Annotated in this window: 51 protein-coding genes and 1 pseudogene (2 of these 52 cut by a window edge); 26 read left to right on the top strand and 26 right to left on the bottom strand. The window is 72.3% G+C overall.

Features of this window, described 5'->3' with window-relative positions; all coding sequences use genetic code 11:
* Window positions 1-412, top strand: partial view of a hypothetical protein gene (locus AB0E05_RS07785; RefSeq protein WP_361960400.1) — the 3' portion only. 1,271 nt of this gene lie to the left of the window's left edge; 412 of the gene's 1,683 nt are visible here — the last part of the coding sequence; the start codon falls outside the window, past its left edge; the stop codon is at window positions 410-412.
* 20 nt (window positions 413-432) lie between these two features.
* Here AB0E05_RS07785 and AB0E05_RS07780 read toward each other — a convergent pair whose 3' ends face one another.
* Window positions 433-1,371, bottom strand: coding sequence for an SCO1860 family LAETG-anchored protein (locus tag AB0E05_RS07780; RefSeq protein WP_361960398.1), 939 nt, complete (start codon window positions 1,369-1,371; stop codon window positions 433-435).
* 323 nt (window positions 1,372-1,694) lie between these two features.
* Window positions 1,695-2,780 carry an amidohydrolase family protein gene (locus AB0E05_RS07775; RefSeq protein WP_361960396.1) on the bottom strand — a complete coding sequence of 362 codons (1,086 nt, stop codon included), beginning with the start codon at window positions 2,778-2,780 and terminating at the stop codon, window positions 1,695-1,697.
* 152 nt (window positions 2,781-2,932) lie between these two features.
* On the opposite strand from AB0E05_RS07775, the gene AB0E05_RS07770 reads away from it, so the two are divergent.
* The 5 genes from AB0E05_RS07770 (at window position 2,933) to thpD (ending at window position 7,741) form a co-directional block, all read left to right on the top strand.
* Window positions 2,933-4,039, top strand: a complete 1,107-nt coding sequence (locus AB0E05_RS07770; protein ID WP_361960394.1) for an aminotransferase class V-fold PLP-dependent enzyme — start codon at window positions 2,933-2,935, stop codon at window positions 4,037-4,039.
* A gap of 362 nt (window positions 4,040-4,401) precedes the next feature.
* Window positions 4,402-4,977 carry a diaminobutyrate acetyltransferase gene (gene ectA, locus AB0E05_RS07765; RefSeq protein WP_361960392.1) on the top strand — a complete coding sequence of 192 codons (576 nt, stop codon included), beginning with the start codon at window positions 4,402-4,404 and terminating at the stop codon, window positions 4,975-4,977.
* 125 nt (window positions 4,978-5,102) lie between these two features.
* Complete coding sequence (ectB, locus tag AB0E05_RS07760; RefSeq protein ID WP_361960390.1) at window positions 5,103-6,371, top strand: diaminobutyrate--2-oxoglutarate transaminase; 1,269 nt, start codon at window positions 5,103-5,105, stop codon at window positions 6,369-6,371.
* 62 nt (window positions 6,372-6,433) lie between these two features.
* Window positions 6,434-6,832: an ectoine synthase gene (locus AB0E05_RS07755; RefSeq protein ID WP_361960388.1), complete on the top strand. Its 399-nt coding sequence runs from the start codon at window positions 6,434-6,436 to the stop codon at window positions 6,830-6,832.
* A 3-nt stretch (window positions 6,833-6,835) separates the two neighbouring features.
* Entirely contained in the window at window positions 6,836-7,741 is a 906-nt protein-coding gene (gene thpD, locus AB0E05_RS07750) for an ectoine hydroxylase (RefSeq protein ID WP_361960386.1), read from the top strand.
* Window positions 7,742-7,817: 76 nt separating this feature from the next.
* Here thpD and AB0E05_RS07745 read toward each other — a convergent pair whose 3' ends face one another.
* Entirely contained in the window at window positions 7,818-8,897 is a 1,080-nt protein-coding gene (locus AB0E05_RS07745; protein WP_361960384.1) for an alkene reductase, read from the bottom strand.
* Window positions 8,898-9,111: 214 nt separating this feature from the next.
* On the opposite strand from AB0E05_RS07745, the gene AB0E05_RS07740 reads away from it, so the two are divergent.
* Entirely contained in the window at window positions 9,112-9,651 is a 540-nt protein-coding gene (locus tag AB0E05_RS07740) for a MarR family winged helix-turn-helix transcriptional regulator (RefSeq protein WP_361960382.1), read from the top strand.
* A 19-nt stretch (window positions 9,652-9,670) separates the two neighbouring features.
* Here the strand turns inward: AB0E05_RS07740 and AB0E05_RS07735 are convergent, their stop codons facing one another.
* The 3 genes from AB0E05_RS07735 to AB0E05_RS07725 form a co-directional block, all read right to left on the bottom strand.
* Entirely contained in the window at window positions 9,671-10,708 is a 1,038-nt protein-coding gene (locus AB0E05_RS07735; RefSeq protein WP_361960380.1) for an aminotransferase class V-fold PLP-dependent enzyme, read from the bottom strand.
* A gap of 31 nt (window positions 10,709-10,739) precedes the next feature.
* A complete protein-coding gene (locus tag AB0E05_RS07730; protein WP_361960580.1) occupies window positions 10,740-11,414 on the bottom strand; it encodes a DsbA family oxidoreductase in 675 nt (224 codons plus the stop codon).
* Window positions 11,415-11,602: 188 nt separating this feature from the next.
* Window positions 11,603-13,135, bottom strand: a complete 1,533-nt coding sequence (locus AB0E05_RS07725; protein WP_361960378.1) for an aldehyde dehydrogenase (NADP(+)) — start codon at window positions 13,133-13,135, stop codon at window positions 11,603-11,605.
* 203 nt (window positions 13,136-13,338) lie between these two features.
* On the opposite strand from AB0E05_RS07725, the gene AB0E05_RS07720 reads away from it, so the two are divergent.
* The 4 genes from AB0E05_RS07720 to AB0E05_RS07705 all read left to right on the top strand — a co-directional run bounded on the left by AB0E05_RS07720 (window position 13,339) and on the right by AB0E05_RS07705 (window position 17,783).
* Complete coding sequence (locus tag AB0E05_RS07720) at window positions 13,339-14,118, top strand: IclR family transcriptional regulator (protein WP_361960578.1); 780 nt, start codon at window positions 13,339-13,341, stop codon at window positions 14,116-14,118.
* Between the two features lie 84 nt (window positions 14,119-14,202).
* Window positions 14,203-15,546 carry a histidine kinase gene (locus AB0E05_RS07715; protein WP_361960376.1) on the top strand — a complete coding sequence of 448 codons (1,344 nt, stop codon included), beginning with the start codon at window positions 14,203-14,205 and terminating at the stop codon, window positions 15,544-15,546.
* 5 nt (window positions 15,547-15,551) lie between these two features.
* Entirely contained in the window at window positions 15,552-16,199 is a 648-nt protein-coding gene (locus AB0E05_RS07710; RefSeq protein ID WP_361960576.1) for a response regulator transcription factor, read from the top strand.
* A 135-nt stretch (window positions 16,200-16,334) separates the two neighbouring features.
* Entirely contained in the window at window positions 16,335-17,783 is a 1,449-nt protein-coding gene (locus AB0E05_RS07705; protein WP_361960374.1) for a penicillin-binding transpeptidase domain-containing protein, read from the top strand.
* Between the two features lie 60 nt (window positions 17,784-17,843).
* On the opposite strand, the pseudogene AB0E05_RS07700 reads toward AB0E05_RS07705, so the two are convergent.
* Window positions 17,844-17,912 (bottom strand): annotated as a pseudogene (locus tag AB0E05_RS07700) (GntR family transcriptional regulator); the annotation flags it as partial.
* Window positions 17,913-18,111: 199 nt separating this feature from the next.
* Between AB0E05_RS07700 and AB0E05_RS07695 the strand changes: the two are divergent.
* The 3 genes from AB0E05_RS07695 (at window position 18,112) to AB0E05_RS07685 (ending at window position 21,784) form a co-directional block, all read left to right on the top strand.
* A complete protein-coding gene (locus AB0E05_RS07695; RefSeq protein WP_361960372.1) occupies window positions 18,112-19,308 on the top strand; it encodes an MFS transporter in 1,197 nt (398 codons plus the stop codon).
* A 332-nt stretch (window positions 19,309-19,640) separates the two neighbouring features.
* Window positions 19,641-20,465, top strand: coding sequence for an NAD(P)-dependent oxidoreductase (locus AB0E05_RS07690; RefSeq protein ID WP_361960370.1), 825 nt, complete (start codon window positions 19,641-19,643; stop codon window positions 20,463-20,465).
* A 107-nt stretch (window positions 20,466-20,572) separates the two neighbouring features.
* Complete coding sequence (locus AB0E05_RS07685) at window positions 20,573-21,784, top strand: TerD family protein (RefSeq protein WP_361960574.1); 1,212 nt, start codon at window positions 20,573-20,575, stop codon at window positions 21,782-21,784.
* 339 nt (window positions 21,785-22,123) lie between these two features.
* On the opposite strand, the gene AB0E05_RS07680 is transcribed toward AB0E05_RS07685, so the two are convergent.
* The 4 genes from AB0E05_RS07680 to AB0E05_RS07665 all read right to left on the bottom strand — a co-directional run bounded on the left by AB0E05_RS07680 (window position 22,124) and on the right by AB0E05_RS07665 (window position 27,555).
* Complete coding sequence (locus tag AB0E05_RS07680; protein ID WP_361960368.1) at window positions 22,124-23,140, bottom strand: 1-aminocyclopropane-1-carboxylate deaminase; 1,017 nt, start codon at window positions 23,138-23,140, stop codon at window positions 22,124-22,126.
* Window positions 23,141-23,181: 41 nt separating this feature from the next.
* Window positions 23,182-23,835: a GntR family transcriptional regulator gene (locus AB0E05_RS07675; protein WP_361960366.1), complete on the bottom strand. Its 654-nt coding sequence runs from the start codon at window positions 23,833-23,835 to the stop codon at window positions 23,182-23,184.
* Window positions 23,836-23,981: 146 nt separating this feature from the next.
* A complete protein-coding gene (locus AB0E05_RS07670) occupies window positions 23,982-25,577 on the bottom strand; it encodes a TROVE domain-containing protein (protein ID WP_361960364.1) in 1,596 nt (531 codons plus the stop codon).
* A gap of 472 nt (window positions 25,578-26,049) precedes the next feature.
* Window positions 26,050-27,555: a hypothetical protein gene (locus AB0E05_RS07665; protein WP_361960362.1), complete on the bottom strand. Its 1,506-nt coding sequence runs from the start codon at window positions 27,553-27,555 to the stop codon at window positions 26,050-26,052.
* A gap of 375 nt (window positions 27,556-27,930) precedes the next feature.
* On the opposite strand from AB0E05_RS07665, the gene AB0E05_RS07660 reads away from it, so the two are divergent.
* Window positions 27,931-29,775, top strand: coding sequence for an endonuclease/exonuclease/phosphatase family protein (locus AB0E05_RS07660; protein ID WP_361960360.1), 1,845 nt, complete (start codon window positions 27,931-27,933; stop codon window positions 29,773-29,775).
* 22 nt (window positions 29,776-29,797) lie between these two features.
* On the opposite strand, the gene AB0E05_RS07655 is transcribed toward AB0E05_RS07660, so the two are convergent.
* On the bottom strand, window positions 29,798-30,562 hold the full coding sequence (locus tag AB0E05_RS07655; protein WP_361960358.1) for an antibiotic biosynthesis monooxygenase: 765 nt from the start codon (window positions 30,560-30,562) through the stop codon (window positions 29,798-29,800).
* A 201-nt stretch (window positions 30,563-30,763) separates the two neighbouring features.
* Here AB0E05_RS07655 and dapA point away from each other — a divergent pair, with 201 nt between their 5' ends.
* Window positions 30,764-31,654 carry a 4-hydroxy-tetrahydrodipicolinate synthase gene (gene dapA / locus AB0E05_RS07650; protein WP_361960356.1) on the top strand — a complete coding sequence of 297 codons (891 nt, stop codon included), beginning with the start codon at window positions 30,764-30,766 and terminating at the stop codon, window positions 31,652-31,654.
* 69 nt (window positions 31,655-31,723) lie between these two features.
* Here the strand turns inward: dapA and dapD are convergent, their stop codons facing one another.
* The 11 genes from dapD to AB0E05_RS07595 all read right to left on the bottom strand — a co-directional run bounded on the left by dapD (window position 31,724) and on the right by AB0E05_RS07595 (window position 40,530).
* Window positions 31,724-32,713 carry a 2,3,4,5-tetrahydropyridine-2,6-dicarboxylate N-succinyltransferase gene (dapD, locus tag AB0E05_RS07645; RefSeq protein WP_361960354.1) on the bottom strand — a complete coding sequence of 330 codons (990 nt, stop codon included), beginning with the start codon at window positions 32,711-32,713 and terminating at the stop codon, window positions 31,724-31,726.
* Window positions 32,714-32,722: 9 nt separating this feature from the next.
* The gene (locus AB0E05_RS07640) at window positions 32,723-33,328 is read right to left on the bottom strand and encodes a TetR family transcriptional regulator (RefSeq protein WP_361960352.1); all 606 of its coding nucleotides are present in this window, start codon (window positions 33,326-33,328) and stop codon (window positions 32,723-32,725) included.
* The gene (locus tag AB0E05_RS07635) at window positions 33,328-33,648 is read right to left on the bottom strand and encodes a multidrug efflux SMR transporter (protein ID WP_361960350.1); all 321 of its coding nucleotides are present in this window, start codon (window positions 33,646-33,648) and stop codon (window positions 33,328-33,330) included. The genes AB0E05_RS07640 and AB0E05_RS07635 overlap by 1 nt, the downstream gene beginning before the upstream one ends.
* A 150-nt stretch (window positions 33,649-33,798) precedes the next feature.
* The gene (locus AB0E05_RS07630; RefSeq protein ID WP_361537757.1) at window positions 33,799-34,137 is read right to left on the bottom strand and encodes a metal-sulfur cluster assembly factor; all 339 of its coding nucleotides are present in this window, start codon (window positions 34,135-34,137) and stop codon (window positions 33,799-33,801) included.
* A complete protein-coding gene (gene sufU, locus AB0E05_RS07625) occupies window positions 34,134-34,625 on the bottom strand; it encodes a Fe-S cluster assembly sulfur transfer protein SufU (RefSeq protein WP_361960347.1) in 492 nt (163 codons plus the stop codon). Before sufU ends, AB0E05_RS07630 begins: the two co-directional genes overlap by 4 nt.
* Before the next feature lie 12 nt (window positions 34,626-34,637).
* Window positions 34,638-35,897, bottom strand: a complete 1,260-nt coding sequence (locus AB0E05_RS07620) for a cysteine desulfurase (protein WP_361960345.1) — start codon at window positions 35,895-35,897, stop codon at window positions 34,638-34,640.
* 55 nt (window positions 35,898-35,952) lie between these two features.
* Entirely contained in the window at window positions 35,953-36,717 is a 765-nt protein-coding gene (gene sufC / locus AB0E05_RS07615) for a Fe-S cluster assembly ATPase SufC (RefSeq protein WP_361960343.1), read from the bottom strand.
* 7 nt (window positions 36,718-36,724) lie between these two features.
* Entirely contained in the window at window positions 36,725-37,042 is a 318-nt protein-coding gene (locus tag AB0E05_RS07610) for a bifunctional 3-phenylpropionate/cinnamic acid dioxygenase ferredoxin subunit (RefSeq protein ID WP_361960341.1), read from the bottom strand.
* The gene (gene sufD, locus AB0E05_RS07605) at window positions 37,039-38,220 is read right to left on the bottom strand and encodes a Fe-S cluster assembly protein SufD (RefSeq protein WP_361960339.1); all 1,182 of its coding nucleotides are present in this window, start codon (window positions 38,218-38,220) and stop codon (window positions 37,039-37,041) included. The genes AB0E05_RS07610 and sufD overlap by 4 nt, the downstream gene beginning before the upstream one ends.
* Before the next feature lie 91 nt (window positions 38,221-38,311).
* Complete coding sequence (gene sufB, locus AB0E05_RS07600; protein ID WP_361960336.1) at window positions 38,312-39,733, bottom strand: Fe-S cluster assembly protein SufB; 1,422 nt, start codon at window positions 39,731-39,733, stop codon at window positions 38,312-38,314.
* A complete protein-coding gene (locus tag AB0E05_RS07595) occupies window positions 39,730-40,530 on the bottom strand; it encodes a metalloregulator ArsR/SmtB family transcription factor (RefSeq protein ID WP_361960334.1) in 801 nt (266 codons plus the stop codon). Before AB0E05_RS07595 ends, sufB begins: the two co-directional genes overlap by 4 nt.
* A gap of 190 nt (window positions 40,531-40,720) precedes the next feature.
* On the opposite strand from AB0E05_RS07595, the gene AB0E05_RS07590 reads away from it, so the two are divergent.
* The 4 genes from AB0E05_RS07590 to AB0E05_RS07575 all read left to right on the top strand — a co-directional run bounded on the left by AB0E05_RS07590 (window position 40,721) and on the right by AB0E05_RS07575 (window position 44,826).
* Window positions 40,721-41,644 (top strand): ABC transporter ATP-binding protein, encoded by a 924-nt coding sequence (locus AB0E05_RS07590; protein ID WP_361960332.1) that lies wholly within the window; start codon window positions 40,721-40,723, stop codon window positions 41,642-41,644.
* Window positions 41,644-42,420 carry an ABC transporter permease gene (locus AB0E05_RS07585; RefSeq protein WP_361960330.1) on the top strand — a complete coding sequence of 259 codons (777 nt, stop codon included), beginning with the start codon at window positions 41,644-41,646 and terminating at the stop codon, window positions 42,418-42,420. Before AB0E05_RS07590 ends, AB0E05_RS07585 begins: the two co-directional genes overlap by 1 nt.
* Window positions 42,421-42,615: 195 nt before the next feature.
* Window positions 42,616-43,779, top strand: coding sequence for a hypothetical protein (locus AB0E05_RS07580; RefSeq protein ID WP_361960328.1), 1,164 nt, complete (start codon window positions 42,616-42,618; stop codon window positions 43,777-43,779).
* Window positions 43,780-43,854: 75 nt separating this feature from the next.
* Window positions 43,855-44,826 (top strand): COX15/CtaA family protein, encoded by a 972-nt coding sequence (locus AB0E05_RS07575; RefSeq protein WP_361960326.1) that lies wholly within the window; start codon window positions 43,855-43,857, stop codon window positions 44,824-44,826.
* A 110-nt stretch (window positions 44,827-44,936) separates the two neighbouring features.
* Here AB0E05_RS07575 and AB0E05_RS07570 read toward each other — a convergent pair whose 3' ends face one another.
* Complete coding sequence (locus AB0E05_RS07570) at window positions 44,937-45,257, bottom strand: hypothetical protein (RefSeq protein ID WP_361960324.1); 321 nt, start codon at window positions 45,255-45,257, stop codon at window positions 44,937-44,939.
* A 138-nt stretch (window positions 45,258-45,395) separates the two neighbouring features.
* The gene (locus AB0E05_RS07565) at window positions 45,396-46,313 is read right to left on the bottom strand and encodes a heme o synthase (RefSeq protein ID WP_361960322.1); all 918 of its coding nucleotides are present in this window, start codon (window positions 46,311-46,313) and stop codon (window positions 45,396-45,398) included.
* Window positions 46,314-46,932: 619 nt separating this feature from the next.
* On the opposite strand from AB0E05_RS07565, the gene tkt reads away from it, so the two are divergent.
* The 6 genes from tkt (at window position 46,933) to AB0E05_RS07535 (ending at window position 54,646) form a co-directional block, all read left to right on the top strand.
* Window positions 46,933-49,020 (top strand): transketolase, encoded by a 2,088-nt coding sequence (gene tkt / locus AB0E05_RS07560; RefSeq protein WP_361960320.1) that lies wholly within the window; start codon window positions 46,933-46,935, stop codon window positions 49,018-49,020.
* Between the two features lie 35 nt (window positions 49,021-49,055).
* Window positions 49,056-50,177, top strand: coding sequence for a transaldolase (gene tal, locus AB0E05_RS07555; RefSeq protein ID WP_361960318.1), 1,122 nt, complete (start codon window positions 49,056-49,058; stop codon window positions 50,175-50,177).
* 4 nt (window positions 50,178-50,181) lie between these two features.
* Window positions 50,182-51,714, top strand: a complete 1,533-nt coding sequence (gene zwf / locus AB0E05_RS07550) for a glucose-6-phosphate dehydrogenase (RefSeq protein ID WP_361960316.1) — start codon at window positions 50,182-50,184, stop codon at window positions 51,712-51,714.
* Entirely contained in the window at window positions 51,711-52,790 is a 1,080-nt protein-coding gene (gene opcA, locus AB0E05_RS07545) for a glucose-6-phosphate dehydrogenase assembly protein OpcA (protein WP_361960314.1), read from the top strand. Before zwf ends, opcA begins: the two co-directional genes overlap by 4 nt.
* Window positions 52,787-53,569: a 6-phosphogluconolactonase gene (pgl, locus tag AB0E05_RS07540; protein ID WP_361960312.1), complete on the top strand. Its 783-nt coding sequence runs from the start codon at window positions 52,787-52,789 to the stop codon at window positions 53,567-53,569. Before opcA ends, pgl begins: the two co-directional genes overlap by 4 nt.
* A 306-nt stretch (window positions 53,570-53,875) precedes the next feature.
* Window positions 53,876-54,646: a class I SAM-dependent methyltransferase gene (locus AB0E05_RS07535; protein ID WP_361960310.1), complete on the top strand. Its 771-nt coding sequence runs from the start codon at window positions 53,876-53,878 to the stop codon at window positions 54,644-54,646.
* A gap of 397 nt (window positions 54,647-55,043) precedes the next feature.
* Here the strand turns inward: AB0E05_RS07535 and AB0E05_RS07530 are convergent, their stop codons facing one another.
* A protein-coding gene (locus tag AB0E05_RS07530) for a PH domain-containing protein (protein WP_361960572.1) crosses the window boundary here: on the bottom strand, window positions 55,044-56,359 show its 3' portion. 250 nt of this gene lie beyond the right edge of the window; the window shows 1,316 of its 1,566 coding nt (coding positions 251-1,566); its start codon lies off the right edge, out of view; the stop codon is at window positions 55,044-55,046.

Here is a 56,359-nt window from a genome sequence, read left to right as displayed (position 1 = left end):
CTCGCGCGACTCGGCGATCGGGCGCATGGTCTGGGACGCGGTGCGCTACCAACCGGTCGTCGTCACCGAGCCGCCGGGCCCGGACCTGCGTCCGCTGCACACGGCCGACCTGGTGGACGCCGTCGCCCACGCGGTGACCGCTCCGGTGAAGGAGCGTGCGGTCCTGCTGCCCGTCGGGGAGCCGCTCGCGGTGCGTCACGTGGCCGACGCGGTACGGGAGTCCGTGCGCCCGGTCCCGTTGGAGGCCGTCGCCCCCGGGGACCGCCCGGGCCGCCGGGCCCGCCTGGAGGGCCTGGGCCTACCGGGCCTGCCGCCCCTTGAGGGCTGGAAGCCGGTCCGGGAGTTGCACCACGGACTGCACACCTTCGCCCAGTGGTTGGCGTACGAGGGGATCCGGCACGCGCCCGACTAGACCCTGGTCCGATCCGGGCCCTAGGCGCGCTTGCGGGCGCGGGCCAGGACCATCGCGCCGCCGCCGAGGCCGAGCAGCACGGCGGCGCCACCGGCGACGTACATCGTGGTGGCGCTGCCGCCGGTCTCGGCGAGGTTCTCGTCCGAGGGGGTGGAGCCGCCCTGCTCCTTCGGGCCCGGGGCGGGCGGGGACTGCGGCTTCGGCTGCTCGGGCTGCTCGGGCTTGGGGGCCGGCGCGGCCTTCGGGGCCTCGCAGGTCGCCTTGACGAGGGTCACGTTGCCGTTGACCTCGGCCACGTTCAACTTGAGCGGGTTGACGTTGACGTTGAGTTCGAGCGCGGTGGCCGCGGCGGTGCGGGAGGTGGTCTCGCGCTTGGAGAGGTCCAGCGTGACCTCGCCGACGCCGGGCACCGTGATCTGCGTACGGCCGCCCGCGCTGAGGGTGACCTTCTGGCCGAGGACCTTCACGTGGCCGAGGAGGTTCGACTCGGCGACGGGCTTCTTGCCGGCCTCGCACACGGCCTTCGACGTGACCTGCTCGACCTCGATCAGGGAGAGCAGCGGCAGGCCGGGGACGTGCACCTTGGCGCGGGCCAGGTTCACGTACCCCTCGGCGCGCTGCTTGTCCACGGTGGCCCGGGAGGTGGCGACGTCCGCCCGCAGGACCTCGAAGGGCCGGCCCTCGTCGACCCCGTCCAACCGCACGCTGAGCCCGGTCTTCTCCGCGCTCGCGGGCGCCTTCACCTCGTTCAGGGACACGCTGAGGGGAAGGTTGACGGTCTTGTTGAGCAGGGAGACGTCCAGCCCGGTGCGCAGGACGACCGCGCTCGCGCGCCCCTCTTCGCCGCCGCCCGTGGCGTGGGCCGGGCCGGCGAGCGCGACGGGTGCCGCGACGAGGGCGACGGCCGCCGTGACGGCGGCGCAGCGGCGGGCGGGCACGCGCAAGGCATTGCTGTTCAAGGTGTGGAACCCCCACAAGAGGAATGACGTCGTCCGTCGACCACGGGGACACGTGGCGACGGGCGACCGAGACGCCTCATCTTTACGCACTGAGAGTGAACCGACGGCTACCAGGCGTCAGTTCACTCCAAAGGGGGGTTTCCGGCCGCGCTTTCGATTCATGAGGCACGTGCGTTCCTTCTGGCCCCTGTTTTCCCACCCCACGGGGTACGTGCGCCACCACCGACGGGCCGCGGTGAACTTCGGCTGAAAAGAGATCAACGACGGCTCACCGCCGAACGTCACGGCCGGTCAACAGAGCGCCTCGACGCACCGCTTGCGGCTCAGCCGACGATCCGCCCGTTGAGGACCACCCGGAGCGGGTCCGCCAGCGCCCGGACGTCCGCGCGCGGATCGCTCCCGTACACCACCAGGTCGGCCGGTGCGCCCTCCTCCAGCGCGGGGCGGCCCAGCCACGCCCGCGCCTTCCAGGTGGTGGCCGCCAGCGCCTCGACGGGCGGGATCCCGGCCTTGACCAGCTCGGCGACCTCGGCGGCGACCAGGCCGTGCGGCAGCGAGCCGCCCGCGTCGGTGCCGACGAAGACCGGGATGCCGGCGTCGTAGGCGTTGCGGACCGTGTCGTAGCGGCGCGCGTGCAGCCGTCGCATGTGCGCCGCCCAGCCGGGGAACTTGGCCTCGCCGCCGTCCGCAAGCGACGGGAAGGTGGCGATGTTGACCAGGGTCGGGACGATGGCGACGCCGCGTTCGGCGAAGAGCGGAATGGTGTCGTCGGTGAGCCCGGTGGCGTGCTCGATGCAGTCGATTCCGGCCTCGACGAGGTCGCGCAGCGAGTCCTCGGCGAAGCAGTGCGCGGTGACCCGCGCGCCCAGCCGGTGCGCCTCGGCGATGGCCGCTTCGACCGCTCCGCGCGGCCAGCAGGCGGTCAGGTCGCCGGCTTCGCGGTCGATCCAGTCGCCGACCAGCTTCACCCAGCCGTCGCCGCGGCGCGCCTCCCGGGCGACGTAGGCGACCAGGTCGGCCGGCTCGATCTCATGGGCGTAGTTGCGGATGTAGCGACGGGTGCGGGCGATGTGCCGCCCCGCCCGGATGATCTTCGGCAGATCGGCGCGGTCGTCGATCCAGCGGGTGTCGGCCGCCGAGCCGGCGTCCCTGATCAGCAGGGCACCGGCGTCCCGGTCGGTGAGCGCCTGCTTCTCGCTGGTGGCGTCGTCCACCGCGCCGTGCCGGTCGAGCCCGACGTGGCAGTGGGCGTCCACCAGCCCGGGCAGCGCCCAGCCCGTCACGGTCACGGCCTCACCGACCGGCCGGTCGTAGGTGACGCGCCCGTCGACCACCCACAACTCGTCCCGGACGTCCTCCGGGCCGACGAGCACCCGCCCCTTCACGTGCAGCACCGCGTGATCGCTCATGTCTGCACTGTACGAGGGGGCCGCCGCGCCCTGGGTACCCTCGATCGAGCGGCCGGATCGCACCGGCCGAAACCCATCGAAAGCACCGGGTACCGGCCGGGCCCGCACCGACTCGGCGCCACCCGCTCGACGATCCGAAGAAGGCACCCACCGTGACCCATCCGTTCCTGGACCTGCCCCCGTTGACCGCCGAGCGCTTCGCGGCGATCGAGCGCCGGGTGGCCGCGCTGCTCGACACCGAGCAGGACGTCGTGATCACGCAGGGCGAGGCGCTGCTGCCGCTGGAGGGCTGCATCCGCTCCGGCGCCCGACCGGGCTCGACCGCACTGAACGTCGTCACCGGCCCGTACGGGCAGACCTTCGGGAACTGGCTGCGGGACTGCGGCGCCACCGTCGTCGACCTGGAGGTGCCGTTCCACACCGCGGTCACCGCCGAGCAGGTGGCGCAGGCGCTGGCCGCGCACCCGGAGATCGACTTCGTCTCCCTGGTGCACGCGGAGGCGGCGACCGGCAACACCAACCCGGTGGCGGAGATCGGCGAGGTCGTCCGGGCGCACGGCGCGCTGTTCATGCTGGACGCGGTGGCGTCGGTGGCCGCGGAGCCGCTGCTGCCGGACGCCTGGGGCGTGGACCTGTGCGTGATCGGCGCGCAGAAGGCGATGGGCGGTCCGGCGGGGGTGTCGGCGGTGTCCGTGAGCGGGCGCGCCTGGGAGCGCTTCGCGGCCAACCCGGCCGCGCCGCGCCGCTCGTACCTCTCCCTGCTGGACTGGAAGGAGCGCTGGATCGACGGCGGACGGCGGGCGCTGCTGCACGCGCCGGCGCAGTTGGAGATGTTGGCGCTTCAAGCGTGCGTGGAGCGCATCGAGTCGGAGGGGCTGGCGGCGGTGACGACCCGGCACGCCCATGCCGCGGCGGCCACGCGGGCGGGCGTGGTGGCGCTCGGGGGCGGCCTTGAGCCGTACGTCCACGACGCCCGGGACGCGGCGCCGGTGGCGACGACGCTGCGTGCGCCGTCCGGGGTGAACGCCGCCGAGCTGGTCGCCCGGGCGCTGGCGGCCGACCCGTCGCTGCCGCTGGTGGCCGGCGGCGGGGCGCTGGCCAAGGAGATGATCCGGGTGAACCACTACGGGGTGGACGCGACCCGCGGCGCGGTGCGCTCCTCGCTGGCGGCGCTCGGTGCCGCGCTGGTCGAGCTCACCCCGGGCACCACGGTGGACCTGGAGGCGGCCGGCCGCGCGATCTCCGACACCTGGGCCTAGGACGCGCCCCGGGACGCATCCCCTTCGGATACGCCCCAGCACCTATCGCCCTGGGAAATCAAAAGAAACTCCCACGCAAATCAAAATGACGGGGAGCCGCCTTTACGCAGGCAGCTCCCCGTTTTCTTCTGCCCGGGTTTCCGGAGCCTAAACGCTAAAGTTCCGACAGGGAAAACCGGCCTTCACGAAGATGTGACCTACTCCACACCATGCCCGTTTAGCGGCTTATTTACCGGACAAAGAGGGACATATTCCCGCCCTCTCTGCGGTCAGGTCGCGCCCGCGCGATAACACATCACTTCACATCACCCAACCCCTCACCGCCATGCATATATTGAATTCAATCGGTAAATTGCCTGGACATGACCGCCGCGCAAGACGACCTTGTACGAGCCTCATCCAACACCCCCCGAAGCGAATTCACCGTCATCGAAACCCCACGGGTCGAAGACGGAGCCGCGATCTGGCGCATCGCCCGCGACTCCGAGGTCCTGGACCTCAATTCCCCGTACAGCTATCTGCTGTGGTGTCGTGACTTCGCCGCCACCTCGTTGGTGGCCCGGGACGCGACCGGTGGGGCGATCGCCTTCGTCACCGGCTACGTGCGGCCGGACCGGCCCGAGGCGCTGGTCGTCTGGCAGGTCGCGGTGGACCGCGACCACCGCGGGCGCGGGCTCGCGGGCACCCTGCTGGACGCGCTGACCGCGCGCGTCACCGAAGGACGGGGCGTGCGCGAGGTGGAGACCACCGTCACCCCCGACAACGCCGCGTCGGACCGGCTGTTCACCGCGTACGCCCGACGCCAGGGCGCCCGGCTGGAGCGCGAAGTGCTCTTCGCCGAGGACGTCTTCCCCCACCGGGAGACCGACCGCACCGGTGCGCCGACCGGGGACCACCAGCCCGAGATCCTCTACCGCATCGGTCCGTTGGCCGCCTGACCAGCGGTCCCGCGCACCGAAGCGCACCGACGAACGGCACAGCGCAGCCACGGACGACGTCGCCCGCCGTTCACCTCCGCCCACCGCCCCGTCCGGCGACCACCCCCTGTTGGAGGCAGAGCCCCATGACCATCACCCCGCCCGCCATGAGCGTCTTCGAAGCCCTGGAGTCCGAGGTCCGCTCCTACTGCCGGGGGTGGCCCGCCGTCTTCGACCGCGCGCAGGGCAGCCGGCTGACCGACGAGGACGGCCACAGCTACCTCGACTTCTTCGCCGGCGCCGGCTCGCTCAACTACGGGCACAACAACCCGGTCCTCAAGCGGGCCCTGCTCGACTACCTCGAACGCGACGGCATCACCCACGGCCTGGACATGGCGACCACGGCGAAACGCACCTTCCTGGAAGCCTTCCAGAACATCGTGCTGAGCCCGCGCGACCTGCCGTACAAGGTCATGTTCCCCGGCCCGACCGGCACCAACGCGGTGGAGGCGGCGCTCAAGCTGGCCCGCAAGGCGAAGGGCCGCGAGCCGGTCGTCTCGTTCACCAACGCCTTCCACGGCATGTCGCTGGGGTCCCTCGCGGTCACCGGCAACGCCTTCAAGCGCGCCGGCGCCGGCATCCCGCTGGTGCACGGCACGCCGATGCCGTTCGACAACTACTTCGACGGCACCGTACCGGACTTCCTCTGGTTCGAGCGGCTGCTGGAGGACCAGGGCTCCGGCCTGGACAAGCCCGCGGCCGTGATCGTGGAGACCGTGCAGGGGGAGGGCGGCGTGAACGTGGCGCGCCCCGAGTGGCTGCGCTCGCTCAAGGCCCTGTGCGAGCGGCAGGACATGCTGCTGATCGTCGACGACGTCCAGATGGGCTGCGGGCGCACCGGGGGCTTCTTCTCCTTCGAGGAGGCGGGCATCACCCCGGACATCGTCACCCTGTCCAAGTCGATCAGCGGCTACGGGCTGCCCATGTCGCTCTGCCTGTTCCTGCCGGAGCTCGACCTGTGGGAGCCGGGCGAGCACAACGGCACCTTCCGCGGCAACAACCCGGCGTTCGTCACGGCCACGGCGGCGCTGGAGACGTACTGGACCGACCGCGAGATGGAGAAGCAGACCCTGGTGCGCGGCGAGCAGGTCGAGCAGGGACTGCTCGCACTCGCCGGGGAGAGCGCGGAGCCGGACTTCAGCTTCCGCGGCCGGGGCCTGGTCTGGGGGCTGGAGTTCGCCGACGGCGAGCGCGCCGCGGCGATCTGCGCCCGCGCCTTCGAGTTGGGGCTGCTGCTGGAGACCTCCGGTCCGCGCGGCGAGGTGGTGAAGCTGCTGCCCGCGCTCACCGTCACCCCCGCGGAGCTGGACGAGGGCCTGCGGATCCTCGCCCGGGCCGTGCGCGAGACCGCCTGAGGCACGCCGCCCCGACCCCTGACACCCCTCGTCACCTTCGAGTTCAGAAAGGCACCACCACTGTGATCGTACGTTCACTCAAGGAGATCCAGGACACCGAACGCCACGTCAGAGCGGCCTCCGGGACCTGGGAGAGCAAGCGCCTGATCCTCGCCAAGGAGAAGGTGGGGTTCTCGCTCCACGAGACCGTGCTGTACGCCGGCACGGAGACGTCCATGTGGTACGCGAACCACGTCGAGGCCGTGCTCTGCGTGGAGGGCACCGCCGAGTTGACCGACGACGAGACCGGCGAGGTCCATCTGATCGAGCCGGGCACGATGTACCTGCTCGACGGCCACGAGCGCCACACCATGCGCCCCGTCACCGACTTCCGTTGCGTCTGCGTCTTCAACCCGCCGGTCACCGGCCGCGAGGACCACGACGAGAACGGCGTCTATCCGCTACTCACCGAGGAGGGCTGAAGCATGACCACCGCCACCCGCACCCCCGTCGTCGAGGACCTCTACCCGAGCCGCGGCCCCGCCGAGGTGGTGACGCCGCGCCAGGAGCCGGTCGTGTGGTCCGCGCCCGGCGCACCCGGCCCCGCCACCTCCGGGGACCTCGCCTCGTACGAGCGCGACGGCTTCCTCGGCGTCGAGGACCAGATCACCGACGACGAGGTCCGCCTGTACCGCACCGAGATGGAGCGGCTGATCGCCGATCCCGCCGTGCGCGCCGACGAGCGGGCCATCGTGGAGTCGCGGTCGCAGAAGGTGCGTTCGATCTTCGAGGTGCACCGGCTCAGCGAGGTCTTCGCGGCGCTGGTGCGCGACGAGCGCGTGGTGGGCCGGGCCCGGCAGATCCTCGGCTCGGACGTGTACGTCCACCAGTCCCGGATCAACGTGAAGCCGGGCTTCGGCGCTTCGGGCTTCTACTGGCACTCGGACTTCGAGACCTGGCACGCCGAGGACGGCATGCCGAAGATGCGGGCGGTCTCGGTCTCCATCGCGCTGACGGAGAACCGGGACACCAACGGCGGGCTGATGATCATGCCCGGCTCGCACCGGACGTTCCTGGGATGCGCGGGCGCGACGCCCGAGGACAACTACAAGAAGTCGCTCCAGATGCAGGACGCGGGCACGCCGTCCGACGGCGCGCTGACGCGGTTCGCCGACGACCACGGCATCCGGCTGTTCACCGGGCGGGCCGGCTCGGCGACCTGGTTCGACTGCAACTGCATGCACGGCTCGGGGGACAACATCACCCCGTATGCGCGCAGCAACGTCTTCATCGTCTTCAACAGCGTGGAGAACGCGGCCGTGGAGCCGTTCGCCGCGCCGGTGCGCCGGCCGGAGTTCATCGGGGCCCGCGACTTCACCCCGGTGCGGTAGGACGGGCGGCAACGGCGAGGTCCTTTCGGACCGAGGGGCCCCGCGACGGATCGCGGGGCCCCTCGCCGTGCGTGCGTCAGACGCGGCTGAGCGTCGGGTAGTCCGTGTAGCCCCGCTCGTCGCCGCCGAAGAAGGTGGCGGAGTCCGGGGTGTTGTACGGCCCCTGGGTCCGCAGCCGCTCCGGGAGGTCGGGGTTGGCGAGGAAGAGCGCGCCGAAGGAGATCATGTCGGCGGTGCCGTCCTCGATCGCGGCGAGCTGGTCGTGGTCGGAGGGGGTCGGGGTGCCGTCGTTGAGGATCAGCGTCCCGGAGAACTCCTTGCGCAGCGCCTCCACCAGCTCCCGGCGCTCCGGGCCGCACTGCAGCACGTGCAGGTACGCGATCCCCAGCGGCTCCAGCGCGCGGACCAGGGCGAGGTACACCTCGTCGGGCTCCGGCTCGTGGACGTCGGTCATGGGGTTGCAGGGCGAGATGCGCAGGCCCACCCGGTCCGGGCCGATCGCCTCGGCCGTGGCGCGGACCGCCTCGACGGCGAACCGGATGCGGTCCTCGACGCTGCCGACGCCCCACTCGTCGGTGCGCAGGTTGGTGTTCTGGCCGAGGAACTGGTGGATCAGATAGCCGTTGGCGCCGTGCAGCTCGACGCCGTCGAAGCCGGCGTCGACCGCGTTGCGGGCGGCGGAGGCGAAGTCCGCGATGGTGGTGCGCACGTCCTCGCCGGTCAGCTCCTGCGGGACCGGGAAGTCCTTCATGCCCTCGTGCGTGTAGAGCTGGCCGGCCGCTGCGACGGCGGAGGGGCCGACCGGGTGGAGGTCGCCCGGCAGCAGGTCCGGGTGGCCGATCCGGCCGCTGTGCATCAGCTGGGCGAAGATCGTGCCGCCCTCGGCGTGCACGGCGTCGGTGACCTTGCGCCACCCCGTGACCTGCTCGTCGCTGTGCAGCCCCGGGGTGTCGGGGTACCCCTGGCCGACCGCGGAGGGCTGGACGCCCTCGGTGATGATCAGCCCCGCGGAGGCGCGCTGGGCGTAGTACGTGGCCATGGCGTCGGTGGCCGACAGGCCGGGGCCGTAAGCGCGGGACCTGGTCATCGGCGCCATGGCGATGCGGTTCGCCAGCGTGCGTCCGGCGAGGTGGAGGGGGTCGAAGGCGGTGGTCATGAGGGCTCCCGAAAACAGAATGTATGGCCGACCAAGCATTGGCGCCGGAAGCAACCGTAACGCATTGATTGGCCAGCCAAGAGTAAAGGTTGGTCGGCCAAGGTAAAATTTCGGAGAAGTCCGCGAGACACTGGGGTCCCGGAGGGCCCGGGGCACCGGGGTCCCGGAGCCGGATGGCCGGCGCCGAGCGTGACTGGCGGAGTGAGGAGTCCCGATGACGAGCCAGGTCGAGGCGGAGGGCGTCGCTGTCCGCAGCGCGCCCGACGGCGGGGAGCCGACGTGCACCGCGGGTCGGGAGCCCGCGTGCAAGGCGGGCGGGCCCGTCGGCTACGCCGTGACGCACGTGGCCCGGCTGCACCGGATGGTCGGCGGCAAGGTGCTGCGCGGCCTCGGCCTCTACCCCGGGCAGGAGTTCGTGATGCTCCACCTGTGGAAGTCCGGCCCGCTGCGCCAGTCGGACCTGATCAAGTACGCGGAGCTGGACCCGTCCACCGTCACGAAGATGCTCCAGCGCCTGGAGCAGGCCGGCCACGTCCGCCGCCGGCCCGACCCGGCCGACCGGCGCGCGGTCCTCGTCGAGGCGACGGAGCAGAGCTGTGCCCTGCGGGTCGCGGTGGAGCAGTCGCTGAACACCCTGGAGGAGCGGATGCTCACGGGGCTCGACGAGGGCGAGCGCGCGGAGCTGCTGCGACTGCTGAACAAGGCCGAGCGCAACCTGTGCCAGGAGGCCGCCGACTGCGACGGGGCGGAGTGATCCCCCGGCCCTCTCCCCCTCAGGCGAGGGCGTCGAGCGCCCGGTCCACGTGCTCGGGCGTGTTGTAGAGGTGGAAGGACAGCCTCAGGTGCCCCGCCCGCGCCGAGGCGACGACCCCCGCCCGCGCGAGGCGCTCCACCCGCTCGCCCTGCCCGCGCACGGCCACGATCGCCGAGTCCCCGGCCACGGCCGACAGGCCGAGCGCGGCCAGCCCCTCCGTGCAGCGCCGCGCCAGCCCGGTCACGTGCCGGTGCACCGCCGCCGTCCCGACCTCCTCCAGCAGCGCCAGCGACCGGGCCGCGCCGTGGTAGGCGACGTACGCCGGTGACTCGTCGAAGCGCCGGGCGGTGGGCGCCAGGTGCTCGACCGGTCCGTACAGGGGCCAGTCGGTGGAGGCGAACGTCCCCGCGTACAGGGGCCGCAGCGTGTGCTGGGCCTCCTCGGTGACGGTGAGGAAGCACACCCCGCGCAGACCCAGCAGGAACTTGTACCCGCAGGTGACGGTGTAGTCGAAGGAGCCCGCGTCCAGCGGCAGCCACCCCGCCGACTGGCTCATGTCGACGAGCGTGCGCGCCCCGTGGACCGCCGCCGCCTCCCGTACGGCGGCGAAGTCGGCGATCCGCCCGTCGGCGGACTGCACCGCGGAGTACGCGACGAGCTCGGTGCCCGGGCGCACCGCGTCGGCGAGCGCCTCCAGCGGCGCGTACCGCAGCGCGAGGTCCCCGCGGATCGCGAAGGGCGTGATGACGGAGGTGTACTCCCCCTCCGGGAACAGCACCTCGGCCCCGGCCGGCAGGGACGCCGCCACCAGCGCGACCTGCACGGCCAGCGAGCTGCCCGCGGCGACCCGGTCCTCGGCGACCCCGCACAGCCGGGCGAAGGAGGCCCGGGAGGCGCCCAGCACGGCGTGATCACCGGCGCCGCCCGGCCGGCCGACGGCCAGCTCGTCGACGAGCGAGGTGATCGCGGCGACGGCCCGGCGGGGCAGCACACCGCAGCTCGCGGTGTTCAGATACGTCGAGGTCAGCGTGAACTCGGAACCGCCGGGAGTCTCCATGTGATCACCCTGAGCCGCCCCGGGGGACGGGTCAACCCCGCGCCCCGGGAGTGTCGGCGCCTTCCGCGGGACGACTCTGCCACGCCTTCTCCAGCACCTCGGTGAACAGCTCGGGCGGCTGTCCGCCGGAGAGTCCGTACCTCCGGTCGACGACGAAGAACGGCACGCCCCGCGCGCCCAGCTCGGCCGCCTCCCGCTCGTCGGCGCGGACGTCCGCTGCGTACGCCTGCTCGTCCGCGAGCACCGCGCGCGCCTCCGCCCCGTCGAGGCCGGCCTCGACGGCGAGCGCGGCGAGGACCTCGTGGTCGAAGACGGAGCGCTGCTCGGCGAAGTTGGTCCGGTAGACGACGTCGAGGAGTTCGCGCTGTCGCCCGCGGGCCTTCGCCAGGTGCAGCAGTCGGTGCACGTCGAAGGTGTTGCCGTGGTCACGGCCCTCGGTGAGGTACGGCAGGCCGTCGCCGCGGGCGCCCGCCGCGACGTGCTCCTCCTTCGCCCGCGCCTCCTCGGGCGTGCAGCCGTACACCTTCGCCAACACGTCGATGACGGACGACGTCTCACCCCGGGGACGTTCGGCGTCCAGCTCGTAGGAGCGGTACACGACCTCGACCCGGTCGCGGTGGTCGAAGGCGGCGAGCCCCTTCTCGAACCGGGCCTTGCCCACGTAGCACCAGGGGCAGACGATGTCGCCCCAGATCTCGACGCGAATCCCGTCCCGTTCCGTCGCCATGTGTCGCCCTCTTCTGCTCTCTTGCCGTCGCTGTCGTGCCGTCGCTGTCGGGAAGCCCGAGCGGGCGCGCCCTTAAGGGCGCGCCGCAGGGGCGACAACGCGCGGCGGGCCCGCCGCATTCCGGCGCCGGTGCGCCACGGGACGTCGAGTCGGCCGTCCGAAGAGCGCTACCGGAGCTCCAGCCGCCCGTCCACCCGGCGCGGCAGCCCGAGGGGGTTGCCCTCCGCGAGTTCCGGCGGCAGCAGCGCCTCGGGGGTGCTCTGGTACGTGACCGGGCGCAGCCAGCGCTCGACGGCGGTGGCGCCGACGGACGTGGAGGTGGAAGTGGCCGCCGGGTAGGGCCCGCCGTGGTGTTGGGCCGGGGCGACCGCGACGCCGGTGGGCCAGCCGTCGACGAGGATGCGGCCCGCGAGCGGCGTCAGCTCGGCGAGCAGCGCGGCGCCCCGCCCCCGGCCCCCGGCTTCGGCACCCGACAGGTGCACGGTCGCGGTGAGGTTGCCGGGGAGCCGGCCGAGCACCGCGGTGACGTCGTCGTCCGTGGCGTACCGGGCGACGACCGTGACGGGGCCGAAGCACTCCTCCAGCAGCAGGTCGTGCGGGCCGTCCGCGGCCAGCAGGGCCGCCGGGACGGTCAGGAAGCCGGCGCTGACGGTGTGCTCGCCGCCCGCACCCGGGGTCAGCGGGGTCTCGACGGACGGCAGGAGGGCCCGTTCCCGTACGCCGTCGACGAAGGCCGCGCGCATCCGGCGGTCGAGCATCACGCCGGGCTCGGTGTTGCCGAGCGCGGTCGTGAGGGACTCGACGACCAGGTCGCCCGCCGCCGACTGCGGGACCAGGACGAAGCCGGGCTTGGTGCAGAACTGGCCCTCGCCGAGGGTCATGGAGCCGGCGAGTCCGGTGCCGATCTCGGCGGCCCGTTCGGCCGCCGCCTCCTCGGTGACGACGACGGGGTTCAGCGAGCCCAGTTCGCCGTGGAAGGGGATGGGGACGGGGCGGGCCGCCGCCGCGTCGAAGAGGGCGCGCCCGCCGCGTACGGAACCGGTGAAGCCGGCCGCGGCGACCGCGGGGTGGCCGACCAGCGTCACGCCGGCGTCGAAGCCGTGGACGACGGCCACCACGTCCTCGGGCAGCCCGGCCCGGGCAGCCGCACGGCGCAGCAGGGTCGCGCAGAGTTCGGAGGTGGCGGGGTGGTCCGGGTGCGCCTTGACGACGACGGGGCAGCCGGCGGCGAGCGCGCTGGCGGTGTCGCCGCCGGGCACGGAGAAGGCGAGCGGGAAGTTGCTCGCGGCGTACACGGCGACGACCCCGAGCGGGATCTTGTAGCGGCGCAGGTCGGGCCAGGGCGGGGTGCGGCCGGCGTCGGCGTGGTCGATGCGCACGTCCAGGTACGCGCCGTCGTCCACGACGGCGGCGAAGGCGCGCAGTTGGGCGGTGGTGCGGGCGAGTTCGCCGGTCAGCCGGGTGGGGCCGAGGGCGGTCTCCGCGTCGGCGACCTCGATGACCGGGCCGCAGGCCTCGTCGAGCAGATCGGCCGCGGCGCGCAGCAGGGCGGCGCGGGCGGACCGGTCGGCGAGCGCGGCGGCGGACGCGTGGGCGGTGCGCACCGCGCGGTCGACCTCCGCGGCCGTGGACTCGACCGCGACCTGTTCCCGCGGCTTCCCGGTTCGGGGGTCGACACTCCAGACTGGTGCTGCTGTCACCGCGGCTTCCTCTCCGGTGGTCGTCGTCGCCGTCGACGTCGGGGTCGCCGGCACCGTCCACGACGTGCGTCGCCCCGCGCAGGGCCGGCCGTTCCTCAGGGCTCGTTCGGTATCGTGAACGACGTTCCTGTTGATGAACGGCACGGGGACTTCGGACTCTATTTCCGGGTGTTCCGCACGGTCAAGAAGGGGGCGTGGAGCCGATGGCGGCGGCCGATTCGGGGGGTTCGGGCGGGGCTCAGGTCAAGTCCGCGGTACGGACGGTGGAGTTGCTGGAGCACTTCGCCGGGCGCCCCGGGATGCACTCGCTCGCCGCGGTCCAGGAGGCCGTCGGCTACCCCAAGTCCAGCCTGTACATGCTGTTGCGCACCCTGGTCGAACTCGGCTGGGTGGAGACGGACGCGACCGGCACCCGGTACGGGATCGGGGTGCGCGCCCTCCTGGTCGGCACCTCGTACATCGACGGCGACGAGGTCGTCGCGGCGGCCCGCCCCACGCTCGACCGGCTCTCCGACGACACCACGGAGACCATCCACCTCGCCCGTCTCGACGGCACCAACGTGGTCTATCTGGCCACCCGGCAGTCCCAGCACCACTTGCGGCCCTTCACCCGGGTCGGGCGCCGACTGCCGGCGCACTCCACCTCACTCGGCAAGGCGCTGCTCGCGACGTACGGCGACGAGCAGGTGCGCAAGATGCTGCCGAAGACGCTCCCGTCGCTGACGGAACACACCGTCACGGACCGGGAGAAGCTCATCGAGGAGCTGCACGCGGTGCGGGAGCAGGGGTACGCGGTGGACCGCGAGGAGAACACCCTGGGGCTGCGCTGCTTCGGGGTGGCGATTCCGTACCGGACGCCGGCGCGGGACGCGATCAGCTGCTCGGTGCCGGTGGCCCGACTGACCCCCGAGCACGAACAGGTCATCAAGGAAGCCCTGTTCGACGCGCGGGACCGGCTGACCCTCGCCACCAGGAGGCTGTGAGAACTGGAGGGTCTTCGGGATCTCAAGGGTCCACAGGTCCACAGGTTCACGGGTGCATGGTTCACGGGTTCACGGGGAGCAAGGGTGGGGGGAGCTTCACAGGTGCGGGTGACGGTCCGGGCGGTGCTGCGCGCGCTGTTCGGCAGACGGGCCCGGGGGCGCTGGTTCCATCTGGTTGTGGGCGGCGCGCTGATGATGCCGTTCTGGATCCTGGCCGGTGTCGTCCTCGGCCCGTTCACGGGCGCGCGCTCGCTCGTGCCGACGTCCCTCGGGGACCAGTTGCTGTCGTACGCGGTCGCGCTTCCGCTGGCCACGGTGACGGCGCTGGTCTCCCAGCTGCGGCCGTTGTCGGTGGCGGCGGCGCGGGCGCTGTGCACGCTGCCGGACGGGGTGTTGGCCGACGGGTCGGCGCGGTCGCGGGCGGCCCGACTGCGGACCGCGGCCTGGTTCACGCTCCACACCGGGGTGGGCGCGCTGGTCAGCGGGGCGTCCCTGGCGTTGCCGCCGTTCGCGGCGAGCACGGCCCTGGTGCCGTTCGTCCCGCCGCTGCGCACCTGGCTACAGGTGCCGGACGTCCCGTTCTGGCTGCTCGCGCTCTTCCCCGTCGCGGGCGTCGCCATGTTCCTGGCGCTGGCGGGGGTCTCGGCGGCGGCCGGGGCGCTGTTGGCGCGTGCGGCGCCCGTCTTGCTGGGCCCGACGCCCGCGGATCGGCTGGCGGCGGCCGAGCGGCGCGCCAACGATCTGGCCGAGCGCAACCGTCTCGCCCGGGAGCTGCACGACTCGGTGGGGCACGCGCTGAGCGCGGTCACGCTCCAGGCGGGCGCGGCGCGCCGGGTCGTCGACCGCGACCCGGAGTTCGTGCGGCAGGCGCTGGAGGCGATCGAGGAGACGGCCCGGCGCACGGTCGACGAGTTGGACACGGTCCTCGGCCTGCTGCGGGACGACGGGGCGGCGGGGGCCCACGAAGCGGTGGCCGGCGGGCCCACGCTCGCGGAGCTGGACGGGCTGCTGGCGCGCAGCGGGGTGCCGGTGACAAGGGAGCGGGTGTCGCAGCGGATGACGGTCGGCGCGCTGAAGGAGGTCCCGGCACCGGAGTCCCGTGCGGCGTACCGCATCGTCCAGGAAGGGCTGAGCAACACCCTGCGGCACGCCGGGGCGGTCCCGGTGTCCTTGTGGATCGCCCGGCGCGGCGCGGAATCGGATGAACCAGGAGCACTGGACACATTGGAGATCACGATGGAGAACCCACTGCCGGACCGGGCCCCGGTGGTCCGCCCGGGTGGCGGGCGCGGGGTGGCGGGCATGGTCGAGCGGGCTGCGGCCCTCGGGGGCGTCGTCGAGGCGGGCCCGGCGGACGGGGTGTGGCGACTGTACGCCAAGCTCCCCCTGAACGACCGTTCGGGTGGCACGCTGGGATTCGATCGGTGAGCGCGGTGCGGGTCGTGATCGCCGATGACGAGCGGATGGTGCGCACTGCGCTGCGCGTGATCCTGGAAGCGGAGCCCGACCTGGAGGTGATCGGAGAGGCCAGGACCGGCGAGGAAGCCGTGTCCGTGGTGTGCGAGCTGCGGCCGGACGTGGTGCTGATGGACGTGCGGATGCCGCAGATGGACGGCATCGGGGCGACCGAGCGGATCCTCGCCGCGCTGGAGGCACCGCCGCGGATCCTGGTGGTGACCACGTTCGAGAACGACGCGTATGTGTACGACGCGCTGCGCGCGGGCGCGGCCGGCTTCCTGCTCAAGCGGACGGACGCGGACCACTTGGTGCAGACGGTCCGGCTGGTCGCCCGGGGCGATGCGCTGGTGTTCCCGTCGGCCGTGCGGGCGCTGGCGGAGGCGTACGGCACGGGGGCGTCCAGCGCTCCCCCGGCCTGGGTGGCGCGGCTGACCGAGCGGGAGGGGGACGTGCTGCGACTGATGGCGAGCGGCCTGACGAACAGGGAGATCGCCCGTGAGATGGAGGTGGGACCGGCGACGGTGAAGAGCCATGTGGCGGCGGTGCTGGCGAAGACGGGCACCCGGGACCGCACCCAGGCGGTGATCGCGGCGTACGAGGCGGGGTTCGTGGCGCCCCGCTGACCAAGCGCCGTCCGCCGTGGTGAGCGGGAGGGCAGCCGCCGTGGTCAGCGGGTGCCGTCTGAAGAATCTCTGAGAATCTCCGGAAGGGGAGGTGATGGGGAACCCGGCGACGGACCCCGGTCGTCCTCAGGTGGGATGAACAGGACGATCAGACACAGCGCCGTCTTCTGCCTGCTGCTGGTGTTGGCCCTGCTGGTGCGGGCCACCTGGGTGCAGGCATACGACTCCAAGGCGCTCGCAGACAATGACAAGAACCGGCGCAAGGTCATCGACCAGTACGCACAGCCGCTGGGTGACATCGTCGTGGCCGGCACCCCGGTCACCGGCTCCGCCCGCACCACCGGCAGCGACCTGGCGTACAAGCGGACGTACACCGACGGCGAGCTGTACGCGGCCGTGACGGGGTACAGCTCGCAGGCGTACGGCTCGACGCAGCTGGAGGGCATCTACAGCGACGTGCTCGACGGCACGGACGACCGGCTGAAGGACCCGGTGGAGGCGCTCACCGGCAAGCAGCTGGCGCCCGGTGACGTGCTGACGACGATCGACCCCGAGGTGCAGCGCGCGGCGTTCGAGGCGCTGGGCGACATCAAGGGCGCGGCCGTCGCCATGGAGCCGTCGACGGGGAAGATCCTCGGGCTGGTCAGCACCCCGTCGTACGACCCGTCGACGATCGCCGGCACCTCCGACGGCAAGGCGTGGCAGCAGTTGCTGGACGACCCGGACAAGCCGATGGTGAACCGCGCGCTGCGCCAGCCGTTGGCGCCGGGATCGACGTTCAAGCTGGTCACGGCCGCCGCCGCGCTGGAGGACGGGCTGTACGACTCGGTGGACGAGAAGACCGCGAGCCCGATGCCGTACGTCCTGCCCAACAGCACCCACGTGCTGCCGAACGACATCCCCAGCGCGCCCTGTGAGGACGCCTCCATACGCACCGCGCTGCGCTGGTCGTGCAACAACGTCTTCGGAAAGATGGCGGAGGACCTGGGAGACGACAAGCTCCGGGCGATGGCGGAGAAGTTCGGCTTCAACGACGAGGAGCGGGACGTCCCGGTGCGGGCGTACGAGAGCGTCTATCCCGCGGCGCCGGACAAGCCGCAGACCGCGCTCACCGGCATCGGTCAGTTCGAGGTGACGGCCACCCCGTTGCAGATGGCGATGGTGTCGGCGGCGATCGCCAACGACGGCGTCCTGAAGGACCCGCACATGGTGAAGCAGGTGATCGACTCGGCGGGGACGGAGCTCCAGTCGTACGACGGTTCGTCCGGCAAGCGCATCGTCTCCGAGAAGACCGCGGAACAGTTGCGCAGTGCGATGGTCACCGTCGTCGAGGACGGCACCGGTTCCAATGCCAAGGTGAGCGGAGCCGAGGTGGGCGGCAAGACGGGCACGGCCCAGCAGGGCGTGGACAACAAGGGCAAGCCGTACGCCTGGTTCACCTCGTACGCCAAGGACGACGACAACGGCAAGGAGGTCGCGGTGGCTGTGGTGATCGAGGACGCGGGCGGCCCCCGCTCCGAGGTCAGCGGCAACGGCCTGGCCGCGCCGGTCGCCCAGAAGGTGATGGCCGCCGCGCTGAAGTGACCGCCCGGCCGGTCCGCGGGCGGGAACAGCTTCGGCGTCGGACACCTCCGGGCGAAGGGCGCGCACGGTGACGCCCTTGTACTGGCTGATCACCACCAGCCCGGTGCCGACGAGCGCCTTGAGGGCCTCGCCCGCGGGGCCGTCAAGACGCCCTCGACGCACCGCAATGGGGCGCGCTAAGGGCCCTCGGCTGCCGCTCCCGTTCGCCCTGAGGTCCCGGCGGGGCCCCCGGCTAGGGCAGTCGTCCGATCCCTCGCGGGGTCCTTAGTCGCCACGCTGACTCGCGGCAGGAGTGCGACAGCGGCGGGGAACGAGCGGGGGACGACGGGTGGACAGGGGCTGGGCGGCCTTCGCGGTGCTGCGGGACCGCAACGCGGGGCTGTACTTGGGCGGTGTGGTCGTCTCGGGCTTCGGCACGACCGCGCTGTGGCTGGTCGCCGGGATCTGGGTGAAGGACCTGACCGGTTCGAACAGCCTCGCGGCGCTCACCACCTTCGCGATGTGGGCGCCCGTGCTGGTCGCGCCGCTGCTGGGCACGGTTGCCGACCGGGTGCGCCGCCGGCCGTTGCTCATCGCGACGAACCTGGCGTCCGCGGCCGTCCTGGTGCCGCTGCTGGCGGTGGACCCGGCGGACCGGGTGTGGCTGCTGCTCGTGGCGCTCGCCCTGTACGGGCTGTGTGCGCAGATCCACGACGCGGCGGAGACCGCGCTGGTGGCCACCGTGGTGGACGCCCGGCTGCTGGGCGACTTCAACGGGCTGCGGCTGACCGCCAAGGAGGGCACGAAGATGCTGGCGCCGCTGGTGGGCGCCGGTCTCTTCGCCCGGTTCGGGGCCGCGCCCGTGGTCCTCGTCGACATCGCGTCCTTCGTGCTCGCGGCCTGGGTGTGCGTCCTGCTGCGGGTGCGCGAGCCGCGCCCGGCGCGGACGGCGGGCGGCGGTCTGCGCCGGGAGGTGGTGGAGGGCGTGCGACAGATCCGGCGTTCGGCCGCGATGCGCCCGCTGGTGCTCGCGGGCGGGGTGACGATGTTCCTCGCGGGCGTCAACGGCGCCCTGGTCTTCGCGGTCGCCGACGCGGTCCTCGACCGCTCCCCCACCTTCGTCGGCGCGCTGTACGCGGCGCAGGGCCTGGGCTCCGTCCTGGTCGGGCTGGTGGCGGGCCCGCTGCTGCGGCGGCTGGACGCGCGGCGGTTCGCCGCGGTGGGCATCGCGCTCTTCGCGCTGACCGCGGCGGCGCGGGCACTGCCGTACGACGCCCTGGCCCTGGTGTGCAGCGTCGGCGTCGGCTTCGGGCTGCCGTGCGTGCTGGTCGCCGCGATGACGACGGTGCAGCAGCACGCCCCGGCCGACGCCCTCGGGCGCACCGCGGCGACCGCGAGCACGGTGATGTACGCGCCGAACGCGATCGCGCTGGCGCTGGGCGCCGGGCTGGTCGCGGTGGTGGACGTACGGGTGGCGCTGGCGGTGTTGGGGGCGGCGGGCGTGGCGACGGCGCTGGTCCTGGCGGGGCGAGGGGCCGTACGGTGATCCGCGCTCAGCGGGCGGGCGCCGACGCGACGTGTGCCGGGACCGCGTCCCACGCGCCCTGAACGTCGTCACGCCGGGGCAGCGCTCCTGGAGCGGTCGAGACGCAGGACTGCGACTCAGGGGCGGAAGCGGCGCCCCGCGCACCACACTTGACGGTGTTCGGGCCGCTCCCTAGCGTGCCCCTGCATGTGAATGATGGTCATGCATGTCCACAGCCCTGAGCGTCCGCAGCCGGGTGGGCGCCGCGGGAGTCACGCCCCGGCCCGGCGGGACGACGTACGACCAGGCGACGCACGACGCGACGAGACGAAGCACGACGAGGAGACCCGTCCATGCCCGCTCCCCGCACGGTCCTGCTCACCGGCGCCGCAGGCGGACTCGGCACGCTGATGCGGGGGCTCCTCCCCGCGTACGGCTACGAGCTCCGGCTCTTCGACGTCACCCCCATCGAGGGCGAGCCCGACGCCATCACGGCCGACCTCGCCGACCGGGCGGCGCTGCGCGCGGCGGTGACGGGCGTCGACGCGGTGCTGCACCTGGCCGCCATCTCCCTGGAAGCCCCCTTCGAGAAGATCCTCCGCGCCAACGTCGAGGGGACGTACCACCTGTACGAGGCGGTCCGGGAGGCCGGGGTGCCGCGGGTCGTCTTCGCCTCCAGCAACCACGCCGTCGGCTACACGCCGCGCCCCGCGGGCGGGCCGCCCGTCACCCGCGACGAGCTGATCCCCATCGACACCCCGCGCCGCCCCGACACGTACTACGGCCTGTCGAAGTGCTTCGGCGAGGACCTGGCGCAGCTCTACCACGACCGGCACGGGGTGGAGACGGTCTCGGTGCGGATCGGCTCCTGCTTCATGGAGCCCACGTCCGTGCGGATGCTGTCGGTCTGGATGAGCCCCGGCGACGGCGCCCGCCTCTTCCACGCGGCGCTCACCGCGCCGGACGTGCGCCACAGCGTCGTCTACGGTTCCTCGGCGAACACCCGGCTGTGGTGGGACCTGTCGAGCGCGCGGGCGCTGGGGTACGAGCCGCAGGACGACTCCGAGCAGTTCGCCGCGAAGCTCGTCGCCGAGCAGGGCGAGCTGGACCCGGAGAACCCGGCCCACCGTTACTTGGGCGGCCACTTCGTCACCGACCCTCCGCAGTGGCCGCTCTGAGCCCGTCCGGGGCCGGCTCCGAGCCGGGCAAACGAGCGAAAAGCCGAAAGCACGAAGGGTAAGGGAACGGCAAAGCGGTCCCGGTCGTTACTCCTGGCATGACCGTTATGACCCCTGGCTCGAACATCCCCCTCCCCACCGCGCGAGTGACGGTGGACGTCGCGGCCCCGGTGCGGCTCGACGTTTCGGGCCTGCTCCTCACCGCCGCCGGCAAGGTGCGCTCCGACGCCGACTTCATCTTCTACAACCAGCCGACGGGCCCGGGCGTGACCTATCGGTCCGGCGGAGGCGCCGCGCCGGACGCCATCGTGGTCGACACCTCCGCCGTCCCGCCCGGCATCGAGAAGATCGTGGTCACCGCCAGCCCGGACGCCGCGGGCCAGACCTTCCAGGGCGTCGAGCCCACGGCCACCCTGCGCAGCGCCGACGACGGCACCCCGCTCGCCACCTTCACCCCGCCCCAGCTCGGCGGCGAGACGGCCCTCGTCGTCGTGGAGATCTATCTGCGCAACGGCGCGTGGAAGGCCCGCGCCGTGGGCCAGGGCTACGCCAACGGTCTGGCCGGCATCGCGACCGACTTCGGCGTCTCGGTCGACGAGGAGCCCACCCCGCCCCCCGCGGCCCCGGTCGCCCCGCCCACCGCCTTCTCCGCCCCCACCCCGCCGGCGCCCCCTGCCCCGCCCGCTCCCCCGTCGGCCCCCGTTGCCCCTGCCGCGCCGCCCGCGCCCGCGCCCGGCACCGGCAAGATCAATCTCGACAAGGGCCGGGTCAACCTCCAGAAGAACCAGACGGTGTCCCTGGTCAAGGGCGGCCGTCCGCTGCTCTCCCAGGTCAAGATGGGCCTCGGCTGGGAGCCCGCGTACCGCGGCAAGGACATCGACCTCGACGCCTCCGTGATCGCCTACGGCCCCCAGCGCAACCACCTCGACAGCTGCTACTTCGGCAAGCTCGCCATCCTGAACGGCGCCATCAAGCACTCCGGCGACAACCTCACCGGCGAAGGCGCCGGCGACGACGAGGTCATCACCGTCGACCTCGGCCGCCTCCCCGCCGAGGCCACCGGCCTCGTCTTCACCGTGAACTCCTTCTCCGGCCAGAAGTTCACCGAGGTCGCCAAGGCGTACTGCCGCCTGCTGGACGCGGCCACCGGCGAGGAGCTGGTCCGCTTCGACCTGACGACCGCCGAGCCCCAGACGGGCGTGATGATGGCCAAACTCATCCGCCAGTTCTCCGGCGAGTGGGAAATGACCGCCATGGGCGACTTCGTCAAGTCCCGCACGGTCCGCGGCATGGTCAAGCCGGCAGCACAGGCGCTGTAGCCACCCCAGCAGCCCGGCACCACGTGAGGGCCCGCCGACCACCACCGGGCCGGCGGGCCCTTTCAGACGCCGGGTCACCTTCCCGCCGTGTCCGCACGACGGGCGAGGCGGGGGTCTCGGTCTGGCTGCCGTGACCGCGCGTTCCAACTCGCCGAAACGCGCATCGATCGCTGACAGAACCCCGGCTCAACAAGTGTCGTCCCCGCGCATGCGGGGGTGTTCCGGTCAAGGACACGTGGAAGGCCGTCTGGGAGAGGTCGTCCCCGCGCGTGCCGAGGTGTTCCGTTGAGGGTGCCGGCCCCGCGGGGCTCCGCCTTGGCCCGGACACGGGCCCGCCCGTCAGTTCAGTGTGCTGTACGCGTTCAGTGCCGGCTGGCCGCCGAGGTGGGCGTAGAGGACCGTGGAGTCTGGAGGGATCTCGCCGCGGGTGACGAGGTCGATCAGGGCGGCCATGGACTTGCCCTCGTACACGGGGTCGGTGATCATGCCCTCCGTGCGGGCCGCGAGGCGCATCGCCGCGAGGGTCGTTTCGTCCGGGACGCCGTAGGTGCCCGCGTGGTAGCGGTCGTCCAGTTCGATGGACTCGTCCTTCAGCTCGCGCTCCACGCCGAGGAGGGCGTCGGTGGCGCGGGTGATGCGGCCGATCTGGGCGCGGGTGGCTTCGGGGGCCGCGGAGGCGTCGATGCCCAGGACGCGGCGGGGGCGGGCGCCGGATCGTTCCAGGGCGGCGAAGCCGGAGAGCATGCCGGCCTGGGTGCCGCCGGTGACCGAGCAGACGACCACGGTGTCGAAGAAGACGCCGAGTTCGCGCTCCTGCTCGGCCACCTCGTACGCCCAGTTGGCGAAGCCGAGGCCGCCGAGGGGGTGGTCCGAGGCGCCGGCGGGGATCGCGTAAGGGCGTCGGCCGCTGGCGGTCACCTCGGCCAGCGTCTGCTGCCAGCTCTCCCGGATGCCGATGTCGAAGCCCGCCGGCGCCATGCGGACGTCCGCCCCGGCGAGCCGGCTGATCTGGATGTTGCCGACCTTGTCGTAGCCGGGGTCCGTCCAGTCCACCCAGTTCTCCTGCACCAGGACGCAGTCCAGGCCGACGCGGGCGGCGACGGCCGCCACCTGGCGGGTGTGGTTGGACTGGACGCCGCCGATGGAGACCAGGGTGTCGCAGCCCTGCGCGAGGGCGTCCGCGACCAGGTACTCCAGCTTGCGGGTCTTGTTGCCGCCGTAGGCGATCGGGGAGTTGCAGTCCTCCCGCTTGGCCCACAGCTCGGCGCCGCCGAGGTGGGCGGTCAGCCGGTCGAGGCGGTGCACCGGGGAGGGGCCGAAGAGCAGCGGGAAGCGGGCGTGGGCGTCAAGCGACATGGTCGACTCCTTCAGCGAGGAACTCGTCAGCATGGCCTTCGTCAGTCGGACGTGTCAGCGGTGAGACCGGTGAGGGAACTCCAGATGTGCGCGGTGACCGCGGTCGCCCCGGCCGCGTCGCCCGCCTCGCACGCGGCGATCAGCCGCTCGTGCATCCCCGCCGACTCCCACGCGCCCCGGGTGGCGAACAGCCGCCACTCCAGCCGTCGGATCAGCGGGGTGTAGCGGGCGATGGTCGCCGTCACCGCGCGGTTGCCGCACACCCGCACCAGTACGTCGTGCAGCGCGTCGTCCGCGCTCAGGGCGTCGGCGGTCGCGCCGGCGGCGACGGCCGCGGCGAAGCGGTCGTTGGCGGCGCGCATCTCGGCGACGTCGGCGGCGGACAGCAGGGGTACGGCGGTACGGGTCGCCACCTCGTGCATCGCGCCCACCACCGCTCCCGCCTCCCGCACCGCGCGGGGATCGAGCCGGGTCACCCGGGTGTAGCTCTGGGGCTTGGTCTCCACCAGGCCGTCTTCCACGAGCCGGGCGAGCGCGTCCCGCACCGGGGCCCGGGACAGGCCGAGGCGCGCGGCGAGTTCGACGTCGCGCACGGGCTCGCCCGGGGCCAGCTCGCCGCGGACGATGGCGTCGCGCAGGGCGACGTACGCGGTGTCACGCAACAGGGTTCGCCCCACGGGCCGCAGCGTCGACATGAACCGGGATGCTAGATGACTAACATGTTAGATGTCAGCCCCCGCGACGGGATCGCACCAAGACCCCGACGGCTCACGGTCGTTCGAGCCGCCGGGGCAAGGTCAAGCGGTCAAGCGGTCAAGCAAGGAGCAGCACGGCCGGCACCTCAGGCCGCCGTCGCGCCCTGAGCCCACGGCCAGTTGGCGCTACGCCCCCGCTCCAGCAGGGTCACCATCCCGAACGCCGCGTCCGACAGGCCGCCGAAGGTGTGCCGGTTCGGGGTGCCCGACGGGGCGTGCCCCGCCCGGTACCCCTCCAGGTTCCAGGTGTACACGGGCACGTGCGCCGGGACCTGTTGGGTCGGGTCGCCCTCGCGGTGCGCGTTCGCCTGCTCGTCCGTGACGATGAGCACCCGGTCGTGCTTGCGGTAGTGCCGGCGCACCGCCTCCGTGGTTTCGGTGCCGCCGAGGTTGTCGAACCGTTCCAGCACCTTGAGCACCGACTCGCCCCGGCGGAAGTCCACCGCGCTGCTGTCGGTGCCGAACTGCACCAGGTCGGCGTGCTCGGCCCGCATCGCCAGCGCGGTGCCGAACACGGCTGCCGCGTCGGCCCGGCTCAGCTGGGACCGGCTGGTCAGCATGGACCAGAACATGGACCCCGAGCGGTCGACCAGGATCAGCGTGCGGCCCGGCAGCGCGGGCACCCGGGCCAGCGAGTGGCCGAGCGCCTGCTCCAGGGCGTACGCCCACCGCAGCGACGGCGCGTGCTGGTACGCGGCGAGGTAGCGGAAGGGGAACTGCCGCGAGCGCGCGACCTCCGCCGGGTCCGCGATCCGCGCGGCGACCCGGGCGGCGACCTCGTCCGAGACGCCCGCCTCGTCGAAGTTGCGCAGGTTCCGCACGAGCGCCATCGTCCCCATGGAGGGGATGACGGCTTCCCAGGCGGCGGCGTCCATCGGGCCCTGGAGCCAGCCGGCGAGGGCCTCCCAGGTCATTCCGGCCGCGGCGAGCCGCTCGGCGCCGTCGGGCGCGACAACGTGTGCGCGCCGCTCGGCGACGGGCAGCGCCATCAGGGCGCGGTGCGCCGCGACGACGGGCAGCGCCTCGGGCACCTCCGCCTCCTCGGGGTGGTGGCGCCGGTCGAGCGCGTGCCGGAACAGTTCGCCCTGCCAGGGCTTGTCGGGCGCGGGCGTGGCGTGCACCAGGTTGAGGACGTCGCCGAAGCGGAAGCCCTTGGAGCCGGTGTCGTACTTCAACAGCGCCTTCTCGCCCCACATCCGCGCCACGGCGTCGCCGACGCCGCGCTTCACGGGCTTGGGCAGGGCGCGGCCGTACTGGGCGTGCCAGTACCCGAGCAGTTCGCCGGGCTCGTCGGGGCGGCGCAGCACGGACGCGATCACGCTGCGGTTCGACGGGCCGTCGCTCGCCGCGGCGGCGAGCCGGGCGTGCACGTACTCGGCGGCGCCGACGAGGGACGCGGTCCGCATGTTGCCTTCGCCGCGCAGCCAGCCGAGGAGGCCGGCGGTCCACTGCGGGTCCTCGACGGCGAGGCGCCGCACGAGGGCGCGGAAGCGGTCGTCCCGCTCGTCCCCGGACTCGTAGAAGGTGTTCTGGGAGACGAAGTTGGCGACGGCGAGCAGGAAGAGCTCCGACTTCGGGTCGCGCTCGGCGCCGATTCCGCCCTGGTGGGTGCGGAGCGTGCGGCCGGTGGAGCGCACCGGAGAAACGAGCTTCTTGACAAGGCGCTTGTTGAAGCGGGCCATCGGATGAATCCCCCCGAATTCACGGGGAGGTACGGCGTACGGGACGTGCCCGAGATCGGATCGGGCACGGGGAATCAGCTAGTTCACCCCGGGCGTGGTTCCCTTCCACCACCAACCCCGTGAAAGGGCCGGGCGGGACTCGAACCCGCTTCTCCCGGTCCGTGGAAGTATCCGTGTCCGGCGCACCGGGCACGTCTCGTACGCCGCACCTCCCGAGGTCAGCGCACCGGGAGGTGCGTTACAGCAAAGAAAAGGCGTGCCCAGAGATCACAGCGGCTGGACTGACATCAGGTGCTCTACCAATTGAGCTACATCGGCTCGGAAGCCGATGACGGGACTCGAACCCGCAACCGCCCCATTTACAGTGGAAGTACGTCCTGCCTGCGCACCTGGGCACGAACATCACTTTAGGACGGCGGCGAGGGAAGCCACCACGCATTTTCCCGCAATCGACCCAAGGGACCGAAGGGCGTCAGGCGCCCCGGGGCGTACGGGACTTGGCGCGGAACGCCGCCCGGCGCGCCTCCTTCGCGATGCGCCGGTCCGGGTGGAGGCCGCCGATCGCCTCCAGCACCTCCGCCGTCGCGGGGTGGTCCACCCGCCAGACCGCGTCGAAGAAGCCGCTGTGCTGTCCGACCAGGTCCTGTACGAGCCCCTGGAGCTCGGCCAGTTCGCCGCCGGCGTCGAGCTGGGCGGCGATGGTGTCGACGGAGAGCCAGAAGATCATCGCTTCGGACGGCGGCGGCACGTCGGCCGCCCTGCGCTCGGCGAGCCAGACCCGGGCGAGCCCGCCCAGCTCGGCGTCGTCGAGGACGGCGCGCACCTCCGGCTCGCCCTCGGGGCCGATGAGCGTGAGCGCCTGCTGACAGCGCAGCCGGCGCAGCGGGGCGCCCTCGTCCGCGCCGCGCGCCGCCGTGAGCAGCTCGCGCGCCGCGGCGGCGGGCTCGTGGCGGTCGAGCCACAGCTCGGTCTCGGCGCGCGCCGCCGACTCGGGGTAGTGCGCCAGCCCGTCGAGGAGGACGTCGGCGCCCTTGGCGGCCAGGTCGCCCACGGCGGGGACGTCCAGCCCGGCTTCCAGCATCCGGGTCCGCACCCCGTACAGCCCAAGCGGGGTCAGGCGCACCAGGCCGTAGCGGGAGACGTCCTCCTCGCCCACGGGCTCGCCCGGCTCGGCGGCTTCCGTGCCGGCCTCCGCCATCAGCTCTTCGTCGACGGGCCGGAAGTCGACCAGTCCGACGGACTCCAGCAGCCGGAACTGGTCGTCGAGCCGGACCATCGCCGTGGAGACCTGTTCGAGGACGTCGTCCGTGGGCTCCCCCATGTCGTCGGGGACGATCATCGAGGCGGCGAGGGCGGGCAGCGGCACGGGCTCGTTGCCGGCGCCGCCGTCCGTGACGGTGAGCAGGTAGAGGTTGCCGAGGACGCCGTCGAGGAACTCCGCCTCCCCCTCCGGGTCCCAGTCGAGCGCGGCGTAGTCGATCTCGCCGTCCTCGCCGATCACGTCGCTGATGTCGTCCAGCAGGGGCGCGATGGCGTCGGCGTGGGCGGCGTCCAGGATCTCCAGCCAGACGGCGAGGACGTCCTGCGGGCCGCCGGAGGTGAGCAGGGAGAGGTTCTCGCCCGGCGTCACCGTGCCGTACGCGTCGTCCGAGGCGTCGTCGGCGTCGGCGTCGGCGTCGGCGTCGGCAGCATCGTCGGTGGGGTCGTGCACGGCCACGAGGCCGGCGTCCACCGCCGCCCGCCACGCCTCGCTCGCGTACGCCCGCCCCTCGTCGTCCTGCGGGAGGCCGATCTGCTCCGCCGCGGCGGACAGCTGCTCCTCGACCAGCTCGCCGCCGGCGCCCACCCGGGTCTCGGCCCCGGCCCAGCGGGCGAGGCGCACGGCCCGGGAGAGCAGGGTCGTGGCGAGCGCGTCCCGCGCCAGCTCCGCGTCGGAGTGCAGCCGTACGGGCGGCATGGAGGGACGGTCCTGGGGCATCGGCTGGTTCTCCTCGGGGGCGGGTCGGATCCGGGCATGGCCCCGGGGCACGGTTCCCCAGCGTAGACGCTTTCCCCTGCATTCCGCGGCGCCTGGACGGTTCCCGGCCGCGAAGACGGCGAAGCACCGACCCTCCGGCTGGGGCGGCCCCTTCGTCCGGTCCCGGGAGCACTCCTCGCCCCGCCCCGCCGGAACGTGCGCCGCCCGTGCGCCGACGTCATCCGCCCGACGCCCCGCGTACATCCGGACGCCCTTGACAAGTGCCCTGCGCAGACCGGAGATTGACGCGCGTAGAGCCGTGCGGGGCACGCGTGCGCCGTCCTGCCGCGCTCCTCCCCCGCACTCCCCGCCCCTCACTCGACTTCCGGAGCTTCGATGTCCTCCTCCGCGATACCTAGACCGGCCGCCGTCGCCGTCCTGACGGCCGCCGCCCTCGCCGCCGGTCTGCTGGCCGGATCCGCCCCCGCCTCCGCCGCGGACCCCGCGGTCAGGATCCACGACGTCCAGGGCGCCACCCGCGTCTCCCCGCTCGCCGGCCAGCCGGTCGCCGACGTCCCCGGCGTCGTCACCGGCGTACGGACCTACGGCTCCTCGCGCGGCTTCTGGTTCCAGGACCCGGACGGCGACGGCAACGCCGCCACCAGCGAAGGCGTCTTCGTCTTCACCGGCTCCGGCTCGACGCCCACCGTGAAGCCCGGGGACTCCGTGCTGGTCTCCGGCACGGTGGCCGAGTTCGTCCCCGGCGGCGCCTCGTCCGGGAACCAGTCCCTGACCCAGATCACCCGCGCCGCGGTCACCGTGGTCTCCAGCGGCAACGCCGTGCCCGAGCCGGTCACCGTCGCCGCCTGGACCGTGCCCGGCGCGTACGCCCCCGCCGGCGACCCCGCGGCCGGCGGCAGCATCAACGGCCTGCGCCTGGACCCGCGCCGCTACGCCCTGGACTACTACGAGTCCCTGGAGGGCGCCAACGTCCGCATCGGCACCTCCCGCGTCGTGGGCGCCACCGACCCGTACTCCGAGCTGTGGGTGACGGTGAAGCCGCAGGAGAACCCGACCGCCCGCGGCGGGGCGCGCTACGGCTCGTACGCGTCGCAGAACACCGGCCGGCTCAAGGTGCAGTCCCTCGTCCCGCTCACCGAGGAGCCGTTCCCGAAGGCGAACGTCGGCGACGTGCTCAAGGGCACCACGGAGGGGCCGCTGGACTTCAACCAGTTCGGCGGCTACACCCTGGCCGCCCGTGACCTCGGCACGGTCGTCGACCGCGGCCTGGAGCGGGAGCGGACCCGGCCGCAGACGAAGAACGAACTCTCGGTGGCCACGTACAACGTCGAGAACCTCGACCCGGGCGACCCGCAGGAGAAGTTCGACGCGCTCGGCCGGGCCGTGGTGGAGAACCTGGCGTCGCCGGACGTGCTCGCCCTGGAGGAGATCCAGGACAACACGGGGGCGAAGAACGACGGCACCGTCGCCGCCGACCAGACGGTGCGGAAGTTCGTCGACGCGATCAAGGCGGCCGGCGGCCCCGCCTACGAGTGGCGCGGCGTCGACCCGGAGGACAACAAGGACGGCGGTCAGCCCGGCGGCAACATCCGCCAGGTCTTCCTCTTCAACCCGGAGCGGGTCTCCTTCACCGACCGCCCGGGCGCCGACGCCACCACGGCGACGGGCGTCGTGCGCGAAGGGCGCACCGCGGCCCTCACCCACTCGCCGGGCCGCGTCGCGCCCGCCGACACCGCCTGGGAGTCCAGCCGCAAGCCGCTCGCCGGCGAGTTCGCCTTCCGCGGCAAGAAGGTGTTCGTCGTCGCCAACCACTTCGGCTCCAAGGGCGGCGACGAGTCCCTGACCTCGCACCGCCAGCCGCCGAACCGCTCCTCCGAGGTCCAGCGGCTGGCGCAGGCGCAGGCGGTGAACACCTTCGTCAAGGACCTCCTGGCGGTGGACCGCCGGGCGGACGTCCTGGTCGTGGGCGACATCAACGACTTCGAGTTCTCGGCGACGACGCAGGCGCTCACCGCCGGCGGCGCGCTGTACCCGGCCGTGAAGTCGCTGCCGCGCGAGGACCGCTACTCGTACGTCTTCCAGGGCAACAGCCAGGTGCTGGACCAGATCCTCACCAGCCCCGGCATCGGCCGGTTCGACTACGACAGCGTCCACATCAACGCGGAGTTCACGGAGCAGAACAGCGACCACGACCCGCAGGTGCTGCGCTTCCGGCCGTGACCCGACGGGTGGCCGGCGCCGCTCACGCGCCCGGGCTCAGGCTCAGCCCGGGCGTGTAGCGGTTCACCCGCGACGCGCGCACCCCGGGGTAGGCGTGCACCCGGTCCCACGCCTCGGTCGCGGAGCCGATGCCGTCGCCGGGCGCGGCGAGGGCGGCGACGTGGGAGGCGGCGTCCGTCCACTCGGCGTAGTTGAGCACCCGGGTGCCGTCGGTGCCCACGTGGAACCAGCCGGAGATCCCGGCAGCGTGCGGAAGGTCGTCGTCGGATCCTTCGACGGCAGTGAGCCGGGGATCGCTGGCCAGGGCGGCGAAGACACCGTCCACCCAGTCCCGCTGCCGGTCCCGGTCCGGCCCGTCGAACTCCACCTCGACGATCACCACGCACCCGGGGATCCGCAGGTCGTCGGGGTTCCCCCGGCCGCCCCGGTACAGCTCGTACGCGTGGAGCCCCAGGCGCTGGATGCCGGGCACCGCGGCGTCGATCTCGGCGTTCCGCTCGTCCCGGCACCCCGCCGAGAAGAACTGCTGGTAGGCGTCCTCGTCGGCCCACTGGGAGTAGTGCAGCAGGGTGCGGCCGTCGTTGCCGACGTGGACCGTGTACGACAGCAGCCCCACGTCCGGCCAGCTCCGCTTCCGCCACGCCGCGCCGATGGCCTCGATCGTGGCCCGCTGGCGTTCGGGGGTGCCGACGTCCCAGGTGGACACCTTGACCAGGCCGACGCCCTCCCGGGCGAGGTCGGGCCGGGCATCGGTCTGGGCTGCGGCCTCGTTCGCGTGCACGGGCATGGTGACTCCCCTCCGTACGGGCGGAGCCGTCGCGGCCCGCCGTCGATCACCATCGTGAGACGTCAAGCACGGTTGAGGTCAACGCGGCCGACCCGTCTCCGTCAACTCGCCCTCGCAGCATCACTCTTCAGCATGCCTAACGGTTCATTCGAAGCAGATCTAAGTGGACCTACATCGTGCTGCCGCCGCACACTGCGGAGCATGACCACTTCCCGCCCCCGCCCCTTCGGCCGGGTCCTCTGCGCCATGATCACGCCGTTCACCGCGGACGGCGCGCTGGACCTGGACGCCGCGGCGCGGCTCGCCCACGGCCTGGTCGCCGACGGCTGCGACGGCCTGGTCCTGAACGGGACCACCGGTGAGTCCCCGACCACCTCCGACGCCGAGAAGTCCGCGCTCGTCCGGGCCGTGCGCGCCGCCGTCGGCGACGGGGTCCCGCTCGTCGCGGGCGTCGGCAGCGCGGACACCCGGCACACGGTCGAGCTGGCCCGGGCCGCCGGGTCCGCGGGCGCCGACGGCCTGCTGGTCGTCGCGCCGTACTACAGCCGGCCCCCGCAGGCGGCCGTCGAGGCGCACCTCAAGGCCGTGGCCGACGCGGTCGGCATTCCGCTGGTGGTGTACGACATCCCCGGCCGCACCGGGGTCCGCATCGCGCCCGAGACGCTGCTGCGCCTGGCCGAACACCCCCGCGTCGTGGCCGTCAAGGACTGCTCGTACGACCTGCTGGGGGCGGCGAAGGTGATCGCCGGCTCCGACCTCGCGTACTACTCGGGCTGCGACGAGCTGCACCTGCCGCTGTACGCGATCGGCGGCGCCGGCTGCATCAGCACGGTCGCCAACGCGGCGCCCCGCGCGGTGCGCGCGGTCCTCGACGCCTTCGACCGGGGCGACACGGCCGGGGCCGCCCATCTGCACCAGGCGCTGCTGCCGCTGACCGAGCTGATGATGTGCGCCGAGCTGCCGGGGGCGGTGACGGCCAAGGCGCTGCTGGACGCGGGCCCCGTACGAGCTCCGCTCCAGGGCGCGGACCCGGCGGCGACGGCGGCCCTGCGCGCCGCGCACGACGTGCTCACGGCGGCCGGAAGGCAGTGAAGGCGGGCGGGAACGCCGCCGGCCGGGGCGCTGGCGGCGACCCCGGCCGGACGACGGACTGCGAGGCCGTCAGTTGTGGGAGTGCAGGACCTCGTTCAGCCCGCCCCACACCGCGTTGTTCGGGCGGGCCTCGACCGCGCCGGTGACGGAGTTGCGCCGGAAGAGGATGTTGCTCGCCCCGGAGAGGTCCCGCGCCTTGACGATCTCGCCGTCCGGCATGGTGATGCGCGTGCCGGCCGTGACGTACAGACCGGCCTCCACCACGCACTCGTCGCCCAGCGCGATGCCGACGCCCGCCTCGGCGCCCACCAGGCAGCGCTCGCCGATGGAGATGATGACGTTGCCGCCGCCGGACAGGGTGCCCATGGTGGAGGCGCCGCCGCCGATGTCGGAGCCGTCGCCGACGACCACGCCGGCCGAGATCCGGCCCTCGACCATGGAGGTGCCCAGCGTGCCGGCGTTGAAGTTGACGAAGCCCTCGTGCATCACGGTGGTGCCCTCGGCCAGGTGCGCACCGAGGCGGACGCGGTCGGCGTCGGCGATCCGCACGCCCTTGGGGGCGACGTAGTCCGTCATCCGCGGGAACTTGTCGATGCTGGTGACCTGGAGGTGCAGGCCCTCGGCGCGGGCGTTCAGCCGCACCTTCTCGACGTCGTCGACGGCGACGGGGCCGAGCGAGGTCCAGGCGACGTTGGCCAGCAGGCCGAAGAGGCCGTCGAGGCTGAGCCCGTGCGGCTTGACCAGCCGGTGCGACAGCAGGTGGAGCCGCAGGTAGGCGTCGTGGGCGTCGAGGGGCTTCGCGTCGAGCGAGGAGATGACCGTACGGACGGCGACGACCTCGACGCCGCGGCGGGCGTCCACGCCGAGCGCCTTCGCGGCCCCCGTGCCCAGGAGCGAGACGGCGCGGTCGGCGTCGAGGCGCTCGGTGCCGGCCGGGCCGGGTTCCGCGGTCAGCTCGGGGGCCGGGAACCAGGTGTCGAGGACGGAGCCGTCGGCGGCGATGGTGGCGAGCCCGGCCGCGACGGCGCCGGTGGTGCGGGGAGGGGTGCTATCGGTCATGAGGAGAACCTAACCGGCGACCGGGGCCGCGGGCGAACCCGTCTCACCCGCGTCCGAGGCGCCCGGTGTCCCGTCGGCCCCGGCCAGCAGCCGGCCCAGCATCGTGCGGGCGTACGCCTCGTCGTACTCCCGGTCCGTCAGCAGCACTTGGAGGCTGATGCCGTCCATCAGGGCCACCACCGCGTGTGCGGTGGCCGGGTCGAGGTGGGGGGCCAGCGCGTCGGTGACGCTCGCCAGCCACTCCTGGGCGATCGGGCGCAGCAGCGGCTTGCGGAGCGCGGCCAGGTACAGCTCGTACTCCAACTCGTTGGTGCCGCGGTCGCCGGCCAGCCACTGCCCCATGGTCCGCGCCAGCTCGGCGGCGAGGTCGCGGCGCGGGTCGACGAGGCTGACGCTCTCGAACACCTCCTCGGAGAACGACGCGCTGGTCTGGCGCAGGGCCGCGACCAGCAGTTCGTCCAGCGAGGCGAAGTGGTACGTCGTCGAGCCGAGGGGCACGTCGGCCTCGGCGGCGACCGTGCGGTGGCCCAGCCCGGCGATGCCGTCGCGGCGGACGACGCGGATCGCCGCGTCGATGATGCGCTGGCGCCGCTCGGGGTCGTAGCGGCGGGCCATCAGTGGGCCCCGCCGATGTTGAGCACGACGACGCCGGCGACGACCAGGCCGATGCCGGCGAACTTCACGAGGTCGGTGGACTCGTTCATGAACACCATCCCGATGGCGGCGACAGCGGCGGTGCCCACGCCCGCCCAGATCGCGTAGGCGGTGCCGATCGAGAGGGTCTTCAGCGTCTGGGCGAGCAAGGAGAAGGCGATCACGTAGCCGACGACGGTGATCAGCGACGGCCAGAGCTTGGTGAAGCCCTCGCTGTACTTCATGGCCGTGGTGGCGAGCACCTCCGCCGCGATGGCCCCGGCGAGCAGTCCGTATCCCATGCGTACGACTGTACACAACGATGCGTACGGTCGTACACAACGACGGTCGCAGGGCATGCGAAACGGTCGTGCCCACCGGGGTGAACCGGTGGGCACGACCGTTGGCCAGACGCGGACTCAGGGGCCTCGGCGCTCAGAGGCCCAACGGGCTCAGACGTTGAACCCGAGGGCGCGGAGCTGCTCGCGCCCGTCGTCCGTGATCTTGTCCGGACCCCACGGCGGCATCCAGACCCAGTTGATCTTCAACTCGTTGACCAGCCCCTCCGTCGCCGACTGGGCCTGGTCCTCGATCACGTCGGTCAGCGGACACGCCGCGGAGGTCAGCGTCATGTCCAGCGTGGCGACGTTGGAGTCGTCGACGTGGATGCCGTAGATCAATCCGAGGTTGACGACGTCGATGCCCAGCTCGGGGTCGACGACGTCGTACAGCGCCTCCCGGATCTCTTCCTCACTGGCCGGCTTGAGCGCGGCTGCTGCGTTCTCGGTCATGCCTTAGTCCTTAGGTCCTCTTCTGCGCTCTCGGGAACGCCGGATCCGCCGCCCAGCGCCTGGGCGGTCGCGTCCTTCCACGCCATCCAGCCGAGCAGCGCGCACTTCACCCGCGCCGGGTACTTGGAGACGCCGGCGAAGGCGACCGCGTCCTCCAGCACCTCCTCCATGGCGTCGTCGGGCTCGATCCGGCCCCTGGACTGCATCAGCTCCAGAAAGGTGGCCTGGATCTTCTGCGCCTCGGACAGTTCCTTGCCGACCAGCAGTTCGTTCAGCACGGACACGCTGGCCTGGCTGATGGAACAGCCCTGTCCCTCGTACGAGACGTCCGCGACGCGGGTGCCGTCGTACTTCACCCGCAGCGTGATCTCGTCGCCGCAGGTGGGGTTCACGTGGTGCACCTCGGCGTCGCCGTCCCGAAGTCCCCGCCCGTGCGGGTTCTTGTAGTGGTCGAGGATGACGTCCTGGTACATCGAATCAAGCTTCACTGGGGCTCCGCTCTACCCGAAGAATTGACGGACGTGCTCCAGCCCGTCGACCAGTGCGTCCACCTCGCCGGGCGTGGAGTACAGATAGAACGACGCTCGCGTGGTCGCGGGAATTCCGTACCGCAGGCAGACCGGGCGCGCGCAGTGGTGCCCGACGCGCACCGCGATGCCCTGCTCGTCCAGCACCTGGCCCACGTCGTGGGGGTGGATGTCACCGAGCGTGAAGGAGATCGCGGCACCGCGGTCCTCGGCCGTGACCGGGCCGATGATCCGCAGGTCGGGGACCTCCAGCAGGCGCTTGAGCGCGTACTCGGTGATCGCGTGCTCGTGCGCGGCGATCTTCTCCATGCCGATGGCGTTGAGGTAGTCCACCGCCGCGCCGAGGCCGACGGCCTGGGCGATCGGCGGCGTGCCCGCCTCGAACTTGTGCGGCGCGGGAGCGTAGGTGGACGAGTGCATCGAGACGGTCTCGATCATCTCGCCGCCGCCCAGGAACGGCGGCAGGTCCTCCAGCAGCTCCTGGCGGCCCCACAGCACCCCGATGCCCGTCGGGCCGCACATCTTGTGCCCGGTGAAGGCGACGAAGTCGGCGCCGAGCGCCTGCACGTCCAGCGGGGCGTGCGGGGCGGCCTGGGAGGCGTCGATCAGCACCAGGGCGCCGACCTCCTGGGCGCGGCGCACGATGGCCTCGACCGGGTTGATCGTGCCCAGGATGTTGGAGACCAGCACGAAGGAGACGATCTTCGTCTTCTCGGTGATGACCTCGTTGATGGCGCTCAGGTCGAGGTGGCCGTCGTCGGTGAGGCCGAACCACTTCAGCTTCGCGCCGGTGCGCTGGGCGAGCAGCTGCCACGGCACGATGTTGGAGTGGTGCTCCATCTCCGTGATGACGATCTCGGTGTCCCGGTCCACCCGGTAGGGCTCGTCGGCCCAGCCGAGCATGTTCGCCACCAGGTTCAGCGACTCCGAGGCGTTCTTGGTGAAGACCACCTCGTCGCGGCTGGGCGCGTTGATGAACTCGGCGACCTTGGTGCGGGCGTCCTCGTAGAGCGCCGTGGCCTCTTCGGCGAGCACGTGGACGCCGCGGTGCACGTTGGCGTGGTGGCGCTCGTAGTAGTCGCTCATCGCCTCGATGACCTGGCGGGGGCGCTGGGAGCTGGCCGCGCTGTCGAGGTAGACGAGCTTCTTGCCGTCGTGGATGACCCGGTCGAGGATCGGGAAGTCCTTGCGGATCGCCTCGGTGTCGAGGAGACCCGGCAGCTGTGGTGTCACACCCTTCCCCTTCTCTCAGGTACTCCGCCCGCGGGGCGCGGCGGAAGGTTTCGCATCACGCGGACGCGCCGCCCTTCACGTACGCCTCGTAGCCCTCGGCCTCCAGCTTGTCCGCCAGCTCGGGGCCGCCGGACTCGGCGATCCGCCCGCCGGCGAACACATGGACGTGGTCGGGCTTGATGTAGCGCAGGATGCGGGTGTAGTGGGTGATCAGCAGGGTGCCGACCTCGCCGCTCTCGCGGACGCGGTTGACGCCCTCGGAGACCACGCGCAGGGCGTCGACGTCCAGGCCGGAGTCGGTCTCGTCGAGGATCGCGATCTTCGGCTTGAGCAGTTCGAGCTGGAGGATCTCGTGGCGCTTCTTCTCACCGCCGGAGAAGCCCTCGTTCACGTTGCGCTCGGCGAAGGAGGGGTCCATCTGGAGCCGCTGCATGGTCTCCTTGACCTCCTTCACCCAGGTGCGCAGCTTGGGCGCCTCGCCGCGGATCGCGGTGGCGGAGGTACGCAGGAAGTTGGAGACGGAGACGCCGGGGACCTCGACCGGGTACTGCATGGCGAGGAAGAGGCCGGCGCGGGCGCGCTCGTCGACGGACATCTCCAGGACGTCCTCGCCGTCCAGGGTGACCTGGCCGCCGGTGATCGTGTACTTGGGGTGGCCGGCGAGCGAGTAGGCGAGGGTGGACTTGCCGGAGCCGTTGGGGCCCATGATGGCGTGGGTCTCGCCCTGCTTCACGGTCAGGTCGACGCCCTTGAGGATCTCGCGGGAGCCGTTGTCGGCTTCGACGGAGACGTGCAGGTCGCGGATTTCAAGCGTTGCCATGGGTAGCTCAGGACTCCTGGGTGAGGGAGACGAGCACATCGTCCCCTTCGATCTTTACGGGGTATACGGGGACAGGGCGCGTCGCGGGCAGTCCGGACGGCTTGCCGGTGCGGAGGTCGAAGCTGGAGCCGTGCAGCCAGCACTCGATCTGACAGTCCTCCACCTCGCCCTCGGAGAGCGAGACGTTCGCGTGCGAGCAGATGTCGTGGATCGCGAAGACCTCGCCCTCGGTGCGCACGACCGAGACCGGCGTGCCGTCGAGTTCCACCCGCTTCGGGGTGTCCTCCGCCAGCTCGCTCAGCGCGCAGGCACGGACGAAGCTCATGCGACCGACGCCTCCAACTCTTCCTCGATCTTCGCGATCAGCCGCTCCTCGACGTCCGGAAGGCCGATCTGCTGGACCAGCTCGGCGAAGAAGCCGCGGACCACCAGACGGCGGGCCTCCTGCTCCGGGATGCCGCGGGCCATCAGGTAGAACAGCTGCTCGTCGTCGAAGCGGCCGGTGGCCGAGGCGTGGCCGGCCCCGACGATCTCGCCCGTCTCGATCTCCAGGTTCGGCACGGAGTCGACCCGCGCGCCGTCGGTGAGGACGAGGTTCCGGTTCATCTCGTAGGTGTCGGTGCCCTCGGCGGCGACGCGGATGAGCACGTCACCGATCCACACCGCGTGCGCGCCGTCGCCCTGGAGCGCGCCCTTGTAGACGACGTTGGACTTGTTGTGCGGCGCGTTGTGGTCGACGAGGAGGCGGTGCTCCTGGTGCTGGCCGCGGTCCGTGAAGTAGAGGCCGAAGAGTTCGGCTTCGCCGCCGGTCGCCGCGTACGTGACGCGGGGGTGCAGCCGCACCAGGTCGCCGCCGAAGGTGACCACGACCGACTTGAAGGAGGCGTCCCGGCCGATCAGCGCGTTGTGCTGGGCGACGTGGACGGCCTTGTCGTCCCAGTCCTGGACGGAGACCACGGTCAGCTTGGCGCCGTCGCCCAGCAGGTAGTCGACGTTGCCGGAGAGCACCGCGTCACCGGTGTGGTCGATGACCACGACGGCTTCGGCGAACGCGCCGAGCTCGATGACCTGGTGGGCGTAGGCGACCCCGCCCTCGCCGTGCACGGCGATCCGGATCGGCGCGCTGAGCTGGGTCTCCTTGGGCACGGTCACCACGGACGCCTGCTCGAAGGAGGAGTACGCCTGCGCGGCCACGCGGTCCACCGGGGTGCCCGCCTTGCCGAGCCGGGCGTCGTCCCGACCCACGGTCTCCACCGTGACGCCCTCGGGCGCGTCGATGGCGACCTTCACGCCGCCGCTGGCGACGGCGGTGCCGTCGTGCAGCCCGGCCAGGCGCTCCAGGGGGGTGAAGCGCCACTCCTCCTCGCGTCCGTGCGGGACCGGGAAGTCGGCCACGTCGAACGACGGGGGCGCACTCATGCGAGTGGCTACGGTCGACTCGGCGGCCACCGCGATCGCGCCGGCGGTGGTGGAGCCCGCCGGGATGTTCTGAGCCTCAGCCATGGCTGTCGTCGTGCTCTCTCTCTGCCTGTGGGGTCAAGAAGTCAGTGCTGCACGGGGCGGGTGGGCTCACCCGCCCCGGGGAGGGCGGCGGTCAGCCGACCGAGCCCTCCATCTGCAGCTCGATCAGCCGGTTGAGCTCCAGGGCGTACTCCATCGGCAGCTCCTTGGCGATCGGCTCGACGAAGCCGCGGACGATCATGGCCATCGCCTCGAACTCGGTCATGCCGCGGCTCATCAGGTAGAAGAGCTGGTCCTCGGAGACCTTGGAGACGGTGGCCTCGTGGCCCATGGAGACGTCGTCCTCGCGGACGTCCACGTACGGGTACGTGTCGGAGCGGGAGATCGTGTCGACGAGCAGCGCGTCGCACAGCACGTTCGACTTGGCGCCGGGGGCGCCCTCGCCGATCTCGATCAGACCGCGGTAGGAGGTCCGGCCGCCGCCCCGCGCCACCGACTTGGAGACGATGTTCGAGGAGGTGTTGGGCGCCATGTGGACCATCTTGGCGCCGGCGTCCTGGTGCTGGCCCTCACCGGCGAAGGCGATGGAGAGCGTCTCGCCCTTGGCGTGCTCGCCCATCAGGTACACGGCGGGGTACTTCATCGTGACCTTGGAGCCGATGTTGCCGTCGACCCACTCCATGGTCGCGCCCTCGTAGGCCACGGCGCGCTTGGTGACCAGGTTGTAGACGTTGTTCGACCAGTTCTGGATCGTCGTGTAGCGGCACCGGCCGCCCTTCTTGACGATGATCTCCACGACGGCGCTGTGCAGCGAGTCCGAGGAGTAGATCGGGGCGGTGCAGCCCTCGACGTAGTGGACGTAGGCGTCCTCGTCGACGATGATCAGCGTCCGCTCGAACTGGCCCATGTTCTCGGTGTTGATCCGGAAGTAGGCCTGGAGCGGGATGTCGACCTGCACGCCCTTGGGCACGTAGATGAAGGAGCCGCCGGACCACACCGCGGTGTTCAGCGACGCGAACTTGTTGTCGCCGACCGGGATGACCGTGCCGAAGTACTCCTTGAAGAGCTCCTCGTGCTCCTTCAGCGCGGTGTCGGTGTCGACGAAGATGACGCCCTGCGCCTCCAGGTCCTCGCGGATCTGGTGGTAGACGACCTCGGACTCGTACTGCGCGGCGACACCGGCGACCAGGCGCTGCTTCTCCGCCTCGGGGATGCCCAGCCGGTCGTAGGTGTTCTTGATGTCCTCGGGCAGCTCCTCCCAGGAGGTGGCCTGGCCCTCGGTGGAGCGGACGAAGTACTTGATGTTGTCGAAGTCGATGCCGGAGAGGTCGGAGCCCCAGTTCGGCATGGGCTTCTTGTCGAACAGCCGCAGGCCCTTGAGGCGCAGCTTCAGCATCCACTCCGGCTCGTTCTTCTTCCCGGAGATGTCGCGCACGACGTCCTCGGAAAGGCCGCGCTTGGCCTCGGCGCCCGCGGCGTCGGAGTCGGCCCAGCCGAATTCGTACGTACCCAGACCCTCCAGTTCGGGGTGGGCAGTCTCCGTGGGGAGAGTCATTCGGGGTTCCTCCCGGCTGTGCTTTCGGATGCTGATGATGTTGTGGACGTGGTGGGCTGTGCCCCGGTGCCGTCGGACGTCCCCGACGGCCTGGTGCCGCCCCGGGGGATGAACGTCGTGCACACCCCGTCGCCGTGGGCGATGGTGGCCAGGCGCTGCACATGGGTCCCGAGGAGCTCGGAGAAGATCTCGGTCTCCGCCTCGCAGAGCTGCGGGAACTGCTCGGCGACGTGTGCCACCGGGCAGTGGTGCTGACAGAGCTGCTCGCCGGGCTGGAGGCCCGGGGCGCTGCGCGCCGTAGCAGCGTACCCGTCGGCGCTGAGGGCTTCGGCCAGCGCTTGGGTGCGCCGGTCGGGTGCGGCTGCGGCGACGGCCTTGCGGTACGGCTCGGCCTGGGCGCCGATGCGGTCGCGGGCGAAGGCGGCGACGGCCGTCTCTCCCCCGGCGTACCGCTCGATCCAGCGCAGGGCGTCCACGGCGAGCGTGTCGTACGACTGGTCGAAGGCGTCCCGGCCGCAGTCGGTCAGGGCGAAGACCTTGGCGGGCCGCCCGCGGGTGCGCGCACCGTAGACCCGCTTCTCGCGGGCTTCGACGACCTGCTCGGCGAGGAGGGTGTCGAGGTGGCGACGGACCGCGGCCTGGGTGAGACCGAGGCGACCGGCGAGGTCGGCCACGGTCGACGGACCGTGGCTCAGGATGGAGCGCGCGACTCGGTTGCGCGTCGAGTGGTCCCACTTCTGCTCGAACCGCGTCCCGGTCGCCAGCTCCTCCCGCGGAGTCTCGCCGACGTTTTTCACAACGCCATTGTTGCGTAATTCCGCGAGGGCTGACAACCGCCGTCCGGGGCCGGAACGGTGCCGTTCATCACTTAGGGTTACCTAATTCGGAGTGCGGCTCCGGACGGTTCCCGCAGGCCGCGGGCGGTGCCGACGGCTGCGAGGGGGCGGGCGTACGGGGGCCCTGCGCGGCCCGCCTAGACTTCCCGGCATGCAGAGCGAGCCCGCCGTCCGGATCCAGGGCCTGGTGAAGCGGTACGGATCCAAGACGGCCGTGAACGGCCTCGACCTCCACGTCCCCCGAGGGCAGGTCACCGCCGTCCTCGGCCCCAACGGAGCCGGCAAGACCACCACCATCGAGACCTGCGAGGGCTACCGCCGGCCGGACGCCGGCACCGTGCGCGTCCTCGGGCTCGACCCCGTCGCCGACTCCGCGCGGCTGCGCCCCCGCGTCGGGGTGATGCTCCAGTCAGGCGGCGTCTACTCCGGGGCGCGCGCCGACGAGATGCTGCGGCACGTGGCCAAGCTGCACGCCGACCCGCTGGACGTGGACGAGCTGGTCGAACGGCTCGGCCTCGGCGACTGCGGCCGGACCACCTACCGACGGCTCTCCGGCGGCCAGCAGCAGCGCCTCTCGCTCGCCATGGCCGTCGTCGGCCGCCCCGAGCTGGTCTTCCTGGACGAGCCCACCGCCGGGCTCGACCCCCAGGCCCGCCGCGCCACCTGGCAGCTGGTGCGCGAGCTGCGCGCCGACGGCGTCTCCACCGTGCTCACGACGCACTTCATGGACGAGGCCGAGGAACTCGCGGACGACGTCGCGATCATCGACGCGGGCCGGGTGATCGCCCAGGGCAGCCCCGACCAGCTCTGCCGCGGCGGCGCGGAGAACACCCTGCGCTTCACCGGCCGCCCCGGGCTCGACGTCGGCTCGCTGCTCAAGGCGCTCCCGGACGGCGCGGAGGCGTCGGAACCGCTGCCGGGCACGTACCGGATAACGGGCGACGTGGGCCCCCAGATGCTCGCGACCGTCACCTCCTGGTGCGCCCAGCACGGCGTCATGCCGGACGGCATCGCGGTCGAGCGGCACACCCTTGAGGACGTCTTCTTGGAGCTGACGGGCAGGGAGCTGCGCTGATGAGCACCGGTACGTACACCCCCCGCCCGGGCGCAGCGCCGCTCGGCAGGATGATCGCCGCGCAGGCCGCCTTCGAGACGAAGATGCTGCTGCGCAACGGCGAGCAGCTGTTGCTCACCGTCGTCATCCCCTCCCTCGTCCTGGTGCTGTTCTCCGGGGTCGACATCATCGACACGGGGGACGGGGAGGCCGTCGACTTCCTCGCGCCGGGCGTGCTGGCGCTCGCGGTGATGTCCACCGCGTTCACCGGCCAGGCCATCGCGACCGGCTTCGAGCGCCGGTACGGGGTGCTCAAGCGGCTCGGTGCGTCCCCGATCCCCCGCTGGGCGCTGATGTGCGCCAAGACGCTCTCCGTCCTGGCCGTGGAGCTGTTGCAGATCGCCCTGCTGACCGCGATCGCGCTGGGCCTCGGGTGGTCGCCGCAGGGCGGCGCGGCCGGCCTGGTCAGCGTCCTCGCGCTGCTGGCGCTGGGCACGGCCGCGTTCAGCGGTCTCGGCCTGCTGATGGCCGGCACGCTGCGCGCCGAGGCCACGCTCGCCGCGGCCAACCTGGTGTTCCTCCTGCTGCTGGTCGGCGGCGGGGTCATCGTGCCGCTGGACCGCTTCCCCGACGGCGTCACCGCGCTGCTGGAACTGCTGCCGATCACCGCGCTCTCGGACGGCCTGCGGGACGTGCTCCAGCACGGCGCGTCCGTCCCGTGGCGCGAGCTGGGCATCCTGACTGGCTGGTCCGTGCTCGGCCTGGGCACGGCGGCGCGCTTCTTCCGCTGGGAGTGACCTGGAGGTTGCGGGTTGCGCGACCAGCCACAGGCGAGGCGCAGACGCCATCGCCGCGTCGCCGGCACGGCGAGTCCGCGTCCTCCGGCCCAAGCCCCGCGCCATGGGCTTCCCTCGTTCTGACGGGCGCGTCAGTATGAGGCTGCCGAGCCGGCGCTCGGGGCTACGCGCAGGTCGGCACGTGGGAGGGCATCGATGGAGCGGTCTGCCGCACTGCGACTGGACGCGGAGTGGACGACGGGCGGAGGCATCGGCATCGGACTGACGTCCGCCGAGCGACAGCGCACCCTCGTGAGACTGATCGACGCACTCGCACCCCACGCCGACGGAGACCCGTCCGTCGCCGCCCGACTCGGCCTGCGCTACGCGGAACTGGCCCGGCACCACTTCGAAGCCGGGCGACGGGGCCCCGCGTTGAGCGCGGTCGGCGAGGCGGTGCGGCACTGCGCCGGCCCGGCCCGGCGCGACCCGGAGCACGCCCGCTGGTACGCCAGGGCCCTCACCAGCCAGGCCATCTATCTGGCGCATCCGCTCAGCGATGAACTCGGCCTGCCGCGGTACGCCTTCCAGGGCCCCGGCAGCCACCCGCCGAACACGGCGCACGCCGACGGCCTCGCCGCGCTCGCCGCGACCCGCCGCGCCGTCGCGGTCTGGCGCGGTCTGGACCCCGCCGAGCCGGGCAACCGGGAGGGCCTGGCGCAGGCGTACGCGTTCCTCGGCGACCGCCTGGAGGAGCTGGGCGACCCGGTGGAGGCCGCCGCGTGGGCCGTACGGGCGGAGCGGGGGCTGTGCGCGCTGCGGGCGGACGACCGGGACGAGCTGCGGGCCCTCGGAAACGACGCCGCGGCCGGCGACCCCAAGCTCGGCCGGGACGGACCGCACACCGCGCTCCTGGAGCACCTGGGTGACCAGTTGGAGCGCCGGCTGCGCCGCTGCCCCTTCGCCGACGGACTGACCCGGCTGCGCGCCGAGGACCTGCTGCCGGAGCGCCTGCTGCCGCTGGCGGTGCTGGCCGCCCGCATCGACGGCGTGGAGGCCGCCGCCATCGCCGACGGGCTGCGCCTGGAACTCCCCGAGGTGGAGCGGACCCTGCGGGCGCGCTCCTGGCGCGCGGTGTGGCGGTTCGACACCCGGGACGCGGACGGCGCGCCCTGGACCCCGATGGCGCACCCCTGGCGCGGTGCGACCGCGGTCACCGACCGGTCGGCCGCGGCGGTCGGGGCGGATCTGACGGACGCCTTCCTGACCGCCCCCGACCGTCCGCCGGCCCCGGTCCACTGGCGGCTCGCGGTGTGGTGGGAGGACGAGGACCACCTGGACGGAGCCCGTTTCCGGCACGCCCGCGCACCCGGCGCTTAGGCCCGCCCTCCCCCGGCAACACGGTGCAGCACGTCACACCCCCCTCGTGAAAACTTGCACAAGGCCCCGCATACGATGGAGCCCGTGCAAACACCCCTTGCTCTCATCGCCCGGCGCTGGACTCCCGCCCCGGGCATCGTCCGGCGCGCCGCCCTTTCCGCCGTCGTGATGACCGTGGTCATCATCGTCACCGGGGGCGCGGTCCGACTCACCGGATCGGGCCTGGGCTGCGACACCTGGCCCAAGTGCACGGACGACAGCCTCTTCGCCACCCCCGAGCAGGGGCTGCACGGCGCGATCGAGTTCGGCAACCGCATGCTGACGTACGTGCTGTCCGCAGCCGTCGGCTGGACGATCATCGCCGCGCGCTCCGCCAAGCCCCGGCGCCGCTCGCTGACCCGGCTGGGCTGGGCGCAGTTCTGGGTGGTCGTGCTGAACGCCGTCCTCGGCGGCATCACCGTGTGGATGGCGCTCAACCCGTGGATCGTCGCCGGCCACTTCGTCGCCGCGAACCTGCTGCTCACCCTCGCCGTCGTCACCTGGCACCGGGCGGGCGAGGGCGATGCGCCCCGGCGCCCGCGGGTGCCGCTGCCGGTGCGCCGGCTGTCGTGGGCGATCGTCGTCGTCGCCGGCGCCGCGATCGTGCTGGGCACCGGAGTCACCGGCGCCGGCAAGCACGCGGGCGACAGCAGCGACGTGCCGCGCATGCCGTGGGACTGGGTCAACGCGGCACAGCTGCACGCCGCCTCCGCTTGGGTGATCTGTGCGCTGGCGGTCGCGATGTGGCTGGTGCTGCGGGTCGTGGACGCCCCGACCGACGTCCGGGCCCGGGCCCGGGACCTGCTGGTCGTCCTGCTGCTCCAGGGCGGCATCGGCTACCTCCAGTACTTCACGGGCGTGCCCGAGGTGCTGGTCGGGGTGCACATGCTGGGGTCGTCGCTGCTGTGGGTCGCGGTGCTGCGGCTGGTGCTCAGCACCCGGGAGCGGCCCGCCGACGCCACCGCGTCGATCCCCGCGCAGACCGACCCCGCGCTCGCCCGGATCTGACACCGGCGCCCGCACGACGCGAACGACACCGGGCCGGCACCCACCTCACGGATGGGTGCCGGCCCGGTGTCGTTCGTTCCCACGTGCGTACGGCAGGATCCCGACGGGGTTCAGCCGGCCGCGCGACCGCCGAGCTGGATGCCGGCCATCCGGCTCCACTCGTACGGCCCGGTGCGGACCTTCGCCGCGAACTCGCCGTCGAAGGAGTCGTGCAGGGTGAGCCCGGCCTGCTCGGCCGCCGCCGCGGCCACGGCGTGGGTGGGGGCGACCAGGTCGCCCCAGGCGCCGTCGTCGCCGACGAGGACGACGCGCGTGCCCGTCTGGCCGATGTAGGCGAGCTGCCCCTCCGCGCCGCCGTGCGCCTTGGCGAAGGCGGTGATCTCCCGGGCGAGCTTGGCGGCCTTGCGGTCCGCGTGCTTGGTGTCTGCCATGGTCACGATGCTACGTACGGGTAACAGGCGATGACCATGGCGCACGCGCGTGGCGTGGGCCACTGGCAGCGCCGGCCCTGGACGCGCAAGAGCCGGTGCGCGCACCAGGCGCACACCGGCTCGAAGGACGGGCCGTCCTCAGCGCAGGAAGGGGTCCACCGCGACGGCCACGAACACCAGCGACACATAGGTGATGGACCAGTGGAAGAGGCGCATCTCCTTCAGCTTGGCGCCCGTCACGCCGGCCTTGGCGCGCGACTGGAGCGCGTGCGCCTCCCACAGCCACCAGCCGCCCGCCGCCAGCGCCACGGCCGTGTAGAACCAGCCGGTGTAGCCGAGCGGCGTGAGCAGCAGGGAGACCGCGACCATCACCCAGCTGTAGAGCACGATCTGGCGGGCGACGACCCTGTTGGAGGCGATGACCGGCAGCATCGGCACGCCGACGCGCGCGTAGTCCTCACGCACCCGCATGGACAGCGGCCAGTAGTGCGGCGGCGTCCAGAAGAAGATGACGAGGAAGAGGATGACGGCGGCCCACGACATCGAGTTGGTGACGGCGGACCAGCCGATCAGCACCGGCATGCAGCCGGCGATGCCGCCCCAGACGATGTTCTGCGAGGTGCGGCGCTTGAGGATCATCGTGTAGACGACCACGTAGAACAGCAGCGCACCGAGCGAGAGCCAGGCGGAGAGCCAGTTGACCAGCAGGCCGAACCAGGCCGTGGAGACCACGGCGAGCACCAGGCCGAAGACCAGGCCCTCGCGGGGCGAGACCATGCCCGTGACCAGCGGACGCTGCGACGTGCGGTCCATCAGCGCGTCGATGTCGCGGTCGATGTACATGTTCAGCGCGTTGGCGCCGCCGGCGGAGAGGTATCCGCCGATGCAGGTCGCCAGGACCAGCATCAGGTCCGGCACCCCTTGCGCGGCGAGGAACATCACCGGCACTGTGGTGATGAGCAGCAGTTCGATGATCCGCGGCTTGGTCAGCGCCACGAAGGCCATGACGCGGGCGCCGATCGGTCGGGCGCCGGAGCCCCCGCTGGATTTCCCCACGGCCCCGGAATGGGCGGTGCCCCCACCCGCTGGACGGGAATCGACGGCCGTCACGCACACCCCTGAAAGAGATTCCAGCAAGTCCCGGGCGCAGGACAGGACTGATGAAGGCCCGGGGGAACTTGCGCGTACCACGCCACTCTAGAGGCTGCCCCTCACTCGCCTCGCACGGGGGTGGGTCGTGTTGGAGGGCCTGCGCGGAGCCGTCGGGAGGCGAAGTCCACCCGTTGGCGGCAGGCTGGCACTAGGGCGTGGCTTATGGATCAGGCTGGGTGAGGGAGCGGGGTCTGGTGTCGTGGATCGCAAGGCGGAGGAGGGAGTCAATGCGGTGGGGGTACCGCCCGTGCCCGCAGGGCACAGGGGGCTATTGGCGACCGACGAGAACGCGGCGAGGCGCGGCACCAGGGCACGCGAGCCCAGCCTGATCCATAAGACACGCCCCAGGGCCGCGGTCGGTGCCCCGGGCACCGACGAATCGAAGCGAAAGGGCGCATGGCGCGCCAAGGGTAGGCTCGACGACGCCCGGTGCTTCCGTCGTCACCGGATACGACATGCGACATGTGAAGACCCTCAAGCGAAGACACATGTGGCGACATGTGGAGAGGAGCCCTGACGCAGGGTGAGCACCAAGCCGACCACCACCGACCTCCAGTGGACCGATCTGGACCAGCGGGCCGTCGACACCGCTCGGGTCCTGGCCATGGACTCCGTACAGAAGGTCGGCAACGGCCACCCCGGTACGGCCATGAGCCTCGCGCCCGCCGCGTACGTCCTGTTCCAGAAGCTCATGCGGCACGACCCGGCCGACGCCGACTGGACGGGTCGCGACCGCTTCGTGCTGTCCGCGGGGCACTCGTCGCTGACCCTGTACGTCCAGCTCTACCTCGCCGGGTACGGCCTGGAGCTGGATGACCTCAAGGCGTTCCGCACCTGGGGCTCCAAGACCCCGGGCCACCCCGAGTACGGCCACACGGTCGGCGTCGAGACGACCACCGGCCCGCTGGGCCAGGGCGTGGCGAACGCGGTCGGCATGGCGATGGCCGCCCGCTACGAGCGCGGTCTGTTCGACCCGGACGCCGCCCCGGGCACCTCCCCGTTCGACCACACCATCTGGGCGATCGCCGGTGACGGCTGCCTCCAGGAGGGCATCGCCGCGGAGGCGTCCTCGCTCGCGGGCCACCAGAAGCTGGGCAATCTGGTGCTGCTCTGGGACGACAACCACATCTCCATCGAGGGCGACACCGAGACCGCCGTCTCCGAGGACACCCTCAAGCGGTACGAGGCGTACGGCTGGCACGTGCAGCGCGTGGCGCCGAAGGAGAACGGCGACCTCGACCCGCACGCGCTGTACGCGGCGCTGAAGGCGGCGCAGGCCGAGACCGAGCGCCCCTCCTTCATCGCGATGCGCTCGATCATCGCCTGGCCCGCCCCGCACGCGCAGAACACCGAGGCGGCGCACGGCTCGGCGCTCGGCGAGGAGGAGGTCGCGGCCACCAAGCGCGTCCTCGGCTTCGACCCGGAGCAGCACTTCGAGGTCTCCGACGAGGTCATCGGGCACACCCGCGAGGCGCTGGACCGCGGCCGTGAGGCGCGCGGCGAGTGGGAGAAGGGCTTCGCCGCCTGGCGCACGGCCAACGCGGAGCGCGCCGCCGAGTTCGACCGGATCGCCGCGGGCGAGCTGCCGGCCGGCTGGGAGGACGCGCTGCCGGACTTCGAGACCGGCAAGAGCGTCGCCACCCGCGCGGCGTCCGGCAAGGTGCTCCAGGCGCTCGGCGCGGTCGTGCCCGAGCTGTGGGGCGGCTCCGCCGACCTCGCGGGCTCGAACAACACCACGATCGACAAGACGTCGTCCTTCCTGCCTGCGGACAACCCGCTGCCGGAGGCCCGTCCGTACGGCCGCACGATCCACTACGGCATCCGCGAGCACTCGATGGCCGCGGAGATGAACGGCATCGCGCTGCACGGCAACACCCGCATCTACGGCGGCACGTTCCTGGTCTTCTCGGACTACATGCGCAACGCGGTGCGGCTCTCGGCGCTGATGCACCTGCCGGTGACGTACGTGTGGACGCACGACTCGATCGGTCTGGGCGAGGACGGCCCGACGCACCAGCCGGTGGAGCACCTGGCGTCGCTGCGCGCGATCCCGGGTCTGAACGTGGTCCGTCCGGCGGACGCCAACGAGACCGTGATCGCCTGGCGCGAGATCCTCAAGCGCTACACCAAGGAGTTCGGCGTGGGCGCGCCGCACGGCCTGGCGCTGACCCGCCAGGGCGTGCCGACGTACGAGCGCAACGAGGACGCGGCCCGCGGCGGTTACGTGATGTTCGAGGCCGAGGGCGGCGCCCCCGAGGTCGTGCTCATCGGTACGGGCTCCGAGGTCCAGCTCGCCGTCGAGGCGCGTGAGCAGCTCCAGGCGGCCGGGGTGCCCACCCGGGTGGTCTCGATGCCGTCGGTGGAGTGGTTCGAGGAGCAGGACCAGGAGTACAAGGACGCGGTGCTGCCGCCGTCCGTGAAGGCGCGCGTGGCCGTGGAGGCCGGGATCGGGCTGACCTGGCACCGGTACGTCGGCGACGCGGGCCGCATCGTCTCGCTGGAGCACTTCGGTGCCTCGGCGGACGGCAAGTTGCTCTTCCGCGAGTTCGGATTCACCGCGGACGCGGTCGCCGCCGCCGCGCGGGAATCTCTCGACGCCTCCCGGCGCTGACGCGGGTACATGACGAAGTAGGAGATTGAACACTCATGACAGACGACGCACTGGGGCGCCTGACCGACGAAGGCGTCGCCATTTGGCTGGACGACCTGTCCCGCAAGCGCATCACCTCCGGGAACCTCGCGGAGCTGATCGGCGAGCAGCACGTGGTGGGTGTGACGACCAATCCGTCGATCTTCCAGAAGGCGATCAGCGGCGGCGACGGGTACGAGCAGCAGCTGCGGGAGCTGGCCGCGCGCAAGGTGACCGTGGACGAGGCCCTGCGCATGATCACGACGGCGGACGTCCGGGACGCCGCGGACGTCCTGCGTCCGGTCTTCGAGGCCACCGGCGGCCAGGACGGCCGGGTCTCCATCGAGGTGGACCCGCGTCTCGCCCATGACACCGAGGCCACGATCGCCGAGGCGAAGCAGCTCGCCTGGCTGGTGGACCGCCCCAACACCCTGATCAAGATCCCGGCGACCCGGGCGGGTCTGCCGGCCATCACCGAGACGATCGGCCTGGGCATCAGCGTCAACGTGACGCTGATCTTCTCGCTGGAGCGCTACCGCGAGGTGATGGACGCGTACCTGGCCGGGCTGGAGAAGGCCAACGAGCGCGGCCTGGACCTGTCCAAGATCCACTCGGTGGCGTCGTTCTTCGTGTCCCGGGTGGACACCGAGATCGACAAGCGGCTGGACGCGCTCGGCACGCCGGAGGCGAAGGCCGCGCGCGGCAAGGCCGCCCTGGCGAACGCCCGGCTCGCCTACGAGGCGTACGAGGAGGTCTTCTCCTCCGAGCGGTGGGCGGCCCTGGACCGGGCGCAGGCCAACAAGCAGCGTCCGCTGTGGGCCTCGACCGGCGTGAAGGACCCGGCGTACAAGGACACGCTGTACGTGGACGAGCTGGTCGCCCCGGGCACGGTGAACACCATGCCGGAGGCCACCTTGGAGGCCACCGCGGCCCGCGGCTCGATCAGCGGCGACACGATCCGCGGCACCTACGACCGCTCGCGCGCCGAGCTGGCCGCCGTCGAGGCGCAGGGCGTCTCGTACGACGAGGTCGTCCAGCTGCTGGAGGACGAGGGCGTCGAGAAGTTCGAGGCGTCCTGGAACGACCTGCTCAAGTCGACCGAGGCGGCGCTCGCCCGCCTCGCTCCGGCGAAGGGCTGAGACCGTGTCCGGATCAAGCGAGGCCAATCCGCTTCGTGATCCCGCCGACCGACGGCTCCCGCGCATCGCGGGGCCGTCGGGCCTGGTCATCTTCGGCGTCACGGGCGACCTGTCCCGCAAGAAGCTGATGCCCGCGGTGTACGACCTGGCGAACCGGGGGCTGCTGCCGCCGGGCTTCTCCCTGGTCGGGTTCGCCCGCCGGGAGTGGCAGGACGAGGACTTCGCCCAGGAGGTCCACGACGCGGTGAAGGAGCACGCCAGGACCCCCTTCCGCGAGGAGGTCTGGCAGCAGCTCAACCAGGGCATGCGGTTCGTCCAGGGCGACTTCGACGACGACGAGGCGTTCGAGACGCTGAAGAAGACGATCGCCGAGCTCGACCAGGCGCAGGGCACCGGGGGCAACTTCGCCTTCTACCTGTCCGTGCCGCCGAAGTTCTTCCCCAAGGTCGTCCAGCAGCTCAAGAAGCACGGGCTGGCGGACCAGCAGGAGACGTCGTGGCGCCGGGCGGTCATCGAGAAGCCCTTCGGCCACGACCTCGCGTCCGCCATGGAGCTCAACAAGGTGGTGCACGAGGTCTTCCCGCCGAACGAGGTCTTCCGCATCGACCACTACCTCGGCAAGGAGACCGTCCAGAACATCCTGGCGCTCCGCTTCGCGAACACCCTCTTCGAGCCGATCTGGAACCGGTCGTACGTCGACCACGTCCAGATCACCATGGCCGAGGACATCGGCATCGGCGGCCGGGCCGGGTACTACGACGGCATCGGCGCCGCGCGTGACGTCATCCAGAACCACCTGCTGCAACTGCTGGCGCTGACCGCGATGGAGGAGCCCGCCTCCTTCGACGCGGACGCGCTGGCGGCGGAGAAGACGAAGGTCCTCGGCGCGGTGAAGCTGCCGCAGGACCTGGGTGAGACCACGGTGCGCGGTCAGTACGCCGAGGGGTGGCAGGGCGGTGAGAAGGCGGTCGGCTACCTCCAGGAGGACGGCATCGACCCCGACTCCAAGACCGACACCTACGCGGCCATAAAGCTGGAGATCGACAACCGCCGCTGGGCGGGCGTGCCGTTCTACCTGCGCACCGGCAAGCGCCTGGGCCGCCGGGTCACCGAGATCGCGGTGGTCTTCCAGCGGGCCCCGCACTCCCCCTTCGACCACACCGCGACCGAGGAGCTGGGGCAGAACGCCCTGGTCATCCGGGTCCAGCCGGACGAGGGCGTGACGATGCGGTTCGGCTCCAAGGTGCCGGGCACCTCGATGGAGGTGCGGGACGTGTCGATGGACTTCGCGTACGGCGAGTCCTTCACGGAGTCCAGCCCGGAGGCGTACGAGCGGCTCATCCTCGATGTGCTCCTCGGCGACTCCAACCTCTTCCCGCGGGTCGAGGAGGTCGAGCTGTCCTGGAAGATCCTCGACCCGATCGAGCAGTACTGGGACACCCACGGCAAGCCCGCCCAGTACTCGGCGGGGACCTGGGGGCCGGTCGAGGCGGACGAAATGCTCGCACGAGACGGACGGAGCTGGCGCCGGCCATGAAGATCGACCTTACGGACACCACCTCCAGCAAGATCAACAAGGCGCTGGTGCAGGGCCGCCGGGCGATCGGCACCCCGGCCGTCGGCATGGTCCTGACCCTGGTGATCGTCACGGACGAGGAGAACGCCTACGACGCGCTGAAGGCGGCGAACGAGGCGTCGCGGGAGCACCCCTCCCGCACCCTCGTGGTCATCAAGCGGGTCTCCCGCACCCCCCGCGACCGGGCGCAGACCCGGCTCGACGCGGAGGTGCGGGTCGGCGCGGACGCGGGCACCGGCGAGACCGTCGTCCTGCGGCTGTACGGGGACGTGACGGAGCACGCCCAGTCGGTGGTGCTGCCGCTGCTGCTGCCCGACGCGCCCGTCGTGGTGTGGTGGCCGGTGAACGCCCCACTGGACCCGGCGAAGGACCCGCTGGGCGCACTGGCCCAGCGCCGGGTCACCGACACCTACGCCGCCGAGCAGCCCATCCAGGAGCTGAGGTCGCGCGCCGAGGCGTACACCCCCGGCGACACGGACCTGTCCTGGACCCGGATCACCCCGTGGCGCTCCATGCTGGCCGCCGCGCTCGACCAGGTGGTCTGCGAGGTCACGGCGGTCGAGGTGGCGGGCGAGGAGTTCAACCCGAGCGTGGAACTGCTCGCGATGTGGCTCGCGGACCGGTTGGGCGTACCGGTGCGGCGCACCCTGTCGCCCGGCCCCGGTCTCACGGCCGTGCGGATGGATACCGACTGCGGTCGGATCGTGCTCGACCGGGCGGACGGTTCGCTGGCGAACCTCTCCATCCAGGGCCAGCCGGACCGTGCGGTCGCGCTCAAGCGGCGGGAGACCTCGGAGCTGATCGCCGAGGAGCTGCGGCGGCTGGACCCGGACGACACCTACGCCTCCGCCCTGCGGTACGGGGTGGACCGGCTCGGTGACGGCGAGCCCGGCAGCTCCGCGGCACCGGCGCCGGCCTCCGTCGGGGCGGGCTCCGCCGACGCGGGGTCGGACGCCGAGGAAGCTCCGGCGCCGACCGCCCCCGCCAAGGCCGCGACGGGCAAGAAGGCCGCCGCGCGGAAGGCGGCGGCGAAGTGAGCGCACCGCAGCTCGTCGTCCACCGCGACAAGGAGCTGATGGCCCAGGCCGCGGCGGCCCGGCTGATCACGAAGATCGTGGACGCCCAGGCCGCCCGCGGCACCGCGTCGGTGGTCCTGACGGGCGGACGCAACGGCAACGGCCTGCTGGCCGCGCTCGGGGCCTCGCCGGCCCGCGACGCGGTCGACTGGCGCCGGCTGGACCTGTGGTGGGGCGACGAAAGGTTCCTCCCCGAGGGGGACCCGGAGCGCAACGCCACCCAGGCGCGGGCCGCCCTGCTGGACCACGTGCCGGTCGACCCGGCGCGGGTGCACCCGATGCCGGCGTCCGACGGTCCGTACGGCAGCGACGTGGAGGCGGCAGCCGCCGCGTACGCCACGGCGCTGGCGGCGGCTGCCGGGCCGGAGGACCACGGGCCGGTGCCGACCTTCGACGTCCTGATGCTCGGCGTCGGCCCGGACACCCACGTGGCGTCGCTCTTCCCGGAGCACCCCGCGGTGCGGGAGACCGAGCGCACGGTCGTCGGGGTGCACGGCGCGCCGAAGCCCCCGCCGACCAGGATCTCCCTGACGCTGCCCGCTATCCGGGCGGCCCGGGAGGTCTGGCTGCTCGCGGCGGGCGAGGACAAGGCGAACGCGGCGGCGATCGCGCTGTCCGGCGCGGGCGAGATCCAGGCCCCGGCCGCGGGTGCCCGCGGGCGGGCCCGCACGCTGTGGCTGCTGGACTCCGCGGCGGCTGCACAACTGCCGCGGGAGCTGTACCCGCCGGCCGCGGCGTAGCCGCTCGCGCTGCGGAAGCCGAGGCTCACGAAGGGCCCGGACGCCCCTGGTGGCGTCCGGGCCCTTCGCGTTGCCCGCCCTGTCCTGAAACACCTCCTCCCCGACCCAAGATCAGCCAAAAGACGGTCGCAGCGCCGAGGAGGTCGGGAGGCGATCTTGCCGGAGGTCGAGATGGTGCGGCTAACTGGGGACGCGGCGAGGGGGACGCCCCATCTCCCCTTCTCTCCGCTCCACATGCACGTGTACGCGCACGTCTGCACGCACGGCCTTGCAACGTGTTCGACGGATGCACGGAAGGGGACCACGATGCTCGGAGAGACGGCCCGCACCTGGCTACAGCGGTGGGACGAACAGCAGGAGCGGTACAGCCCGGACCGCGAGGAACGGTTCCAGGTGATCCTCGACGTGGCCCGATGGTCCCTGGAGCGGGCCTCGCCCGAGCGCCCCCGGATCGTCGACCTGGGGTGCGGTACGGGTTCCCTCACCGTCCGCCTCGCCCGCGCCCTGCCGCACGCCGAGGTCGTGGGCGTCGACGCGGACCCGATGATGCTGGGCCTCGGCGAGGAGAACGTCGCCGGCACCAGCGCGCGCCTCCTCCTCGACGACCTGAACTCCCCCGACTGGCCGGACCGGGTCGCCCCCGGCGAGCCCTGGGACGCGGCGGTCTCCTCCACCGCCCTGCACTGGCTGGAAGCGGAGGACCTCGCGGCGCTGTACGGCCTGCTGGCGGCCAGGATCCGCCCGGGCGGCGTCTTCGTCGACGCCAACAACCGCATGCCCGAGGGCTCCCCCGACGCCCGCGCCCTGGCCCGCCACGTGCGCGCCGGCCGCGCTGAGCGGGCCGGCACGGCGGACCGCGAGGACTGGGACTCCTGGTGGAAGGCGTTCCTGGCGGCGCCGGAGCTCGCCGAGTTGGCGCGGGAACGCGAGCAACGCGCCATTGCGGAACGCGCGTTCGCGCCTCCGCTGGACCTGACGTTCGACGAACAGGCGGACCTGTTGAAGGCGGCGGGCTTCCGCACGATCACCACGGTCTGGCAATGCGGCGACGACAGCGTCCTGGTGGCCCTGCGCTAGCGCCTGCGGGTGCGTTGTCCTCCGCGTCCTGGCCCCAAGGGCGCGGGCGCCCCTCAGCACCGCCTGACGCGTCCGCCGTGGCTCCACGGGTGCATTGGTCCCTGCGGACCGTGGGTTGCTTGTCGCGCAGTTCCGCCCCCTATGGCCAGAGGGCATGGGGGACCCCAGCGCCCCTGATGTGCCTGAGGTCGTCGTTCGACCTGAGACCGTGGCAGCCCCCCTGCCGCTACCGGACCACGCGCCCGGAGACGGACGAGGGTTTGGGGGCGCGGGGAACTGCGCGACAAGCCCGCCACGGTCCGTAGAGACCAACGCACCCGCAGGGTTACGGCGCGTACGTCCAAAGGCACAGGGGGCGGCACCAAGTGTGCAACCCTTACGCGCCGCAGGCGTGGGCTCACCTCCGTGCGTCGGCGCGGCCCGGAGGCGCTGGCTCCAGGAACGGAGCCAGGAGGCCGGGGACCGCCTCCGACGCGAGGGCGAGCGCGGCGGGCTCGGACGCGTCGTGGACCGTGTAGCCACCCGCACCCGCCGCCGTCGTCGCCGTCACCGTGATCAGGCCCGACCGCCGCTGGAAGACGGACTGGGAGATCGTCCAGCCAATGATCCCGCTGCGCTGCAACGCGACCGTACGGCGGGCCGTGCTCCCCGAGCGGGTCAGCAGATAGCCCCCGCTCAGCGCGTGGCCGAGGCTGCGGTACGCGTCCACGGCGAGGAGCACCGCGACCGGGAACGCCACCACCGCGTACCCCGCCGCGATGTACAGCAGGACGGACGTGAGCCAGAGGCCGAGGGGCACCAGGACCGCTGCCGGGGCCGCGGCCCACAGGAGCGCCCAGCGCAGCCGGCGGGCGCGGGCGGCGCGCGGGTGCGGGGTCAGCGGGGTGTCCATCGGGGTGCGGGGCTCCCGCAGGACCAGGCCCACCACGGAGTCCGCCACCGCGCGCGGCGCGGGCGGCAGCAGCACCTGGAGGTCGGCGTGGTCGCTCTCCTTGTCGTCGGCTATGCCCGTGGCGACCGCGTCCACCCGGGCCGCGCCGAACGGCCGTACGCCCAGCGGCTCCACCAGCTCGACCCCGCGCAGCCTGCGTTCCTCGACGGATATGGAGCGGGTGGTGAACAGCCCGCGGCGCACCCGCAGCACGCCGCCGGGCTCCCGGTCCAGGCGGTAGCCCCACCACATCTCCACCCACAGCCCGAGCGCGCCGATCGCCCCGACGACGAGGGCGGCGAGGACCAGCGTCCCGACCATGACGGCTACGGAGGTGTCGTGGAAGCGGTCGCCGGTCCACTCGATGACCTCGCCCTGGAACCCGAAGAAGTCGCTGACCTGCATCACGGCGCCGGCCGCCGCGACGCCGAGCGCGGGGGCGACGAAGGACGTCGGGGCGTAGCGGATCCAGGAGGGGTCGAGGACGGCGAGGGCGCCTTCCGCGACCGCGGCCGGAACGTCGACGGGCCGGTCGAGCAGTTCGGCGCGCAGGCGCTCGCCTTCCGCCCTGCCCACCGGGTCCAGCACCAGCGAGGACTCGCCGCTGCCGCTGCTCTCACCCGTCCCGATGCGGACCTTGACCAGGCCGAGGACGCGCAGCAGCGGATTCGCGGTGAGGTCGACGCTGCGGATCCGCTCGCGCGCCAGGGAGCGCCGCTTCACGAAGAGCAGGCCGGAGTGGAGGTCGACGCGGTCGGGGCCGATGCGGTAGCGGGTACGGC

Source organism: Streptomyces sp. NPDC048057 (assembly GCF_040653095.1).
Classification (GTDB): Bacteria; Actinomycetota; Actinomycetes; order Streptomycetales; family Streptomycetaceae; genus Streptomyces.
This window is presented reverse-complemented; position numbering and strand designations above follow the sequence as displayed.

What these genes read in the sequence shown, in the direction of transcription:
- AB0E05_RS07775 (WP_361960396.1), bottom strand. Translation starts at nt 2,780, where the DNA reads ATGAGCGATCACGCGGTGCTGCACGTGAAGGGGCGGGTGCTCGTCGGC.
- ectA (WP_361960392.1), top strand. Translation starts at nt 4,402, where the DNA reads ATGACCGCCGCGCAAGACGACCTTGTACGAGCCTCATCCAACACCCCC.
- ectB (WP_361960390.1), top strand. Translation starts at nt 5,103, where the DNA reads ATGACCATCACCCCGCCCGCCATGAGCGTCTTCGAAGCCCTGGAGTCC.
- thpD (WP_361960386.1), top strand. Translation starts at nt 6,836, where the DNA reads ATGACCACCGCCACCCGCACCCCCGTCGTCGAGGACCTCTACCCGAGC.
- AB0E05_RS07745 (WP_361960384.1), bottom strand. Translation starts at nt 8,897, where the DNA reads ATGACCACCGCCTTCGACCCCCTCCACCTCGCCGGACGCACGCTGGCG.
- AB0E05_RS07740 (WP_361960382.1), top strand. Translation starts at nt 9,112, where the DNA reads ATGACGAGCCAGGTCGAGGCGGAGGGCGTCGCTGTCCGCAGCGCGCCC.
- AB0E05_RS07735 (WP_361960380.1), bottom strand. Translation starts at nt 10,708, where the DNA reads ATGGAGACTCCCGGCGGTTCCGAGTTCACGCTGACCTCGACGTATCTG.
- AB0E05_RS07720 (WP_361960578.1), top strand. Translation starts at nt 13,339, where the DNA reads ATGGCGGCGGCCGATTCGGGGGGTTCGGGCGGGGCTCAGGTCAAGTCC.
- AB0E05_RS07705 (WP_361960374.1), top strand. Translation starts at nt 16,335, where the DNA reads ATGAACAGGACGATCAGACACAGCGCCGTCTTCTGCCTGCTGCTGGTG.
- AB0E05_RS07690 (WP_361960370.1), top strand. Translation starts at nt 19,641, where the DNA reads ATGCCCGCTCCCCGCACGGTCCTGCTCACCGGCGCCGCAGGCGGACTC.
- AB0E05_RS07685 (WP_361960574.1), top strand. Translation starts at nt 20,573, where the DNA reads ATGACCCCTGGCTCGAACATCCCCCTCCCCACCGCGCGAGTGACGGTG.
- AB0E05_RS07680 (WP_361960368.1), bottom strand. Translation starts at nt 23,140, where the DNA reads ATGTCGCTTGACGCCCACGCCCGCTTCCCGCTGCTCTTCGGCCCCTCC.
- AB0E05_RS07675 (WP_361960366.1), bottom strand. Translation starts at nt 23,835, where the DNA reads ATGTCGACGCTGCGGCCCGTGGGGCGAACCCTGTTGCGTGACACCGCG.
- AB0E05_RS07670 (WP_361960364.1), bottom strand. Translation starts at nt 25,577, where the DNA reads ATGGCCCGCTTCAACAAGCGCCTTGTCAAGAAGCTCGTTTCTCCGGTG.
- AB0E05_RS07665 (WP_361960362.1), bottom strand. Translation starts at nt 27,555, where the DNA reads ATGCCCCAGGACCGTCCCTCCATGCCGCCCGTACGGCTGCACTCCGAC.
- AB0E05_RS07660 (WP_361960360.1), top strand. Translation starts at nt 27,931, where the DNA reads ATGTCCTCCTCCGCGATACCTAGACCGGCCGCCGTCGCCGTCCTGACG.
- AB0E05_RS07655 (WP_361960358.1), bottom strand. Translation starts at nt 30,562, where the DNA reads ATGCCCGTGCACGCGAACGAGGCCGCAGCCCAGACCGATGCCCGGCCC.
- dapA (WP_361960356.1), top strand. Translation starts at nt 30,764, where the DNA reads ATGACCACTTCCCGCCCCCGCCCCTTCGGCCGGGTCCTCTGCGCCATG.
- dapD (WP_361960354.1), bottom strand. Translation starts at nt 32,713, where the DNA reads ATGACCGATAGCACCCCTCCCCGCACCACCGGCGCCGTCGCGGCCGGG.
- AB0E05_RS07640 (WP_361960352.1), bottom strand. Translation starts at nt 33,328, where the DNA reads ATGGCCCGCCGCTACGACCCCGAGCGGCGCCAGCGCATCATCGACGCG.
- AB0E05_RS07635 (WP_361960350.1), bottom strand. Translation starts at nt 33,648, where the DNA reads ATGGGATACGGACTGCTCGCCGGGGCCATCGCGGCGGAGGTGCTCGCC.
- AB0E05_RS07630 (WP_361537757.1), bottom strand. Translation starts at nt 34,137, where the DNA reads ATGACCGAGAACGCAGCAGCCGCGCTCAAGCCGGCCAGTGAGGAAGAG.
- sufC (WP_361960343.1), bottom strand. Translation starts at nt 36,717, where the DNA reads ATGGCAACGCTTGAAATCCGCGACCTGCACGTCTCCGTCGAAGCCGAC.
- AB0E05_RS07610 (WP_361960341.1), bottom strand. Translation starts at nt 37,042, where the DNA reads ATGAGCTTCGTCCGTGCCTGCGCGCTGAGCGAGCTGGCGGAGGACACC.
- sufD (WP_361960339.1), bottom strand. Translation starts at nt 38,220, where the DNA reads ATGGCTGAGGCTCAGAACATCCCGGCGGGCTCCACCACCGCCGGCGCG.
- sufB (WP_361960336.1), bottom strand. Translation starts at nt 39,733, where the DNA reads ATGACTCTCCCCACGGAGACTGCCCACCCCGAACTGGAGGGTCTGGGT.
- AB0E05_RS07590 (WP_361960332.1), top strand. Translation starts at nt 40,721, where the DNA reads ATGCAGAGCGAGCCCGCCGTCCGGATCCAGGGCCTGGTGAAGCGGTAC.
- AB0E05_RS07585 (WP_361960330.1), top strand. Translation starts at nt 41,644, where the DNA reads ATGAGCACCGGTACGTACACCCCCCGCCCGGGCGCAGCGCCGCTCGGC.
- AB0E05_RS07580 (WP_361960328.1), top strand. Translation starts at nt 42,616, where the DNA reads ATGGAGCGGTCTGCCGCACTGCGACTGGACGCGGAGTGGACGACGGGC.
- AB0E05_RS07575 (WP_361960326.1), top strand. Translation starts at nt 43,855, where the DNA reads ATGGAGCCCGTGCAAACACCCCTTGCTCTCATCGCCCGGCGCTGGACT.
- AB0E05_RS07570 (WP_361960324.1), bottom strand. Translation starts at nt 45,257, where the DNA reads ATGGCAGACACCAAGCACGCGGACCGCAAGGCCGCCAAGCTCGCCCGG.
- tal (WP_361960318.1), top strand. Translation starts at nt 49,056, where the DNA reads ATGACAGACGACGCACTGGGGCGCCTGACCGACGAAGGCGTCGCCATT.
- opcA (WP_361960314.1), top strand. Translation starts at nt 51,711, where the DNA reads ATGAAGATCGACCTTACGGACACCACCTCCAGCAAGATCAACAAGGCG.
- AB0E05_RS07535 (WP_361960310.1), top strand. Translation starts at nt 53,876, where the DNA reads ATGCTCGGAGAGACGGCCCGCACCTGGCTACAGCGGTGGGACGAACAG.